Annotated in this window: 44 protein-coding genes (1 of these 44 running past the window's edge); 30 read left to right on the top strand and 14 right to left on the bottom strand. The window is 54.0% G+C overall.

Features of this window, described 5'->3' with window-relative positions; genetic code table 11:
* Both R3C20_24815 and R3C20_24810 read right to left on the bottom strand, forming a co-directional pair.
* Positions 1-1,164 carry the 5' portion of a DUF4147 domain-containing protein gene (locus tag R3C20_24815; GenBank protein MEZ6043733.1) on the bottom strand. 237 nt of this gene lie to the left of the window's left edge, so 1,164 of the gene's 1,401 nt are visible here — the first part of the coding sequence; it begins with the start codon at positions 1,162-1,164; its stop codon lies off the left edge, out of view.
* A 14-nt stretch (positions 1,165-1,178) separates the two neighbouring features.
* Positions 1,179-1,403, bottom strand: a complete 225-nt coding sequence (locus R3C20_24810) for a hypothetical protein (GenBank protein ID MEZ6043732.1) — start codon at positions 1,401-1,403, stop codon at positions 1,179-1,181.
* A gap of 307 nt (positions 1,404-1,710) precedes the next feature.
* Here R3C20_24810 and R3C20_24805 point away from each other — a divergent pair, with 307 nt between their 5' ends.
* From R3C20_24805 to R3C20_24770, 8 genes are all read left to right on the top strand, one after another.
* On the top strand, positions 1,711-3,027 hold the full coding sequence (locus tag R3C20_24805; protein ID MEZ6043731.1) for an AMP-binding protein: 1,317 nt from the start codon (positions 1,711-1,713) through the stop codon (positions 3,025-3,027).
* On the top strand, positions 3,024-3,716 hold the full coding sequence (locus R3C20_24800) for a rhomboid family intramembrane serine protease (protein ID MEZ6043730.1): 693 nt from the start codon (positions 3,024-3,026) through the stop codon (positions 3,714-3,716). The genes R3C20_24805 and R3C20_24800 overlap by 4 nt, the downstream gene beginning before the upstream one ends.
* 21 nt (positions 3,717-3,737) lie before the next feature.
* A complete protein-coding gene (locus R3C20_24795; protein ID MEZ6043729.1) occupies positions 3,738-5,324 on the top strand; it encodes an AAA family ATPase in 1,587 nt (528 codons plus the stop codon).
* Positions 5,321-6,868 carry a sulfatase gene (locus R3C20_24790; protein MEZ6043728.1) on the top strand — a complete coding sequence of 516 codons (1,548 nt, stop codon included), beginning with the start codon at positions 5,321-5,323 and terminating at the stop codon, positions 6,866-6,868. The genes R3C20_24795 and R3C20_24790 overlap by 4 nt, the downstream gene beginning before the upstream one ends.
* Positions 6,869-7,063: 195 nt before the next feature.
* The gene (locus R3C20_24785; GenBank protein MEZ6043727.1) at positions 7,064-8,263 is read left to right on the top strand and encodes an SGNH/GDSL hydrolase family protein; all 1,200 of its coding nucleotides are present in this window, start codon (positions 7,064-7,066) and stop codon (positions 8,261-8,263) included.
* A gap of 101 nt (positions 8,264-8,364) precedes the next feature.
* Positions 8,365-9,597 carry a Glu/Leu/Phe/Val dehydrogenase dimerization domain-containing protein gene (locus tag R3C20_24780; protein ID MEZ6043726.1) on the top strand — a complete coding sequence of 411 codons (1,233 nt, stop codon included), beginning with the start codon at positions 8,365-8,367 and terminating at the stop codon, positions 9,595-9,597.
* Positions 9,598-9,604: 7 nt separating this feature from the next.
* Positions 9,605-10,126, top strand: a complete 522-nt coding sequence (locus tag R3C20_24775; protein ID MEZ6043725.1) for a cyclic nucleotide-binding domain-containing protein — start codon at positions 9,605-9,607, stop codon at positions 10,124-10,126.
* A 3-nt stretch (positions 10,127-10,129) separates the two neighbouring features.
* Positions 10,130-11,386: a glutamate-5-semialdehyde dehydrogenase gene (locus R3C20_24770; protein MEZ6043724.1), complete on the top strand. Its 1,257-nt coding sequence runs from the start codon at positions 10,130-10,132 to the stop codon at positions 11,384-11,386.
* Positions 11,387-11,458: 72 nt separating this feature from the next.
* Here the strand turns inward: R3C20_24770 and R3C20_24765 are convergent, their stop codons facing one another.
* Genes R3C20_24765 through R3C20_24755 form a run of 3 tightly spaced genes read right to left on the bottom strand, consistent with a single transcriptional unit; the run spans position 11,459 to position 14,072 of the window.
* A complete protein-coding gene (locus R3C20_24765) occupies positions 11,459-12,193 on the bottom strand; it encodes an amino acid ABC transporter ATP-binding protein (GenBank protein MEZ6043723.1) in 735 nt (244 codons plus the stop codon).
* Positions 12,190-13,887: an ABC transporter permease subunit gene (locus R3C20_24760; GenBank protein ID MEZ6043722.1), complete on the bottom strand. Its 1,698-nt coding sequence runs from the start codon at positions 13,885-13,887 to the stop codon at positions 12,190-12,192. The genes R3C20_24765 and R3C20_24760 overlap by 4 nt, the downstream gene beginning before the upstream one ends.
* Positions 13,884-14,072 carry a hypothetical protein gene (locus R3C20_24755; protein ID MEZ6043721.1) on the bottom strand — a complete coding sequence of 63 codons (189 nt, stop codon included), beginning with the start codon at positions 14,070-14,072 and terminating at the stop codon, positions 13,884-13,886. The genes R3C20_24760 and R3C20_24755 overlap by 4 nt, the downstream gene beginning before the upstream one ends.
* 116 nt (positions 14,073-14,188) lie before the next feature.
* On the opposite strand from R3C20_24755, the gene R3C20_24750 reads away from it, so the two are divergent.
* From R3C20_24750 to R3C20_24735, 4 genes are all read left to right on the top strand, one after another.
* Positions 14,189-15,241: a MoxR family ATPase gene (locus R3C20_24750; GenBank protein ID MEZ6043720.1), complete on the top strand. Its 1,053-nt coding sequence runs from the start codon at positions 14,189-14,191 to the stop codon at positions 15,239-15,241.
* Positions 15,242-15,623: 382 nt separating this feature from the next.
* Positions 15,624-16,526, top strand: a complete 903-nt coding sequence (locus tag R3C20_24745; protein ID MEZ6043719.1) for a DUF58 domain-containing protein — start codon at positions 15,624-15,626, stop codon at positions 16,524-16,526.
* A complete protein-coding gene (locus R3C20_24740) occupies positions 16,523-18,808 on the top strand; it encodes a VWA domain-containing protein (protein MEZ6043718.1) in 2,286 nt (761 codons plus the stop codon). The genes R3C20_24745 and R3C20_24740 overlap by 4 nt, the downstream gene beginning before the upstream one ends.
* On the top strand, positions 18,805-21,555 hold the full coding sequence (locus tag R3C20_24735) for a hypothetical protein (protein MEZ6043717.1): 2,751 nt from the start codon (positions 18,805-18,807) through the stop codon (positions 21,553-21,555). Before R3C20_24740 ends, R3C20_24735 begins: the two co-directional genes overlap by 4 nt.
* A gap of 111 nt (positions 21,556-21,666) precedes the next feature.
* Here R3C20_24735 and R3C20_24730 read toward each other — a convergent pair whose 3' ends face one another.
* A complete protein-coding gene (locus R3C20_24730) occupies positions 21,667-22,749 on the bottom strand; it encodes a sialidase family protein (GenBank protein ID MEZ6043716.1) in 1,083 nt (360 codons plus the stop codon).
* A gap of 166 nt (positions 22,750-22,915) precedes the next feature.
* Here R3C20_24730 and R3C20_24725 point away from each other — a divergent pair, with 166 nt between their 5' ends.
* Complete coding sequence (locus R3C20_24725; GenBank protein ID MEZ6043715.1) at positions 22,916-24,499, top strand: tryptophan 7-halogenase; 1,584 nt, start codon at positions 22,916-22,918, stop codon at positions 24,497-24,499.
* A gap of 31 nt (positions 24,500-24,530) precedes the next feature.
* Here R3C20_24725 and R3C20_24720 read toward each other — a convergent pair whose 3' ends face one another.
* Both R3C20_24720 and R3C20_24715 read right to left on the bottom strand, forming a co-directional pair.
* Positions 24,531-25,337 (bottom strand): fumarylacetoacetate hydrolase family protein, encoded by an 807-nt coding sequence (locus tag R3C20_24720; protein MEZ6043714.1) that lies wholly within the window; start codon positions 25,335-25,337, stop codon positions 24,531-24,533.
* A 264-nt stretch (positions 25,338-25,601) separates the two neighbouring features.
* Positions 25,602-26,126 (bottom strand): hypothetical protein, encoded by a 525-nt coding sequence (locus tag R3C20_24715; GenBank protein MEZ6043713.1) that lies wholly within the window; start codon positions 26,124-26,126, stop codon positions 25,602-25,604.
* Between the two features lie 301 nt (positions 26,127-26,427).
* Between R3C20_24715 and R3C20_24710 the strand changes: the two genes are divergently transcribed.
* From R3C20_24710 to R3C20_24675, 8 genes are all read left to right on the top strand, one after another.
* Positions 26,428-26,874 (top strand): hypothetical protein, encoded by a 447-nt coding sequence (locus tag R3C20_24710; protein MEZ6043712.1) that lies wholly within the window; start codon positions 26,428-26,430, stop codon positions 26,872-26,874.
* A gap of 591 nt (positions 26,875-27,465) precedes the next feature.
* Entirely contained in the window at positions 27,466-29,652 is a 2,187-nt protein-coding gene (locus tag R3C20_24705; GenBank protein MEZ6043711.1) for a pilus assembly protein N-terminal domain-containing protein, read from the top strand.
* 27 nt (positions 29,653-29,679) lie between these two features.
* Positions 29,680-30,216, top strand: a complete 537-nt coding sequence (locus tag R3C20_24700) for a hypothetical protein (protein ID MEZ6043710.1) — start codon at positions 29,680-29,682, stop codon at positions 30,214-30,216.
* A gap of 566 nt (positions 30,217-30,782) precedes the next feature.
* Entirely contained in the window at positions 30,783-32,642 is a 1,860-nt protein-coding gene (locus R3C20_24695) for a tetratricopeptide repeat protein (GenBank protein ID MEZ6043709.1), read from the top strand.
* A 233-nt stretch (positions 32,643-32,875) separates the two neighbouring features.
* A complete protein-coding gene (locus R3C20_24690; protein ID MEZ6043708.1) occupies positions 32,876-34,168 on the top strand; it encodes a tetratricopeptide repeat protein in 1,293 nt (430 codons plus the stop codon).
* Positions 34,169-34,384: 216 nt separating this feature from the next.
* On the top strand, positions 34,385-35,053 hold the full coding sequence (locus R3C20_24685) for a penicillin-binding protein activator LpoB (GenBank protein ID MEZ6043707.1): 669 nt from the start codon (positions 34,385-34,387) through the stop codon (positions 35,051-35,053).
* Positions 35,054-35,140: 87 nt separating this feature from the next.
* A complete protein-coding gene (locus tag R3C20_24680) occupies positions 35,141-36,649 on the top strand; it encodes a hypothetical protein (protein MEZ6043706.1) in 1,509 nt (502 codons plus the stop codon).
* A gap of 184 nt (positions 36,650-36,833) precedes the next feature.
* Positions 36,834-37,781, top strand: a complete 948-nt coding sequence (locus R3C20_24675) for an FHA domain-containing protein (protein MEZ6043705.1) — start codon at positions 36,834-36,836, stop codon at positions 37,779-37,781.
* A 134-nt stretch (positions 37,782-37,915) separates the two neighbouring features.
* On the opposite strand, the gene bshB1 is transcribed toward R3C20_24675, so the two are convergent.
* Complete coding sequence (bshB1, locus tag R3C20_24670) at positions 37,916-38,611, bottom strand: bacillithiol biosynthesis deacetylase BshB1 (protein ID MEZ6043704.1); 696 nt, start codon at positions 38,609-38,611, stop codon at positions 37,916-37,918.
* 110 nt (positions 38,612-38,721) lie between these two features.
* Between bshB1 and R3C20_24665 the strand changes: the two genes are divergently transcribed.
* Both R3C20_24665 and R3C20_24660 read left to right on the top strand, forming a co-directional pair.
* Positions 38,722-38,976 carry a hypothetical protein gene (locus tag R3C20_24665; protein MEZ6043703.1) on the top strand — a complete coding sequence of 85 codons (255 nt, stop codon included), beginning with the start codon at positions 38,722-38,724 and terminating at the stop codon, positions 38,974-38,976.
* 222 nt (positions 38,977-39,198) lie between these two features.
* The gene (locus R3C20_24660; protein MEZ6043702.1) at positions 39,199-39,957 is read left to right on the top strand and encodes a hypothetical protein; all 759 of its coding nucleotides are present in this window, start codon (positions 39,199-39,201) and stop codon (positions 39,955-39,957) included.
* A 95-nt stretch (positions 39,958-40,052) separates the two neighbouring features.
* On the opposite strand, the gene R3C20_24655 is transcribed toward R3C20_24660, so the two are convergent.
* Both R3C20_24655 and R3C20_24650 read right to left on the bottom strand, forming a co-directional pair.
* A complete protein-coding gene (locus R3C20_24655) occupies positions 40,053-41,720 on the bottom strand; it encodes a PQQ-binding-like beta-propeller repeat protein (protein ID MEZ6043701.1) in 1,668 nt (555 codons plus the stop codon).
* 75 nt (positions 41,721-41,795) lie between these two features.
* A complete protein-coding gene (locus R3C20_24650) occupies positions 41,796-44,003 on the bottom strand; it encodes a PQQ-binding-like beta-propeller repeat protein (protein MEZ6043700.1) in 2,208 nt (735 codons plus the stop codon).
* A 374-nt stretch (positions 44,004-44,377) separates the two neighbouring features.
* Here R3C20_24650 and R3C20_24645 point away from each other — a divergent pair, with 374 nt between their 5' ends.
* A complete protein-coding gene (locus R3C20_24645; protein MEZ6043699.1) occupies positions 44,378-44,584 on the top strand; it encodes a hypothetical protein in 207 nt (68 codons plus the stop codon).
* 86 nt (positions 44,585-44,670) lie between these two features.
* Positions 44,671-44,913 carry a hypothetical protein gene (locus R3C20_24640; GenBank protein MEZ6043698.1) on the top strand — a complete coding sequence of 81 codons (243 nt, stop codon included), beginning with the start codon at positions 44,671-44,673 and terminating at the stop codon, positions 44,911-44,913.
* A gap of 539 nt (positions 44,914-45,452) precedes the next feature.
* On the opposite strand, the gene R3C20_24635 is transcribed toward R3C20_24640, so the two are convergent.
* On the bottom strand, positions 45,453-45,845 hold the full coding sequence (locus R3C20_24635) for a thioesterase family protein (GenBank protein MEZ6043697.1): 393 nt from the start codon (positions 45,843-45,845) through the stop codon (positions 45,453-45,455).
* A 42-nt stretch (positions 45,846-45,887) separates the two neighbouring features.
* Between R3C20_24635 and R3C20_24630 the strand changes: the two genes are divergently transcribed.
* The 5 genes from R3C20_24630 (at position 45,888) to R3C20_24610 (ending at position 55,934) form a co-directional block, all read left to right on the top strand.
* Positions 45,888-46,265 carry a gamma-glutamylcyclotransferase family protein gene (locus R3C20_24630; GenBank protein MEZ6043696.1) on the top strand — a complete coding sequence of 126 codons (378 nt, stop codon included), beginning with the start codon at positions 45,888-45,890 and terminating at the stop codon, positions 46,263-46,265.
* Between the two features lie 184 nt (positions 46,266-46,449).
* Positions 46,450-47,727, top strand: a complete 1,278-nt coding sequence (locus R3C20_24625) for a PQQ-binding-like beta-propeller repeat protein (GenBank protein MEZ6043695.1) — start codon at positions 46,450-46,452, stop codon at positions 47,725-47,727.
* A 659-nt stretch (positions 47,728-48,386) separates the two neighbouring features.
* Entirely contained in the window at positions 48,387-52,505 is a 4,119-nt protein-coding gene (locus tag R3C20_24620) for a hypothetical protein (GenBank protein MEZ6043694.1), read from the top strand.
* 297 nt (positions 52,506-52,802) lie between these two features.
* Positions 52,803-54,920 carry a CehA/McbA family metallohydrolase gene (locus tag R3C20_24615; GenBank protein MEZ6043693.1) on the top strand — a complete coding sequence of 706 codons (2,118 nt, stop codon included), beginning with the start codon at positions 52,803-52,805 and terminating at the stop codon, positions 54,918-54,920.
* 111 nt (positions 54,921-55,031) lie between these two features.
* Complete coding sequence (locus R3C20_24610) at positions 55,032-55,934, top strand: alpha/beta hydrolase (protein MEZ6043692.1); 903 nt, start codon at positions 55,032-55,034, stop codon at positions 55,932-55,934.
* A gap of 59 nt (positions 55,935-55,993) precedes the next feature.
* Here the strand turns inward: R3C20_24610 and R3C20_24605 are convergent, their stop codons facing one another.
* Positions 55,994-57,103, bottom strand: coding sequence for a S1C family serine protease (locus R3C20_24605; GenBank protein ID MEZ6043691.1), 1,110 nt, complete (start codon positions 57,101-57,103; stop codon positions 55,994-55,996).
* Positions 57,100-57,671, bottom strand: a 572-nt coding sequence (locus R3C20_24600; protein MEZ6043690.1) for a hypothetical protein, incomplete at its 5' end; no start/stop codon positions are given. The genes R3C20_24600 and R3C20_24605, both read right to left, overlap by 4 nt.

Here is a 57,671-nt window from a genome sequence, read left to right as displayed (position 1 = left end):
GTTCTTCCAATTGTCAGGATCTCGACTTGCGTTGATGGCAGCCAGTACCAGCTCCTGGTTACGTCCGCCCTTGCGGGGCGCACCTGCGGGCAGTGCTTTCAGCTGAACTGTGGGTTCACCACCACTCAGGAGGCAGAATTTACGGTTGGGCGCAGCGTCCCGAATCCCCTGCAAGGCCATTTGGAGGCGATATCCTTCTGATGCGGCATCGCCCTGCTGGTCAAATTCCGGTTCAACCATCTGATAGCCAAGTGCCAGAGCGGCCTTTGAAGACGCTTCAATGGCCGATCGGTTATTTCCAATCACCAGATTGAAGGACCTGGTGCCTCCGGCGGGTGTGTTAATCTCCGGGGGCATGTCCGCCCTCTTCCTGAGATATGCGAGAATCGATGCAGGAGTCGCGGGGGAGTCCCACAGCCCGCGTTGTTTCAGCACAGTGATGGCATCGGCTGCGCTGCTTCGAGTTTCAACGGTTGGGCCTGACGCGATCACGGAAACCGGATCGCCGATGACGTCCGAAATAATCAGAGTAAACAGATGGCCGGCTCGACAGGCTTTGCGGAGGCCTCCACCTTTAACCATGGAGAGATGGGTGCGAACGCAGTTCAGTTCATTGATGTTGGCTCCGCCTGAGGCGAGGAGCCGTGTGACCTGCAGTTTTTCCGCCAGCGAGATTTCCGGGACGGGTTGACACAACAGTGCACTGCCGCCGCCGGAAATCAGGACGATGCAGACATCGTTGTGGTTCAGCGCCGAAACGCGTCGCAGTATTTCTGTGGTGCCATTGACTGCCTGCCTCGTTGGTTCATTGATACCTGCGGGCCTGGCCGGATGCAGATGCACGCGACTTGAATGAATGAGTCCGGTTGTCTGTTCCTTCCTGGGCAGACAGTCTTCCGGTACGTTCACCCAACCGGAAACCTGGATGTTCGGTGGAATGGATGTGAGAGCATCCTGTGCTCCCAGAGCCATCCCGGTACCGGCTTTTCCCGCGCCGACAATTTCGATGCGACCAATTTGCGACAGGGGAAGTTCAGTCTCACCGATCGAGAGAATCTGCGGATTCAGACGAATGGTATTACGAACGAGTTCGGCCGAATCCACAGCTGCGACGCCGGCTGCCCAGATTTCCAAAGCGTCACGTCGGAGGTGCCGTGCGTCCACGATTCTGATTCTGGTCAGGCGCTGGGACGCAGGTGAGAGTACAGCGAAATCACATCATAGAGGTCGGCGGAAATTCGGACTTCGTCGTCGGCGAAGTCGTGGATCCATGTGCGGTCCCAGATAATTGCATCGGCAAGGATTCTGGTGAGTTCTTCCAGGCGAATTGTGACTTCAGGTTCGGCAATTGTGGCCGTATTTTCTTCGTCCGCCCCAACGAATAATCGCAATTTGGGTCGCATCCGCTAATCCTTCAGCTTGACGCTGTTGTGAACTCACATTGCTGGTGGCTTTGCAGAATCCATTGCCCTCCCTGGCATTGGAATCGACCACGAGCAATCCTCCTTTTCCCGTAGCACTGATTATCGGGCCTGGGCGGTCGTGGCCTTCATCGAAAATTCCGATTGTACGAACGACAAGCGCGCAGACTGGCATTTGATTCGTTTTTCCATCCAAACACATCTAAAGTTACGCCCGGCTGCGCGTGCAGTCCCTTCCCCGAACGGGTGATTTCCCGGTATGACCTTGATGACATGGAGCCGCCTTTCCGTGAGTTTGACCATTCAGGACGTCTGGAACGATCGATCACAATTGGAAGCCATTCAGTCTCGCCGATTGGTGGAGATGCTTCAGGCAGTCATTCCCCGCAATCGTTTCTGGACGATCAAGTACGAGGAAGCGGGCGTCGATGTCGCATCGATTCGGGGACTTGCCGATTTGAGTGCGCTTCCATTGGTGGTCAAGCAGGAACTGGTGGACAACCAGACAAGGCTGCCGCCGTACGGTTCAAATCTAAGCTATCCGTCGACTCGCTACACACGGCTGCATCAAACCTCCGGCACGACTGGTCGACCGATGCGGTGGCTGGATACCAAAGACAGTTGGGACTGGATCATGGAATGCTGGCGGCAGATCTACCTGCTGGCCGGACTTCAACCTTACGATCGATTATTTTTCCCGTTTTCGTTCGGGCCGTTCATTGGATTCTGGGCTGCGTTTGAAGGCGCATGTCGTTTGAATAACTTTTGTATTGCCGGCGGCGGAATGACGACTTCGGTAAGGTTGCACGCCTTAATTGAAAACGAAGCCACTGTTGTCTGCTGTACACCTACCTACGCATTAAGAATGGCTGAAGAGGCCGAAAGGCTTGGCATCGATCTGCAGGAAACATCAGTTCGCATGCTCATTGTCGCAGGCGAACCTGGCGGCACGATTCCGGCCACGCGGGAGCGAATTGAGAAAGCCTGGGATGCTCGCGTGATCGATCATTGGGGAATGACGGAAATCGCTTCGCTTGGCATCGAAAGCGAAGATCGCCCCGGTGGTCTCTATTTGCTGGAGACGGAATGTATTGCAGAAATTCTTGATCCGGAAACTCTGCAGCCCGTTCAGAAGGGGCAGGTTGGCGAACTTGTGATCACGAACCTGGGACGAATTGGCAGTCCGTTGATTCGATACAGGACCCGTGATCTTGTCAAAGCGTCTCCGGATGCAGATCCAACAGGACGTCAGCTGACATGGCTTGAGGGCGGAATCCTCGGACGTTCAGACGATATGGTCATCGTTCGGGGAAACAACGTGTTTCCTTCGAGTATCGAGGCTGTCATACGTGAGATTCCACAGGTGGCGGAATTTCGAATTGATGTCAGGACCGTTCGATCGATGAATGAACTGAGCATTTCCATCGAACCCGTCGAAGATGCTGCGATGTCTGTCGATGATCTTACCAGTCAGGTGACATCAGCATTGCGGCAGAGACTGGGGTTCGGCTGCGAAGTGGTCGCCGTCGCCCCGGGGCAACTGCCACGGTTTGAAATGAAGAGTCGGCGACTTTACCGACAGGAGACAGAGGATCCGTCGTCATGAGAAAAGAATTGAACGGCATCCTGATATTCATCGGGATTCTCTGGGTCATCTTTGGCATTGACTTTATTTTGCCCTGGGATTTGAACAGTGAGCTGGGACTGATTCCTCGCACAACACGCGGACTGTGGGGCATCTTGACCATGCCTTTTCTGCACGGCAGCGTGAAACATCTGCTGAGTAACACTGTCCCGCTTGTCGTGTTGCTGATGCTGCTGTTCAGCTCTCGTCCGCATCCTGTTCGCGTTATTATCTGCCTTGTCATCCTGTCTGGCGCAATGCTCTGGCTGGTCGGACGCAGCCACGCACATGTGGGAGCAAGCGGTCTGATTTACGCCCTGATGGCATTCCTGATCACCGCGGGTTTGCTGGAACGCAAGATCGTTCCGATGGCAATCTCTATTCTTGTTGGTGTGCTGTACGGCGGGACTTTGATCTGGGGTGTGCTTCCCAGAACAGATTCGAATATTTCATGGGAAGGGCATTTGCTGGGAGCGGTGGCGGGTGGTGTGTTTGCGTGGGGGACAGTGAAACGAAAGCCACGGAAGAAGAAGTTGACCGGATCTGCAACCACCATCATAGATCAGGGTGTGCCTGCAGCGGTTGAGGCGTCCACTATAGGCGGGACTCCTGATGTGGTACCCGAACCAGACGCTTCCCCGGATTCTGTCAGGGATATACCGAGCACATGACTTGCGATCGGGATGTGAATGATGCCGTTCAATGTTCAGGACCTGCTCACGGAATCTGCCTGGCTGCATGATGTCGATCAGATTCGGCTGATTGAAACGCACATTTCGTGGGTGATTCTGACGGGACAATTCGTCTACAAAATCAAAAAACCGGTCGACGTTGGTTTTGCTGACTTTACAACCTTGCAGTCCCGCAGGCACTTTTGCGAGGAAGAGCTGCGTCTGAATCGAAGACTGGCCCCGGACCTTTATCTGCGCGTCGTACCGGTTTGTCGGTTGGGTGACGGGCAGATAAGGGTTGAGTCGGATCTGAACGCACCATGTGAGTCGTCAACCATCATTGAATACGCCGTCTGCATGCGGCAGTTCGACAATGATCGGCTTTTGATCCGCATGGCAGAGCAGGGGAAGCTCACGTCTGAGATCATAGACGATCTTGGAGAACAGGTCGGACATTTTCACGAGTCGATTGATGTCGCCCCGCCCGATTCTCCGTTTGCGACCGTCGCCGCGGCCGTTGGTCCGCCCATGGAAAACTTCAAGGCTCTGCACCTGCTGTGCCAGGGCGGGGGAACACCGGATGTCGCTGCACTCGAGCAGTGGACAATGAAGGAGGGAGGCAGACTGGCAACGCGATTTCAAAAGCGCGCCATGGACGGGCGAATTCGAGAATGTCACGGAGATATGCATCTTGGCAACATGTTTCTTAATCCCAGCGGCCATGTCACGGTGTTTGATGGTATCGAATTCAATGATGCATTTCGCTGGATCGATGTCGCCTGTGAAGTCGCCTTCACAATGATGGATCTTTACGATCATGGCCAGGCTGCCTGTGCATGGCGTTTTCTTGATCGTTGGTTGCAGATCACCGGAGACTACGACGCGCTTGGGGTGCTTCGCTTCTATCTCGTATATCGAGCCGTGGTTCGATGCAAGGTTGATTTGATACGTGCGCAGCAATCGGGTGTTTCGATCCAGGTCGTGACATCGCTGTGTCGCGAATCGACTCAGTTCCTGAAACTGGCGGGATCGTTTACCCAGCCAGTGAACCCTGCGATCATCATCACATGCGGGCCATCAGGAAGTGGCAAGACCTGGGGCAGCCAGCCTCTTGTTGAGCAACTGGGCTTTGTAAGAATTCGATCTGATGTCGAACGAAAACGTATGGTCGGATTATCAGCTCTTGATACCAGCCAGTCATCAGTTGGGAAGGGCCTTTATTCGTCGCAGTCATCGGAGCGTGTCTACAGACATCTGCTGGAGCTCGCGCAATCGGTGGTTGATTCGGGCTATGGGGTGATTGTCGATGCTACTTTCCTGAAGTCTTCTCAACGCCGGATGTTTCAAGAGTGGGCCATTCAGTGCAATCTGCCGTTCATCATCCTGCAATTTGATGCCAGGCCCGAAACACTGATTGAGCGCGTCCGACAACGTGCGGCGTTCGGACAAGATGCATCTGAAGCAAATGAGCAAGTCATTCAATCACAGTTAGAGCACCGCGATGTACTGACTCCACTGGAACAGTCGCTTGTTATTCAGGGCGGTCAGCAGGAGACTCTTCAGTTGATCCAAGCCCGCCTCGACAGTTTTCAAACGGATATCAAATGAAAAACCAGATTCTGAAGATCAACTGGCCGCAAGCCATCTCTGTCGCTGTCTTAAGTCTGATCGTGAGTCTGCCAACGGCGGCGTCCGCGTCCGATCGACCGAACATTCTGTGGATCGTTGTTGACGATATGTCAGCCAATTTTTCATGTTATGGCGAAGATCTTATCCAGACGCCTGCGGTTGATCAGCTTGCTGCCGAGGGAGTCAGATTTACGAATGCATTTGTCACTGCACCTGTTTGTTCTCCCTGTCGATCAGCATTCATCACCGGGATGTATCAGACCAGCATCGGGGCACACCATCATCGAAGTGGTCGTGGTGAACTTCGAATCCATTTGCCCGAAGGGATCGAAGTTGTTCCCGCGATCTTTCAGCGAGCCGGTTACTACACCTGCATTGGAAATGGTTTGAAGGCGAACAAGCCAGCATCCAGAAAGAAGAAGCCAGGAGCTGGCCTCGGAAAAACCGACTACAACTTCGAATGGGACACCTCGGTCTATGACGACAACGATTGGGAGGGGCGCGGAGCTGACCAGCCATTCTTTATGCAGGTCCAGCTGGCAGGAGGAAAACTACGTGGCGGAACTTCTACCGCGGCAGCATCGCTTCAGCAGAAGGCGGAAGAAGAGTTTGGTGGGTGTATAGACTCTGAAAGTGTCACTCTGCCTCCCTATTATCCTCGGGATCCTGTCCTGCTGCAGGATTGGGCGGCTTATCTGGATACTGTTCGCTTCACTGATCAGCATGTGGGAAAAGTGATTCAGCGACTGCGCGACGAGGGAATTCTGGATCAAACCCTCATCATCTTTATGACCGATCATGGGATCAGTCACGCTCGTGGTAAACAGTTCTTATACAACGAAGGTACCCATGTGCCGTTTATTGTGCGCGGCCCGGGGATTCCGGCGGGCAGAGTTCGAGATGATTTAATTGAACATATCGACATGGCTGCAATTTCGCTCGGTGCGGCAGGGCTTGATGTGCCCGCGTGGATGCAGGGGCAGGACGTGTTCTCAACGGAATATCAGACTCGGACTGCAGTATTTGCAGCACGCGATCGTTGTGACGAAACCGTCGACTACATTCGCAGCGTGCGGACAAATGATTATCTCTACATTCGAAACTTTCTGCCGCAAAGACCACATCTGCAGCCGAATGCGTACAAGGATGGTAAGTCCATCATCCAGACCCTGCGCCGCTTGCACAGCAACGGTGAACTGAGTGAATTGTCAGAGCGTCTTCTTTTTTCAGAAGAACGCCCGGTGGAGGAACTCTATGCCTGGAAGCAGGATCGCTGGAATCTCATCAATCTGGCAGGCAGCCCGATGCACGCAGATGCGCTGAAGAATCTTCGAGAGCGTCTCGAACAGTGGCAGATGGACACCAACGATCACGGCCCGGAATCCATGGCCATGTATGACAGTGATATGTCTGTCTACACCACGGCCCGCGTTGCAAAGGGACTGAATCAGAATTCGAATGAAGAGGACATCACCCTGAAAAACATTCGATTAATGAAGAAGTGGGCGAGCGAAGGGAAATGAGCTGAAACCCGCGATCCGAACGGAATCAGCGTGAATTGATGCGTGTGATGGGCACAAAAGTGCACGCGGATACCGGAAAACTGGTTGCCGCGCGATCCTTCGCGCGAATCCATCTTGAGCCATTTCGCGTATGCTCCGTAAACTGCCCGGCCGATACTGGAGAAATTCCCGGTTGGAACTGACTGAAGCCCTTGCATGACCACTCGCGCCATACGAATGATCCGCCATATCCTGGCGGCGATTCTGCTCATTGCCAGCGCTGGAGCTGGGGCCGAGTTGTATCTGCGTCGGCAGATGCCGGACACTCCGTCGTGGGTCTGCAGTGGCAGTAGCTGTGCGATGCAGCCGCTGCTCATTCCATCAGAAACGCACCACCACCTACTTCGTCCTGGCGCTGAGAAGTCGATCACGGTGAACGGGAATCGGGTTCGTTATCAGATTAATTCGCTGGGAACCCGTGGAACAGAAGTGACGGTGCCGAAACCGGCGGGGACTTTTCGAATTCTTGTACTGGGAGACGAAACGGTCTTTGGGCCGCGTTTACCTCAGGAATCAACGCTTCCCGGACAAATTCAGAAACTACTCTCCGGGACGACTTCGGCGCATGTCGAAGTCGTCAACGGTGGTGTTCCGGGGTATTGCCCGCTTCTTGGATGGCTTGCGTACGAATATCGTTTGAAGGAACTTGATCCGGATCTGATCGTGCTGCACTTTGATATGACAGACGTTGCTGATGACGCGAGATACCGTAGTTTGTATGTGGAGACAGTCGGGCAACCGCCAGTGTGTCTGCATGAATCGCTAATGAACCCGAATACGATACCTCGTGTCGATGGCGTACTTCAGACCATCCGGAATTCGGCCGTTGTATCATTAATGCTGGAGAAGACACGCGACTACCTACGGACATCCTCGGCAGTGGCAGCGGATTTGCCGACCTGCTCCAGTCCAATTGCATGGGCTCTTGATAATCCTCCTGATGTTCGTATTCAGGTGCGCCATGCCTTGAGTGTTCTGGTGCATTTGAAGAAGGCTCTGGCTGGCACGGACACACAATTGCTGGTCACAACTTGTCCGAGTGTCTGGCAGGTTGTGCCCGGTAGTGAACACATCGGATGTGCATCCATGTGTCAGCTGAACGGTTCGACGCCGCTGACGAGCCGACTTCCGTTTGATGTGCTTGCTGCCTATTGCGAGCAGCAGGGCATCCGTTTTCTGGATGCGTCTGCGTCGTTTCTTCAATCGCAGACACCGGAAGTTTTGTTCTGGATGGACGATGGTGCTTTGGGGCCTGCCGGCACAACACTTTACGCAAGGTCGATTGCCGCATATCTCGTGCAATCCCCGCCGCGAACCTGGAATCAGGATCCTGGTCGGCTCAGTCGTGCCCGGTAGAAACAAGCGACCGTTTCGCCTATACACACTGTGTCGAGTCGTGCATTCCTGAAGTTTGGTGGTGAGAACTGATCGTCCACAACAGCAAAAGGTTGTTCATCATGTCCCGAGCATTTGAAGATGCCAGCCGTTATTTTGACGAAGCAGCGTCGGTGATGGATCTGTCGCAAAACATGAAAACACTGCTGTTGACCCCCGAAAGAGAGGTCAAAGTGCAGGTTGCAATGAAGCTTGATAATGGGGATATCGCGACCTTTGTGGGCTACCGCATCCAGCACAACAGTGCAAGAGGGCCGATGAAGGGCGGGCTTCGGTACCATCATGAGGTGAATGCTGATGAAGTTCTTGCGCTGGCTTCGCTGATGACCTGGAAAACGGCTGTCGTCAATCTTCCATATGGCGGCGCGAAGGGCGGTATCTGTGTTCGTCCGAAGGATCTATCGACGGATGAACTCGAACGCCTGACCAGAAAATTTGTGGACGTTACGCACGATGTGATCGGGCCGGATAAGGATATTCCGGCACCGGATATGGGGTCCAACGCTCAGGTGATGGCGTGGATCATGAATCAATACGAAAAATATCATGGCTTCAATCCGGCATGTGTGACGGGAAAGCCGACAGAGTTGCACGGTGCTGATGGCCGCGAAGAGGCAACGGGACGCGGAGTTGGAATTGTCACGCAGGCCCTGCTTCGGAAATTCGGACGTTCGCTGGAGAACGCGACGATAGCGATTCAGGGATTTGGCAATGTTGGTACGTTTACTGCGGAGTATCTGCACGGAGGTGGAGGTAAAGTCGTTTCCATCTCTGATGTGAGTGGCGGTATTCAGAATAAAAACGGCATTGATATTGCTGCAGCCCTGGCTCATGTTCGACAAAAGGGCAGTCTGGCTGGTTTTGATGGAGGGGAATCCATCAGCAACGAGCAGCTTCTTGAACTGGACGTGGATGTGTTAATTCCAGCAGCCCTGGGCGGTGTCATTACCGCTGAAAATGCGAACAACATCAAGGCGAGATACATTGTCGAGGCGGCGAACGGACCAGTGACTCCGGAAGCAGATATGATTTTCCGCCAGCGGGAAGTGGTGGTCTTACCGGACATTCTGGCAAATGCCGGAGGGGTCACGGTCAGCTATTTTGAATGGGTCCAGAATCAGCAGTACTTCCGCTGGGATCTGAGCCGCGTGCGTGAAGAACTTGAGAAAACCATGACGGCCAGCTTCAACAAAGTGTGGACGATCGCACAGGAAAAGAAGATTCCGTTACGGACAGCCGCATACCTGGTTGGTATTGGTCGTGTCGGCCGGGCAACCGTGCTGGGAGGAATTTGAGAACATTATGATGACGCCATCCAGTCTTCGACAGTTGCCATTGTTCAATGGTATCTCCGAATCCGAAGCGACGCTGATTACTTCTGATATGACAACGATGAAGTTCGACGCCGGTGCAACGATTCTTCATGAAGGGAAGTCAATTCAGGCCCTGTGGATAATCCTGCAGGGCAGCTGTCGAGTGATCCGAACAGCCTCCGATCGCAGCGAACGGGTGCTGGACGAATTACGCACGGGGGATACATTCGGCGAGATGTCATTCGTACGCAGTGCACCACATTCAGCAACCGTTCGTGCAGTCTCTGAAGTGGCCGTCTGCACCTGGACACGGGAAGATTTTCTGAAACTTGCCGAATCGCATCCGACAGCTTCTTTCCGGATTGTCAGTCATATTGCAGCAGTGCTGTCTGATCGCCTGCGCCGGATGGACGAATGGATTTGTGAATTCGTTGAAAATCATGAACAACCGCACCGCCAGAACGAATGGCAGAATTTTCGTTCGGTCGTCTATTCCAACTGGAACCTCTGAATTATGAGTTCATTGCAGGAGTACACTCAGGCTGTCGCAACAAACGCTCGCAAAGCCGCAACTGCACTGGCGGAAGTCACGGGTCGGGATCGACATCGGTGGCTGTTGACCGTTGCCGAAGAGCTGGTCAGGCGAACGGAAGACATTGTAACCGCCAATGAAAAAGATCTCGCACAGGGCAGGGCCGATGGGCTCAGTGATGCAATGCTGGATCGACTTCGACTAACTCCCGATCGACTGCAGTCGCTGGCAGACGCGGTGCTTCAGATTGCTGCGTTACCGGACCCTGTTGGCGAGGTGATCGAAGGCGGAAGGCGTCCGAATGGTCTGCAGATTGAAAAGATCCGTGTTCCGCTTGGTGTTGTCTTTTTCATCTACGAATCGCGTCCCAACGTTACAATTGATGCGGCTGCCATTTGCGTGAAGGCTGGCAACGCGGTCATCCTGCGTGGCGGCAAAGAAGCATTTCACAGTAATCAGGCTCTTCAGCAGGTCCTGCTGGATTGCCTGAAGAAGGCGGGGTTGCCTGAACATGCCGTTCAGCTTGTCTCCACGACGGACCGTGAAGCCGTGGGGCAGTTTCTGAAAATGGGGCAACTGATAGACGTCACGATTCCCCGGGGCGGACGATCACTGATTGAACGCGTCACCGCCGAAGCCACGATGCCGGTCATCAAGCATTTCGATGGCATTTGTCACGTTTATCTGGATGCATCTGCAGATGTGCAGATGTCCGTCGATATTACGACTAACAGTAAGTGCCAGCGACCAGGTGTCTGCAATGCCGCCGAAACACTGCTGATCCACAGGGATGCGGTGGAGGGAGTCATGCCCGCCGTCGTGAAAGCTCTGCAGGATCGTGGTGTGGAACTGCGATGTTGCGAACGCAGCCAGCCACTTGTAGCCGGGGCAGTTGCTGCGACGGACGAAGACTATTCGACGGAGTATCTGGCGCTGATTCTGTCAGTAAAGATCGTTGATTCTCTGGATGAGGCGGTCGAACATATTCGGCGTTTTGGGTCGGGACACACCGAGGCTATCGTGACCAGTGACCTGAATGCAGCTCAGGCGTTTGAGCGAAAGGTGGATTCATCAGCCGTCATGATCAATGCCAGTACGCGATTTAACGACGGTGGCGAATTTGGTCTGGGGGCAGAAATCGGCATCAGTACCGACCGCTTTCACGCCCGTGGCCCCTGTGGACTTCGGGAAATCACAAGCTACAAGTACGTCGTTCGCGGGACCGGGCAGGTCCGATAGACGGTCACCGAACAAGGCCGACACAAACATGGCGTCAAACGGCGAATATCAGTCGGCTGGTGATCAGACGTGTCAGCATTTCTTGAGGAATTCCTTTGTGACGGCTTCCTTTGGATCTTCAAAAATCTGTTCGGGCGAACCTGACTCCGCGATCCGACCTGCATGCAGAATGTGAATTCGGTGAGCGACGGTTCGTGCAAACGTCATCGCGTGGGTGACCACGATCATGCGCTGACCTGTGGCTGCAAGGTCTGTCATCACAGCAGTGACTTCGGCCGTGGTTTGCGGATCGAGCGCGCTGGTGGGTTCATCGAAAAGAATGGCCTCGGGATTCATGGCCAGTGTTCGGGCGATTGCGACACGTTGCTGCTGCCCTCCCGAAAGTGAGGTTGGGCGTGCATCCGCTTTCGCCAGCATTCCCACTCGGCCCAGCAGATGGCGAGCGTTTGAAATTGCCTGTTCACGCGGTTGCTTCAACACTTGAATGGGCGCTTCGATCACGTTTTCAAGAACGGTCCGATGCGGAAACAGATTAAACTGCTGGAACACCATTCCAACGCGTTTCCGAATTTCTTTCAGCGCGAATTCGCGGGTTGGCCCCGGGGCGGCATGCAGCGTGATTTCACCCACACGAATAGTACCACCGTCGAAGGATTCGAGTCCGTTGATTGTGCGCAGAAGCGTGCTTTTGCCACCCCCTGATGGACCCAGAAGCACGCAGACTTCGCCTTCCGCCACATTCAGAGTCACCCCGCGAAGTACCTCCTGCTGCTGATAGCGTTTGGTAATGTTGTTCAGTTCGATCATCCGCGTTTCTCCTGGCCAAGCTGTTTTTCGAGTCGACTGGTCAGAACGGATAACGGATAGCTCATCGCCAGATAAAGGAGTGCGGTCAATAGACCCAGTTCAACGATGGCTCCTGCGCTGCGTGCCTGAATGTAATACTGCTTTGAAAGTTCCACCACAGTGATAACACTGCAGACAGCGGTATCCTTGAATAAGGCGATAAAATCGTTTGTCATGGGAGGCAGGCACAGGCGTGTCGCCTGCGGAATAATGATTCGCCGTAGCGCAAGTGACTGTGACATGCCAAGAGACAGGGCTGCTTCCATCTGGCCTCTTGGAATAGACTGAATTCCGCCTCGATATATCTCTGCTTCATAGGCGGAATAGTTAATGGCCAGACCAGCGACTGCCGCTGAAAATGCGTTGATGCTCAGTCCGGAGCCGGGCAACAGCATGTCCAGAAGTTTGGGTACGAGGAAATAGATGAGATACAACTGAAGAACCAGCGGCGTTCCGCGCACCAGCTCAACATACATTGTCGCCGGAACGCGCAGGTACCAGGGGCCATACAATCGAGCCAGTGCCATCAGAAGTCCTGTCAGTACGGCAAGTGGCATGGCGGTGACTGAAAGAAGAACCGTCATGCCGGCGGATTCGACCAGCAGTCCACCACGATCTCGAATGACCTGCCAGCCGCCACTTTGCTGAAACGATTCCTGTTCTTCTGCTTCGGGATCTTTGCCGGTGTCATCAACAGAAGGGACGAAGAAACTGCCGGCAGAATCGACCTCCAGACCTCGCATCGACTGCGTTTCGTTCCAGATGCGATACTTCGAAAAGATGCGTCGCAAGGTTCCGTCCTGAAGTGCCTGAACGATCACTTGATTTACAGCCTTCAGCAGGTCCGTATCTGACTTCCGAGTCAGCGCGACGTAGTATCCTCGACCCACCGGGGCTCCGACCGGCTGCAGGTCAGCGAAGCCATCCGCATAGAACATCCAGATGGGAAGATCCTGCAGATTCGCATCGATGGAACTCAGCCCCAGTTCTGTTGCTTCCATTGCATCAGTGACACCTTCGAAAAGAGCGATGTCAACGCGATCCCCGGCGAACTGCTCAATAAAATCCTGAGCGGCAGCCCCTCCCAGAACGGACACCTTTCGTTTTCTGCCATTGTAAGGCTTTAGTAAATCGTCCCAGGATTTCAGGCTGGTATCGGACTTTCTGCCGAGCAGTTGCAGTTCATAAATGTAATAGGGAACTGAAGTTCCATAGCGGGCCGATCGGCTGCGCGTCCATTCGAATCCATTCAGAACAATATCGATGTCTCCGCGGTCCATGAGATCGGGAAGTTTGTCCCACTGTCCCTGAGCAAACTGTGCCTGGACACCAAGGTGTTTGGCGATCAGATCGGCCAGTTCCACTTCAAACCCCTGAAGCTGAGTCGGGTCATCCGGTTTCGGATAGACAAAAGGCCCGCCACCCTCCTGATCAGCGCCCCAGATCAGAGTTCCTCGCTGAAGAACGCGTTGCAGCCCTTCATCTGACTTTGCTGGCTGAAGCTGCGTGACGCACCAGCAAGTGAAAACCGCAATCGTGCCAACATGCTTCCATCTGCGACTCAGATGCGAAATGATGCCCCTCAAGCTGCAGGCTCGACAAAAATCATTGAACCGCCGTAATGTTCGTGCGGTAAAACGGCTGCCTTTTTTCATCCAGCCCTCTTTCTGGCATTGTGGGAGAATTCAGCGGAAACAACAGACTCAAATGGTTTTTCAGCGGGAGCCTCACCGGTATCCCGGAAATGTATCCATCCCACAATCCGTTGATCCAGCTTGTACGAATGGGAATATCCGGAGATGGCAAAGTCGATTCCGTCGGGATTCCCGGTTGTCTGCATGATTCTCATTCGTGTTGGGTTTGATATGATCGGCGCTCCGTCGCAGGCGAGAATGCGGATGGGCTTCTTCTCAATTCAGTGAAATCAACGGCTTAAAGCGGCCGGAGCGAATATTGATGTCGGATAACTCAAGCGAAATCTCATCGCAGTCAGTCGATTTGCTGTCACATGCCTATTCGCAGCTCAAAGAGCAGATCAGCAAGATCATTGTCGGCCAGGATGACGTCGTGGAGCAGTTACTGATTGCCCTGTTCAGTCAGGGGCACTGTCTGCTGGAAGGCGTTCCGGGACTTGCGAAGACTCTGATGATCAGCACTCTGGCACGCAGTCTTTCAATGACGTTTTCCCGCATTCAGTTTACGCCGGACCTGATGCCGGCGGATATTACCGGAACGGATGTGCTGCAGGAAAATCGCAGTACAGGTCAGCGAGAGTTTCGCTTTATTCAGGGACCGCTGTTTCACAATGTCGTACTGGCGGATGAAATCAATCGTACGCCGCCCAAGACTCAGGCCGCGCTGCTCGAAGCGATGCAGGAGCGACAGGTGACGGTTGGCCAGACCATCCACAAACTGGCGAATCCGTTTTTTGTGCTGGCGACCCAAAACCCGATTGAGCAGGAAGGAACGTACAATCTGCCTGAAGCACAGCAGGACCGATTCATGTTCAAGGTCTTTGTGCGGTATCCGTCATTCGAAGAAGAGCGACAGATTGCCCGGCAGACAACTTCCAACACCAAGGTGGAAGTGCAGGGCGTCCTGACGGCGGAACAGGTGCTGGAAATTCAGTCCACTGTTCGGCAGGTGCCGGTTTCTGATCATGTGATCAATTATACGCTGGCACTGGTTCGGCAGACTCGCGTTGGCGAGCCTGGTATCCCCGATTGGATTAACGAATGGCTGGGCTGGGGTGCGGGTCCGCGGGCCGTGCAAAACCTGTTATTGGGTGGCAAGACACGTGCGCTGCTGAATGGTCGCACGACCGTTTCTGTTGAAGACATTCAGAAGTTGGCGGCTCCGGTACTGCGGCATCGTATCGTGCCCAACTTTACGGCGGAGAGCGAAGGAATTACGTCGGACAAAGTCATCGAACGATTGATTCAGGAAACCCCTTCTCGGGAAAGTGAGTTAACAAACGATCCTCGCCTGGGCAAGATCTTTGCTGCCTGAAGAAACCGGAGCAGACTGCTGCAGGGTTTGCTGATCAGCAATTCCGGGCGAAGCCCAGGTCGTATGTCGCATCTGGCTCACGGCACTGTCGGAAAGTTACGGAAAGCTGTGACCGGGCTGCGTAACTATGCTATGGAAACGGCGTCTTCTGATGTTCCCGGAGCACTCAGAAGGTGAGCATTCAGGTCGCGTGTACCGTGAACACAAACCGGGGGCCCAAATCATTGATGCAGGGGCGAGTTGGTTACTGACAGCAAATGAGACAGCGGGGAAGTGACGTTTGCCAAATCGTTTGAATCCAACGATGATTCCCCGGGTTTATTATCATTACGGCTTCCCATCGCGGGAGCTGACATCTACGTTTGATATTTGAAGCCATTCTGTGACCCGCGACCTGGAAAAATATCTGCCACCTGACGAGATCGCGAGGATTTCTCGTCTGGAACTTCGGGCTCGCAAAGTGGTTGAGGGCTTTGTTTCGGGACTGCATCGAAGTCCGTACTTCGGTCAGTCGCTGGAATTTGTGCAGCACCGTGAGTACGTGCCCGGCGATGATACGCGCCGCATCGACTGGAAACTGTGGTCTCGATCGGACCGCTATTACCTGAAGCAGTTCGAAGAAGATACCAACGTACGGGTGTCGCTTCTTGTGGATGGCAGCGAGTCGATGCAGTTTGGCAGCGGCCAGATGACCAAATTTGAATATGCTCAGACCATCGCTGCCGCCCTCGCTATGCTGATTCTGAAACAGAACGACAGTGTGGGTGTGACCACATTTGATTCTCAGGTGCGAAGTCAGGTGCCAACCAGTAGTCGCCACAATCATCTGCAGGCGGTTCTTGGAGGTTTGACGGCGGAGACAGCGGCGGGCAGGACAGATATTCGCTCGGTACTGCGTCGAGTCGCAGAGACACTGAACCACCGCAGTATTGTGGTGTTGATCTCGGATTTGTTTTGTGATCGGGAAGAGCTTTTCCGCGGTCTGCAGCTACTCAAACAGCGAAAACATGAAGTGCTGATAATGCACGTCATGGATGATCAGGAACTGGACTTTCAGTATTCAGGAACCCTGCGATTTGAGGGGATGGAGGATGCTGGTCGACTGACATGTGATCCCGCCGCACTGCGAGCCGGATACATGCAGGCGCTGGAAGCGTTTCTGGAAACGATTCGTCGCCGTTGCGCCGGGAGTCAGGTCGATTACAAGCTGGTGCGAACCAGCGAGAATCTTGATGCCGCCCTGGCTCAGCTTCTGAACGCTCGCATGGGGGCGAAAAAGCGATGAGCTGGCTAGCGCAATACTTCCTGAACCCCGGCTTTGTGTTGCCCGGGCTTGCGCTGGCTTCGGTGCCAGTCATCATTCATATCCTGAGCCGATTGCGCTACAGAAAAGTGCGATTTGCGGCGATGGAATTTCTGCTGCAGAGCGATGAAATGAATCGGCGGCGACTGTTCATCGAACAGCTGTTGCTGCTGTTGCTGCGAGTGCTGGCTGTCATCCTGATCTGCCTGCTGCTGGCTCGCCTGGTCATGGATCCTTCCCGTTTGTTTTCGCTCCGTGGGGCGAGCGTTCATCATGTGGTGATTATTGATGACTCCTTATCGATGCGCGACCGAGACGGAGAACGAACCGTCTTTGACGAAGCGATAGCAGTTGTCGAACGCATGCTCGCGGACGGCGGAACAGCGACAGGCACGTCGCGCGTGACGATACTTCTGATGTCAGAGCCTTCGCGAGCTGTGATTTCGGACAGGACACTGGATGGGGCCATGCTGCAGGAACTCACAACGCGCCTGCGCAATCTGCAGTGTTCGTGGAGGGCGGCTTCGCCCGAATATGCCCTTGAGACAGCTCGTGATATTCTGGGAGCAGATGGCGGAGTTTCTCCCCATGTGCACTTTGTGACCGATTTTCGTATGCGCGACTGGAGCGGCCGACCGGAAGTGTTGACGGCTATGGAATCACTGAAAGCCGTCAAGGCCGACCTGAATATTGTTCGTGTCGCAGCGACAGGGCACTCAAACATCAGCCTGTCTCAGATCACATCGGATTCTTTGGCCATTGCCCGCGGGATTCCGTGGCGCATGAATCTCACGATCCGTAATCATGGTTCCACTAAAGTCAGCGGGCTGCGTGGCATCGTCCGTATCGACGGTCAGCCTGTGCCCGGCAGTGTTCTGGTTCCGGATATTGAGGCTGGAGCAGAAACGATCGTCTCACACGATCTTGTTTTTCAGTCAGAAGGGCGTCATCAGGTCGAAGTGCTGCTGGATGAGGATGCTTTGATCGAAGACAACCGTCGATACGTAGTCGTGGACGTCAGTGATCGACGTTCCATTCTGATTATCGATGATCATGGCCAGCAGGAAGATGCGGGTTATATTGCGGCTGCGTTAAGTGCAGACGAAAGTCTGACCGGGCTGACGGCGGATGTAAGAACGTCCCAGTCGTTGACCTCCCTGGATCTGAATTCGTATGACTGTATTTACCTGCTAAACATACGTGACCTGGCTGCAGATGCCGTTCGTCTGCTTGCATCCTATGTTGACAGCGGTGGAGGCATCGCATGGTTTCCGGACGAGCAGGCCAATATCGATTGGTACAACACCTCACTTCGCGAGCCTAAGGTTGAGTTGTTTCCATTGACGCTCGGCAGTATCGGTGAAGTTTCTTCGGCCACAAATCAAAATGCGTCTGTGTTTCAGTCGCTTGTCTTTGAACAACACCCGATTTTCACGGTGTACAACATCCCTGACAGTCCATTCGCTGATCTCATTCAGATTTCGAAATGGTTTCAGCCAGGTGATGACTGGCAAACAGATGACATTTCTCGAGCGGATGGCGTGCAGACGCTGGCTCGCCTGAAGAATGGTCAGCCAGCGATCCTCGAACACCAGCATGGCCGCGGCCGGATTCTGACGTTTCTTGTCGGAGCGGGGCGACGGTGGAGCAACTGGCCAATTGCCCCCGCTGCTCCTGGTTTTGTCGTTATGCATCTGCTGATGCACCCCTATCTTCAACGACCTGCAGATGGAGTCCAGCATCGGGAACTGGCCGAACCCCTCGTTCTGAAGTGGCCGGTATCACAGTTTACAGAGAACGTCGAAGTCTTTCTGCCAGAACCTGAATCCAGTGATGATGCCACCGTTGATACCTTCGTTCGGTTGCAGGCCACTCTGCCATCTGCAGATTCAAAACCTGATTCCCTGGATTCCCCGACACAGCCCGGTGAAGAAGAAATCCTGTCAGTCACGATTCGTCAGGCGGATCGCCCGGGGGTTTATCGCATCCGAAGATTTGATGGCGAAGGGAATTCCAGTGAAACGTGGTGGGCCATGAATGCTCCCGCAACAGAAAGCAATCTGCAGCTGGCGGATGCTGATCAACTCTCTGGTCAGGCGACGCTGGATCACGTCAAGGTGATCGATGGCGAAACAGCGGATGCACTTGGTGCAGGCGATGCCGGCCGTGAAGTTCGCTGGATTCTTCTCGGTCTGCTGCTGGTGATTCTGGTCTGCGAACAGTTGCTGGCACTGCGCATGAGCTATCATCCGGAGGGCACATGATGAGGTGCGTTCCAGACATTCAATGTTGTCATGAGTCTGAAGGGAGAAATCCGTCTCCGATCCATGGCCAGTTCGGGAATGCGAAGCCAGCAGAGCAGCATCAGAAACGCAATACTGTCTTATTTTCCGGTGCCGCACTTCGGTGGCTCACCCTGCTTGCTGCGTTCGCGTTTCGTCCGGCCCTCGCACTAGCGCAGGAGGTTGAGACGCAATCATTTCAGGCCACGGAACTCGATCTCCCTGAATCCACTGCTGGGATCCTGATATTTGGCGGGTTGATTTCCGTTCTGTTCTGGATTGCCTTCCGCACATCCTGGAGGGATTCGCGGTTTCTGAAGACGCCGTGGAGGCTTGGACTGCTGATTCCGCGATTGCTGGTTTTAATTCTTGTCGTCGCCATTACCCTGAATCCGCGACAGCGAACACAGGTGACCCGAATTGAAAAATCGCGGGTAGGGATTCTGGTCGATACCTCTTCTTCGATGGCATTTCCCGCGATGGATGTCGACCAATCCGGGAATCAGGCCCCGCCAGATGCCGCGGTTCCGCAGGGCATGAAGTCCCGAAACGAAGCCGTCACGACTGCCTTGATTGAATCGGGTTTGCTGGGGCAACTCGCCCGAACGCATGCGGTATCCGTATATACTTTTGATTCCACGTTGCGGGGCCCCGTCGCAAACATAAACGGCGATCAGCTTCAAATCTCCGATGCGGAACCAAATGAAGAATCCGGTGAAGAAGCCGTCCGGGACACTCCCGGCAAGACAACACTGGATTTGTCCGAGCAGCCTGAGGCCGGAGAAGGGGCGTTGCTGGACAGTCAGTCGGCGAAGAAACGTCTGTCCGAATTGATGCAGGCAACCGGTAGCGAAACTCGTTTGGGTGAATCATTGCATCAGTTGATTGGCCAGATCTCCGGGCGCACGCTGAGCGGGGTGGTTGTGCTCACAGATGGTCGTTCGAATGCCGGAATTGACACATCACCCGCACGGGTGCGAGCTGAACGCAGTGGGACGCGGTTGATCACCGTGGGAGTTGGGAGTCAGCGACCACAGATCAATTTATGGCTGGCGGGGATGCAGTCGCCAGCGGATGTTCACAAGGGAGATCCATTTGACATCAACGTTGTCGTACAGGGCACCGGTATTCAGAATCAGCAGGTTCTTGTGCGTCTGTTTCAGCAGTCGGCCGGAAGTGATGGTAAGGATCGAAAGCAGGTTGACGAAGCCTCTGTGACAATCGCCGACGAGAAAATACCTGTCTCGCTTCGTTTTACCCAGCAGTTGCCAGTGCCCGGCAAATACGAATTTGTCGCGCGGACAGAAGTGAGCAGTGATTCGACTGGTGGCGTGGTGGTGACTGAAATGACCCTCGATGACAACGAACGTCGTCGCGAAGTCGAGGTCACTGACAGGAAAATCCGGGTCCTGCTGATTTCCAGTGGCCCGATGCGTGACTATCAGTTTGTACGTAACACGTTGTTTCGACACAGCGGAATTGAATCGGATGTGTGGCTGCAGACCGTGACTGTGGACGATGCAGAATTCGTCACGCAGGAAGCAGCCAACACGCTCACCCAGTTTCCTTCGACAGAAGCACAGTTATTTGAGTACGACGTGATTGTTGCTTTCGATCCGGACTGGAGTCGCCTGTCAGGAGAACAGCAGCAGTATCTGAATCGATGGGTTGCCGAACATTCTGGCGGAATGGTTCTGGTTGCGGGTGACATTTACACGCCCCGAATGGCCAAGGATGCAGAAGCGTACCGCAACATTGCCGTACTCTATCCAGTGCTGTTGAACCGAATGCTGCCCGAGTTGCAGCTGACTCAGCGGTCCGACCAGCCATGGCCACTGAAGCTGACTCCCGAAGGACAGGCGACTGAGTTCCTGAAGATTGCTGACGCCTCTGGTACCGCGACGACAGATCTCTGGAAGACGTTCAAAGGGATCTACCGTTCTTATCCGATTCGGGGTCTGCGCGACGGTGCCGTTACATTGCTGGAGTATGGGAATCCTCGAGCTCGTACGGAAATTGGTCAGCCACCGTTTCTCGCTTCGCAGTTTTTTGGGTCCGGTCGGACGGTCTTTCTCGGGTCCGCAGAGACATGGAGATTGCGCGAGATTTCACCGCAGGGGCATCAGCGATTCTGGACGAGTCTGATTCGTGAAGTTGGGCAGGGCCGACGCAGTCGGGGCAACGCACGGGGCCTGCTGTTGCTTGACCGGAATGAAGCATCACCAGGCCAGTCAGTGAATATCCGAGCACAGTTGTATGACCAGCGTCTTCAGCCGCTTCAGTCTGATTCCGTCACGGTATCCATTATCGACGCAGATGGTCGCCCTGTTTCTGTCCCCGATCAGTTAAGTAATGATGGGCGAGGAACAGGACAGTTTCGCAATAACTTCAGACCACCTCGTCCCGGCGTCTATCGCATTTCGGTGCCGGTTCCGGAATCGAGTGACGTACTCACTGCCATGCTGGAAGTCGTGCGTCCCAATCTGGAATCGCAGAATGCAACGCAGGATGTGGCCGGGTTGATGGCACTGACTGAGAACAACGACGGAAAATATCTATCAATTGCCGAGGCGGTGGCGGAATTGCCGGACCTGCTTCCCGACCGCAGTGAACCCGTGATTATTGATGAACAGTTGCGAACGCTTTGGGATCGCTCGTGGTTGATGTATCTGATGATCGCGCTGCTGGCTTTGGAGTGGGGGCTCCGCAGAGTTGTACGGTTAAGCTGAAGTTGCGTCTGACTCAGCTGTTGATTTCCACGGCCGCAGAAGTCGTGAGAATTCCCCATCGGGTCTCAATGAGCATGAATTCGGCTGAGCACGAATCCGGGTGGGTAAGAATTACTCCAGTTGAAGGTCTGCCAGATAAATTGCGGTGATGGTTTTTCCTGCGGAGTCCTGTTCGTGGCTGGAATACCATGACAGAAGGGCATTCTGTTCATCAAGTGCCACGAACCCGGTGTAGGAGTTGTCGCCATCGCTTGGTAGTTCAGCAATCGTGTTGAGTGTGTTTTCACCGCTCAGCAAACACAATACCGTTCGGGGGCCTTCGGACGTGTTGTTCCGCCCACCGACGATGTACCTGTTTCCCCACTTGGCTAACATTGGACCACCGATGTACCGGTCCAGTGGCTGACGGCGCCACTCAGCATATGGCGGCGAGGACCGGCAGATCTCAGCGGGCGTTGAGCCGCGTCTGGCGACGGCCAGAATGGATCCATCGTCTTCCACCAGAAATGCGGTTTCGTCTCCCCACGATTCCTGAAAGAGTGACCGTGTCTTCCAGACGAGCCCGTCGTCGCTTTCCAGCATGGCAGATTCGATGATTTCTCGGTTACTTCCGGATTCATCGCTGAATCTGTGCTTCCTGCGACCGCAAAGAAAGGCCTTGTCGCTGGATTGAGCGGCTCTCCAGATATAGTGACCGTAAGTGCCTTCGAGCATTGTTGGCTCTGACCAGTTTCTTCCATCGTCAGAAAAGGAACAGAAACCAAGGTGTTGATTCAGGTCGCGAGTCTTCGGCGATGCGTCCCCGCAGTACCACGTTCCCGTGTAAATAAACAGACGCCCCCGGAACTCAAGGAAATGTGGGTCTCTGACGTCGCGTCGGGGCACAGAGAATTGGTTCACTTTTTGCCATGTCTTCGCATCTGTGCTGGTCAGCACAACAATCGAAGATGTCGGATGAACCATATGACCATCAGGGCATGAACGAAACGTCAGATAATACCGGTCCTTGAACCGGCACAAATCCGTAAACGCATTGTGGTTTCCATCATAGTATGCCCGGCGAATATTCTTCACCTGCAGAGCGGGCGAAAGTTCTTCAGCGGTCTCCGCTGGTTCATCACACGATCCTATGGCCGATCGGCAGATAAAAATTCCAAGACACAATAAGAGTAATGCGTGAGACTGATGTCGCATGTCTTTCGAACTCCGGAAGTCATCAGGAAATGAACGATCTGTGATGACATAACCCAGATCGGTAGACTGAATAGGTATTGGCTGTCAGCAGATGGTTGCAGGTGATCGATTGAATCGCCAGTGAAAATCTGTGTGTCGAAGTCTCCGTCCGGGAATGGCACAATTGATGCAGAATAAATTTGACGTGATCATTCTGGGTTCCGGGTTCGGTGGAAGTCTGCTGGCAGCAGGGCTGGCCAGAAGTGGCGTTCGTGTCGCATTGCTGGACACACAGGCACATCCAAGGTTTGCGATCGGAGAATCCTCGACGCCTCTGGCCGACCAGACGCTTGCTCGAATTTCCCGTCGATATGCTTTACCGGAAATTCTGCCCCTCGTCAGGTACGGAACATGGAAACGAAACCTGCCGTGGTTGTTGTGCGGGAAAAAACGAGGTTTCAGCTACTTCAGCCATACACCCGGTCAGTTTCCTTCACCCGTGGATTTTCATCAACGACGTTTGCTTGTTGCCGCCAGTGCGAGCGATGAGTTTTCGGACACACATTGGCTGCGGAGTGATGTTGACAATTTTCTCTACCAGACAGCGGTAGGTTCCGGCGTGACCAACTATGTTCCATGCACCTATAAACTGAGTGAAGGCAGGAATGGCTGGCATATCACAATTGGACAATCGGTGGACTCTGTTTGTCTGGAATCGGACTTTCTGGTGGATGCCACGGGTTCATCCAATGCATTACTGAAGCACCTAAAGATCCCTGACATCAGCGACCAGTTGAAGACACATTCAGGGACGCTGTTCGCTCACTTTGAAAACGTTCCATCCTGCGAAGAACTACTAAATTCACTTGATATCAGGACCCGCGAATTTCCATTTCATTGCGATGATGCTGCTGTTCATCATGTGCTTCCATTTGGATGGATGTGGCAGCTGCGTTTTGATGACGGCACGGTGAGTGCAGGGGTGATGTTCGATGGGAAACATCGGCATCTGTTCTCCGATTCTTTCACCTCCGGCGAACTGACCTCAGCGGAGCAGGGCAACGCGCACGCCATAAGTATCTGGAAAAGAATCATCAGCGACTTCCCGTTTCTGAAGCAGCAATTTGAAAACGCAAACATCGTTCGACCCGTTGAAGGACTTCGATGGGTTCCACGCATCCAAAGGCTGGCTTCTGCTGCTGCGGGAAAAAACTGGGCCGCATTGCCCAATTCTGCGGGATTCGTCGACCCACTCCACAGCACGGGCATCGCCCACACGCTGGTCTGCGTGGAACGACTGCTCGATGTACTTGTGCATCCCGGAAACCATTTGGCGAAGATGCACGAATATTCCAGCAATGTCATTCAGGAAATTCAGCTGGTCGACGAACTTGTCGAGGGGTGCTACGCAGCGTTGCCGTCCTTCGAGCTTTGGTGTGACTGGTCGATGATTTATTTTGCTGCAGTCACCACGATGGAAAACAGCGATCAGGACCCGAGGTTCAACGATGTTGAATCGAAAGGGCAGGTCGGCCCGCTTCCGTATGGCCAATCCTCGTGTGCCCCGGGATTTCTGAGAGCAAACGATTCGGCGTTCCGGAAAATGATCTGTGATGCCCGGTATCAGCTGGAAATGGCGAAGGACGGAACGATGAGTTCGTTCGACTATCGGGTTTGGCTGCGGCGGGCGATCAATCCGTGGAACTGCGTCGGACTGCTTAATGACGAGCTCCGCGGTCTTTACGCGGACACGGCCGCCCCGGAAACGTGACCAGCATTGTTCCCGGGAGCGTGCATCCCGGCTATGCTGGCTCTTCAATAACCGGATTGGATAGCTTGCCGATGCCTTCGATTTCAACCGTGACCAGGTCACCCTGTTTGAGGAACACCGGGGGCATTCTTGCCATTCCAACTCCGTGTGGAGTGCCTGTCAGGATCACTGTTCCTGCGGGTAAAATCGTACTGGCGCTGAGAAATTCGATGAGCGTCGGAACATCGAAGATCATGTCGTCCGTATTCCAGTCCTGCATGGTTTCGCCATTAAGCACAGTGCTGATTCTCAGCGCGTTGGGATTCGGGATTTCATCCGCTGTCACCAGATAAGGTCCCAGGGGGCAGAAAGTGGCAAACGTTTTTCCTCGACACCATTGTCCTCCACCGCCGTTCTTCTGCCAGTCTCTCGCGCTGACATCATTCGCACAGGTGTAGCCGAGTACGTAACTCAATGCTTCGTCCTTCGAGACATTCAGGCAGTCCTTACCGATGACGACTGCAAGTTCACATTCGAAGTCGACTTTGTCGCTGCGAAGTTTTCGGGGTAATACGATTGGGTCACCAGGATTCTGGACTGCCGAGTTAATCTTGATGAAGAGCACCGGATTCTCAGGAATATCCGCTTTGCCTTCCTCAGCGTGCTTTCTGTAGTTCAATCCGATACACAGAATATTGGCTGGCTGGATGGGAGCAAGAAGCTTGAAGTCTGTGACCTGATGCCCGGTATCGGTGAGCGTCTCAAGGACATGCCCTTTTGCAAGAGTCACGGAACCATCTGCCTGAACGAACCCCCAATGTCTGGCCCCGTCATTCGTCTCCAGGCGGCAAATCTTCATAGCGGAAATCTCTGTGTCTTGATGATAGTGAGTGTTTACGAGGAACTGTGTTCTACCCAATGATCGCATGATACCCGAGTGCAGGTATGATATCGCGCCGGACCAAATGAAGAAACGCTCCGTCGCGGCAGGTTGCCACGACGGAGCGTTTCGTTTCGGGGAGATTCACCCCTGCCAGGAGGCGTGTCGCGTTCGTCGTGGAGCAGAAAACTGCATCGACGCGAATCTGGACACGCTGAATCCGGCGGCAGAGACTTTGGTAGCTTATCGCTGTACGGACGGCGGAAAGACGTGGATCGGGCGACCGTCAGAGCTTAATGGTTGTTGGGACTGAACTGGAGTCACGGCCGAAGGGGTCGCCTGAAAGCTGGCCTGATAGACAGGCTGGCCGGGCATGAGTGCCGGAGGCGTCGGTGTCGCTGGTTGCTGATATCGGGCCTGTGAATGCAGGTTACCATCAAGGTATGACGGGCGGTATCGATTCCAGAACTGCTGTGAATATGGCATTCCGTGCGCCGATCCCCAGCCTGATGCGATTTGTGTCTGGGAGAAAACGTGGCGGTAGTTGTATGGGCGAAAGCTTGCAAATCCACCGTATGCGGGGACTCGCTGAAATTGCCCATGGATCCAGGGATCCTGCTGGTCATAGGGATACAGCTGCCCGCCTTCTCCAGTCGCAATTGCGCCGGAGTATTCAATTCCGGGAGATCCGATTTGGGCGTGAACGGCAGCACTACTGACAATCACAGTGACCACGAGGCTCACTACTGAGATGAATAACCGACGCATTGAATCCCTCCGATGTCGAGCCGAATCGAACCCTTCCAGTTGCATGAACGGGTCGAGCGGCATTGAGCAATGATCCTTCGTTATTCGTATCGGCCGCTACAACGCATCCCTTTTTCCAAAGCTGGAGAAACCACGACTTCCTTCAATTCGTTGTCTGGAGCGCAATTTGAACGCCCTGACCGTCAAATTTTAACTTCGTCCATTTGCTGTCGACTTTCGCCTGGCTTCTCTCTTCTTTTCGTGTACATCCAGATGTGTCGATTCAGGATGTTTGAGAATCTCGCGTGTTTGGAGAGTGTCGATGTCGGAGTTTGGAAAGCGAATGCTGGGACCTGCAGCATTAATGGTGGTGTTTGTCGCGATGAATTCAACCGCTGTGCAGGGAGGGCTGAATCATCTTTTTGGCGGTTCCGGTTGTAACTGTAATTCTTCGCAGCCGCAGGTCAGTTATGTTCCCGTGCAGCCTGTTGTTGCTCCCGTGATGCAGGCTGGTTGTGCCTGCTCAAGTGCCGCAGCAGGTTGTTGTGGAATGGGCGGCCTGGGATCTGTTGGCGGTCTGTACATGGATGCAGCAGCGGGAATGGGTTACGGTCCGGCGTTCGGCATGGTCGGTCAGGGGATGACAGGATACGAAGGCCTGCCCAATATGGACGGCGGTGGCATCAATTATCGTTACCCCTATCACAGCTATCGTCGCCCGTGGGCAAACCCGGGGCCGCGTGCTGCGAACGTGTCCATCGTTTGGTAGTGTCGCAGGTTCAGCGTTTTTGCTGTGAATAGGCAGATGGGGGAGAACTTCGTCAATCACCAGATGGACTGCGGCGATTTCAGAGTTCTCCTGAACCGATTGGCGATCTGCATCCCGGGCTGAAACTATCGTCCAGTGCTTTCAGATTCCGTCCGGCTGGCAAGCCCGCGTGCACCCTGGTTGGTTGTCAATGCGTCAATCTTCCGTTGGGACCGCGGGTTTTCTCGTGCGACATTATGGAGGCCGTGATTTGCAGTGTCCAATTCCGCTGGAGACACCTGCGAATTGTTGGAAAGTGCCGATGTCTCATTGATCTTGTGTATCTTGCCTTTTTGCTCCTTCTTGCCTGATCGGTTCAGGTCGATTGAACCTCATTATGATCAGTCAATTGCCACTTCAACACATTCATCCAAAGGACTGGTGCCGCCGATAAGCTCTCCGGGTCTACTTCTGTTGATGCATTTTCAGCAGTCAGTTCGATTCACTTATGGAATGGTGTCCTGAGTGCGTCGTCTTGAATGGCCCCAAGTGGAAAGCGGATTCTGGCAATGATGCCACCGCGAAGATGCGACACGGAAGGAGCAGCTTCGAATGCTAGCCGAATTGAACGGTCTGAAGGACGGTTTGTTGAAGTCTCTGGCCAGGAGACTTCACTGCAAGCCCACATCGCTCTTTGCTTCGGCATTGGCGGGATGCTCGCTGTTTGCATCTGGCTTTGCGCAACAATACCAGCAGCAGAGCCAACCCGCTGGTGGCTGGAACCAGCCTGCGTCTGCCTGGAATGCTCCGACGGGTTCTGGAATGCCATCCGGGAACTCCGGGGTGCCTGTGCATTCGGCCCAGTACAGTTTCGAAAAACCACCTTTGACGGGACGCATCGATGCAGTCCACAGTCCGAATGTGGATCGAATGCTCCAGCCGCAATACAAGCTGGAGCTTGAAAAACGACATAGCCAGCTGATTTTGACGAACAAGAATGTGCGTCGAATTGCCGTGACGGATTCGACCGTTGTGAACTACGTGCAGTATTCGCCCACGGAGTTGTCCGTTGTTGGTCTTGAGCTTGGCAAGACGGATCTGACGCTCTGGTTCGAGAACGAAGACACTCCGGCTATCTACGAAGCGACGGTGGTCCGTGACGAGAGTCTTGAAGAACAGAGGACGATTGATTTCGGCCGGCTTGAACGACGGATGACCGACCTGTTTCCGAACTCACGCGTTTACCTGATCCCGATTGGTAACCAGGTCATCGTTCAGGGACAGGCATACGATTCGGAAGAAGCACAGCACATCCTTCAGATTGTACGTTCCGAAGTTGCACGTACCTGGGGAAGGTTCAATGACGACGATGGAACTGGAAATTCCAATTTCACACTTGCGTCAGGCGGGGGCACCGGAGGTGCTGGAAACGGCGCTGCCACTCAACTGCTGAATCAGGGATTTCGTGACATTGTTGTGAATCGTCTAACCGTGCCTGGCGAATACAACGTTAATCTGCGCGTTGTTGTCGCGGAAGTGAACCGCTCTGAGCTCAGAAACATGGGCATGGACTGGAACGTACTGTTCAACCAGGCTCGGCATTCCGTCAGTGGCTCGCTTGGCGGAGTCCCGGCTACTCTGGGTGGTATTTTTGAAAACGGTGAAATTGAGGTCTTCCTGAAATGGTTGACGTCCAATGGCACCGTCACGTTGCTTGCAGAACCGCGACTGACAACCCTCAGTGGTCATCCGGCAAGCATACTTGGTGGTGGTGAATTTGCGGTGCCGACGACCATTGGACTGGGTGGCGGACAAACCACAACATTCCGCGGGTTTGGTACCAGCATGATCGTTACCCCCACGGTGATCGACAGGGATTTGATTCGATTACAGGTTGTCCCGGAGTTCAGTTCGATCAATCAGAACAATACCGTCAATGGTATTCCCGGTACCAATGTGAAGCGGGTTCAAACGACCGTCGAATTACGTGAAGGTCAGACGTTTGCCATCGGTGGATTGATTTCACGGCAGACGTTGACGGAGGTCAGTCGAATTCCGCTGCTGGGTGATATTCCGTACGTCGGCAGCAAGCTCTTCCATTCCAAGACTGCATCAGAGATTGAAACAGAACTTCTGGTGCTTGTCTCACCGGAAATCGTACGTCCGATGGAACCGGATGAAGTGCCTCCGCTTCCCAATTACTACGTCACTCATCCGAACGACTATGACCTCTATCACTATGGCCGAACGGAAGGTAATCCGGACACAAATGTCTACCAGATTCCGCCGTACGGAACGGGGGCGACCTATGGAACGCCACAGGGGTACAGCCTTTATAATCCAGGGGCAACTCACGGAGGATTTGGAGGTGGATTCGGAGCGGGCAATGGTGGCATGATGTTGTCGCCAGGTCCACAGCCTGAATGTTCACTTCCTCCTGCACAGGGATCCTATGGCATGGGGTATGGTAATTCGTTTATGAGTCCCGGCGTCGGGCAGTCCATGCCTTCGGCACCTGTTCAGAATTACCAGGCTCCGCCTGTGCAGCATTTCTCTGCTCCGCCGTCACCAAACTATTCGGCACCACCAGTTCAGAATTTTCAGCCAACGCCGATGCCACAGCCATCCGGAGCACCTCCGTTGCCGCCGATTCCGAACAACTATCAGTCGCAATACAACTCGATGACGCCGGCTTCTGTTGAACAGCAGCCGTCGCTGCGGACTCGAATGGCTTCGATGTTCCGTAAGGAAGACAGTACTCAGGGTACTTCGGTCAAGAACACAAGCTGGTCGAAGTAATCAGCCTCAGTAGAGAAAGAGCTCCACATGATTCGTTTCTACCGATCAACTCGGGCATATTTCTTGCTCGCCTCCGCCTGTGGTATTGTCGCTGGATGCAGTATGCCGGTCGCACCGCGTTCTATGGCGGTCCCGGATGTCATGCCACTTGGTTCCATCAGTCGCGCCCACTGGCACATGATGGAGACCAATGGTGAGGCTGCTGACTTCGTTATTCACTACAACGAGTTCATGCATGACAGCAGTGAGCTGACGCCGTACGGGCGTGACCATATTGCTGAGATTGCCGCAAGAATGAGCTCCTCACCATTCCCGGTGATTGTTCAGCGGTCAAGGAATAATGCTGACCCGGAAATCGATCGAGCCCGCCGGGATATCGTTGTTCGCGTGCTGACTGATCTGGGCAATCCGGACGCCGACCAAAGGACCGTTGTCTCTCAGCCTTACAGCAATGGAATCAACTCGATGGAAGGCGAACAGGATTATGGACGCTTTCGACAGACTCGCCTGAACCAGGGCAACCGTGGTGGTGGCGGCGGTGGTGGGGGTGGATTCGGATTCTAAATAAGTAGTTTTGGGATCTGATTGAATACGAACAGCACAATTGCAATTCGCAGGCAGCCTCCACCGAGGCTGCCTGTTTTCGATGGTGACATGTTGTCTGCTGAAATTGCCCATCCGGGATCGCTTCTTCGAGTCTCAAACCATCGAAAACTCATGAAGCGTCCTGACGAATAGTTCCAGACCTGGTTTTTTGAGAAATCCTGTCTGCAGGATCCATCGCAATGACCGCCGTCGTCGTCTGATATCGTTGTGTCGTGCACAGCGCGTACCCGGCTATCAGGGTAAACCGATCGCAACCTTAAAGACAGTAAGGTGTTAGGCGTCGTCAGGCGGCGTTCCGCATGGTTTTACTCATTCCGGAATCCCTGTGCTTATCGCGAAGCAAGGTCGACGGACTTCGTCTCGACACGAACCAGCAGTTTTGGCTATAAGCCGGTTTCTCATCTCAAATCTCCTCCCGCCATTCGGCAAATCCCTTCAATTGTTCCTCCCATCTTCACTCGGTCGATGTGTCGCGGATTCAACGCTCGACGCCTCAATCCAGTTCTCCATCGCGGAAGCCTACCATGCCAGAATCATCTCGCTGGTTGTGCCTGTTTGTCATCCTGGGTCTCTCGGGATGCCAGACTGCCAGCCAAAACTCATTCGCATGGCTGCCATTCGGTTCGAATACGCGTGCCTACGACTATGCAACAGAACCGACGCCTGAGTCTGTCGTTCCCACTGCTTCGCTGGATTCCCGTGAGGATGCTGCGCTGAGTACACCCGCGCCTGCTTCGAGGGCGAGAATTGACGAACTTGTGGCATCGGGAATTCAGGCAATCCAGCAGGACCGACTGGATGACGCTTCAAATGCGTTTCAGTCCGTTCTTGACAGCGATCCGTCGAATGCCACGGCGCATCATGGAATCGCCATGATTGCCGACCTCAGGCAGAATTGGTCAGACGCAGAATATCATTACAAACAAGCGCTCCGCTCCCGTCCACAGGACGCCGGTTTGCTGAATGATCTTGGTTATTCGTATTTGCTTCAGAATCGATTCCACGAAGCGTCCAGCTATTTGACTCGAGCCGTTGAGCAGAACCCCCAACATGAAAAGGCTCAGGAAAACCTGGCTATGCTTGCGCTGAGGCAGGGCGACCGTTCTGCTGCTGAAGAGCAATTGAAGAAACTCCACCCGGCAAATCAGGTTGCAATGCAGATGCAAAGACTGGAATCACAGCTGCAGGTGGCGACCAGCCCGACTTTATCTCAGCCGGTATATGGGGATAGTTCACCCAGCGGCATCGCAAATACTTCGGTTCCTCAGGGGGCAAGTTTTGAGCAGGTGAGGGCACTGGCAGAGCAAAAGAGACTGGAAGCAGAAGCAGAGCGTCGTCGTCGTTCGGCTCCACCGGCCAGTCACCTTGCCTCAACGGCCGTCAATCCATGGGTGGCGGGGCAAACTTCCCAACCGGGCTATCAGAATTCACTGTCGGGGGCCGTTCCTGCTGCTTTGACACAACAGGACGTCGACCGCGCAAACACAATACCGACGCCAATGGTCCATCAGGCAGTGGCTTCAAATTCGCAGATGATGCAACCCGCTGGATGGCCGCAGTCGGCCCAGGCGGCGGACGCCGTTCAAGCCAGCAACGCCATGCAATCTGTGAACGTTCAAACCGCACAGGCGCCGATCGTCATGCCGGCCACAGTCTATGGTCAGCCATCAATGGGGGGCGAAGGGTTTATGGCAAATTCGTCCGCGGCAGGTCCTGTTCCTGCCTTTCAGGCAAGTCTCTCGCAGAGTCCCGGTGCCGGAATCGTCGCTGGAAATCCAACCACCCCTTCTGCCATTCCGAATACAGCCGCTATCCCAAACACAGGCGAATCGCCAAGCGGAAGTCAAAACCCGTTAATTCAGGCGACTGGCACTGTGGTACCGATACATGCAGGCTCAAATCCTTTACTCGCAGGTCTGAATGCAGCACCGGGAGCATTGTTCCCTGTGAATCAACCCAATCCTGAATCCATGCAGACTACAGTTTCAGGGATGCCTTCCGAAACAGGCCAGACTTATCCTGCACCTTCCAGTCCTTCATTGGGCGGAGGTGGCCAGTTCATGCCGAACGGAATGATCGGCACTCCGAATCCCGTCGGGCAGAATCCAGTTGCTCAGAATTTCGTAGTTCAGCCATCAGTGACTCGAAATGGTGCCATGTTTTCGCAGCCAGCCAGCACGTTGCCAGCGCAACAGTGGCAGAACGAAATGCAACTGCAGTATGCGACAACGACTGCTGGCGCCAACAGTCAACCTGTTGTCGCCCCTAACCCTCTTGCGGCCTACGATCAGCAGCTTCAACAGCTGGAATCCCAGTATAACCAAAGCCTTCAACAGTACGATCCAGCGACAAGTTCTGTTCAGCCAGTTCAGGCGCAGTACTGAGGAACCTGCTGTCGCTTTTCGCGCTCAGGTGTCGACTTCACACTGGCGAGATCTGCCGGTCCATCGGTCGCCAACTGATTTCGTCAGAAAACTTCATCCCTTTTCACTGCAGGTTCGCCATTGCCGTGAAAGTTCAGCGGCCGTATCTTTCAACTCTCCCTCCTGCGGAAGCACCCTCTCTCACTTCTCATGCTCTCCGCAATCAATTGCTCATCTCCTGAAAGCCTCGCCCCATGCGTCTGCACGTATTGCGAAAGCTGACTCGCCAAATGGCGATCCTTCTCGGCTCAGTGACGTTCGCCGGCTGTTATTCCATGAATGGCTACGTGGTGAATTCGTCTGGTCAAAGCTACTACGAACAAGGCAATTATCAGGCTGCTGCCTCCGAGTTCCAGCAGGCTCTGTACAACGATCCGACGAACCCCGATTACATGGCGAACCTGGCGAAGGCCCGCTGGAAGATGGGGGACACCGTCGGTGCGGAACAGCTCTATCGCCAGGCGCTGACGATCTCACCATCGCACCAGCCAGCCTATCACGGAATGGCAGAAATGCTGGCATCAACCGGTCGTGGACAGGAGGCGGTTGGACTGCTGCAGACCTGGGCGGCGACTCAACCTTATGTTCCTGAATCGCACGTTGAACTTGCCTGGTTGCAGCGGGAAATGGGGCAACAGGACGCAGCAGCCCAGTCACTTCAACGGGCACTTCAGGTGAATCCAGCCCACCCGACTGCGCTTGCTCACCTGGGGCAGTATTATCAGGATGCAGGACGTCCCGATCAGGCGATTGCGATGTATCAGCAGTCACTTCGAGCGGACTGGAATCAGCCCGATGTCCATTCAAGAATGGCAATGGCCGCTCAGTCAGCAGGACCAAACCATGCAGTCGCATCCACAGCGATGGCCCGCGGTGTCCATCCGTACCAGATGCCGCGGCAACAGACAGTTTTCGGGCCACCCAGTACGGGTCAGCAAATTGCGCAGATGCAGTTCCAGCAGCAAGTTGCACAAATGCAGCGAATGCCTTCGCAGGTCGCCCAGTCTCCTTACGTAACTGACCAGATGGCGATGATGTCGCCGCAAGCGATCAGCGAAGGTGCTCTGCAGCAAACGCCAACGATGCTGTCTATGACTTCGGCAATCCCGGCATCTGGCATGTCGGTCGCGGGGAACCCCGTGCAACAGGCTTCATTGTCAGCATCAGTTCCGAATGTTTCCGGAAGTCCTGCAGGATCGCCAACCATTGTTGGGCAAATGCCGTCGGTGCACTCTGTGATTCAATCTGATCCACTCCTGCAACAGGGATGGTCGGTTGTACCAGGCAGCATCAAAGTAAATGACAACGGCCCCACCCCAACTCCGAAACCCGCTCCGGCTGCCGCAGGAGGCCTCTCGCCAACGCCGGATCCCGTCTTCACACAGGCTTCGCCGGTTCCAGCCAGGTCTGTTTCTGCGTCAAACGCGCTGAGTTCTCCGCAGATCTCTTCCTTCGACGGCACAATTCCGGAGGTCGAAGCGTTTTAAGCTGACAGATAAGTCCACAGAGAAATGAGTCCGGAGAAATCGACATCCGCGCAGGTTCTGCCGATTTCCAGAACTACGAAATCGCTGAACAACAGCAGTCTGAATTGATGGCGGCTGTTGCCCTTGGTCGAAATCGGGGCATTGACTTATCCTTCGCCGAAAATTCAGGAGCCATTGCTTCTGCCAGGGCCAAAATTGAATGGAGTCTCGTGAGCCATGCTGTTCACTCGGATGTCTGGTCTCAATCTTCTGCTGGGGCTTTCCCTTGCAATTACCGGCTGCCGAAATACTCAGCATGCCCATGTTCTCGACTCCGATGATAAGGACATGGTTGGTAGCCATACTGCCGGCGCGGAGACATGGAAGCCACTGGTGGAGCAATCTGTGGCTCGACTGATGGGTCGGTCCATGTCGACGATTCATCAAGCGTCGCATCTGACGATTGCGGGCAATGATGCCTGCCCAAAACGGACGGTCTGCTTTGTTGGTGTTGAGAACAAGAGTGGCGAAGAAATCGGCGATTTTCGTGAACAGATCTACCAGCAGATTGATTCGCAGGTCAGCAGTCACGACCAGTTTCGGATGATCAGCCGCCGTTATGTTGAAGCAGCGATGGGTGAATGTCGCTGTCGTCCGGAAGTTCTTTTTCTGCCGGAGCGACAGCGAGAGCTGCAGGCGGCTCTTGAACGTGTGGATCAGCCGTTCGACTATCTGTTGTTTGCGACCATTACCTCAGGCACAACGAACAGCAACGGTGACTATCAGCGAAACTACACATTGACGCTGGATCTGCTGAATATCCACACAGGTGAATCAATCAAGGAATCTGCTGAATTGCGGAAGGGTTACCACAAATCACTTCTGGGTAAGATCAAGCACTACTAAATTGCTTCAGGGCAGTTCTGGTTGAATGTGCCCTCCGGAAATGAATTCGCCTGTGCATTCACAGGGGGTGTTGTTTGGTCGTGACTCATGAAGAATGACCAGTCACTGCAATCGCGAAGCATGCGGGGTATGAATTCCATCGCAAAGTTGTTTCGTGTCTCCTGTGTGTTGAACTGCATTCTGTTGACCGGTTGCCATTCATGGCAGAAATCCCACCTGGCTGCGGTACATTACTTCGAAGCAGGTCAGCTTGCTGACTCCCGCGAGCAACTCACGAGGTCTCTGGAATCTCGTGGAGCCGAAAAGGAACTGCTGACTCTTGATCATGCCATCGTCGCATTGGCTGATGGCGATGCTCAGGAATGTGAGAGTGCCCTCCGCGAAGTGCGGCTCAAGCTGGACTACCTCACGCAAAAAGATGCCGGCGAGCAGGTGACTGCATTCCTGAGCGATGAAAATGCAATTGCATGGTCCGGAAGAGACTACGAGCGGCTGATGGTGGACAACATTCTGTTGCTGAGCAGCCTTGTCAGTAATGGCACGGATTCGTTTGCATACGCGACTCAGGTTACAAAAAGATGCAACGATGAATTGAAAACACTGGTCGCAGCCTCTCAAAAGGCTGCTGGAAACCAAAGTACGCCGGGCGATGAATCCAGCGTTGTCCGTGTGGCAAGCCATGAAACACTGCACGGAACGGGCGGTGTTGATTCTCTCACATCCAGCGCTTCTCTGCAGCCACTGGCGATGGCTGCGTATCTGACAACCGCTGTGATGTCAGAGAGCATTCTTCGACAGGACTTAGCCGAAACGGCCCGAAATCAAGTCGGCGTCTGGAACAAAGAATTTGCAGATCGCGATGCTGTTGCTGATTCGGGTGGCTTCGGAATGCAATGCCCAGCCGGGTGGGGAGCTGTTCATGTCATTGCAATGGTCGGTCAGGCACCTGAATGGAAAAGCGAGTCCGCTGAACCGACTTCGACAGCATTATTGCTGGCCGATCGGATTCTGAGTGCGACAGGCAAACATAGTCTTCCTCCTACCATTGCTCCCGTTCAGATTGGTCATCCCGTTGTCAGCGCGGACACACCACCCGCTGGATTCCTCACGGGAAATGTTCAAACCGCCGGGCACCACCTCCCGTCGCAAGGCATCCCTTTGACGTTTTTGACGCTTGTGGATCTCAATCAGGCGGCCGTGGACAGTTATCGCACACACCGTGATCAGGAAATTGCCCGGGCGATTGCTCGCCGAATAGTGAAGAAGGGTGCGGTCTATGCGGTCAAGGAATCTCAGGATGTGACACGCAACAGCCTTGTCGATCTGGCCGTGAATATTGGAGGCGTCATCTGGGAAGCAATGGAGCGTCCGGACCTTCGATCCTGGCGCCTTCTTCCAGCCAGAATTGAAGTTGCCCGTACACAGTTGCCGGAAGGTGATAGTGAAGTCTGCATTCGCACCGCCGGGCAAAGGGATCCACTCAGAATCCCCGTGAACATTCAGAATGGTCGTAACACCTACGTTGTTCTGTTTGTACCAAACCGGTCCGTCTCGGGAAAAGTTCTTCTGGGTGGGCCGGAGTACCGGGCGATGTAGAAGTTGCCGGTCTGATATTGGAAACGTGGCTGGCCACGCGCCGAAATCCGCCTCACCTGATACTGCGTTTCGCCGATTTCCTGCTGTTGTGGCTCAATTTCAGTGGCACTGATACTTTGAAGTCGGCAGAATCGCCCCAGTTGAGGTCATTTCTTTTCATTACTTTCGCTGCAGACTGCTCGACATGGTTGCATTGCTTCACCCTCTGAATCAAGGGCGACAGATACCGATTGATCGTGCCGTTGTTGTCATTGGACGCAGCCCGGAATGTGACTCTGTTCTGGATTTCAGTTCGAAAATCTCTCGCATGCACTGCGCTCTGGTTCAGGTGAATCACCTGTTCTTTATTCGTGATCTCGGCAGCATGAACGGAGTCTGGGTTGATGGTGCTCGAGTTGAACGAGAGCACCAATTGACGAACGGCATGCGTGTTGCCATTGGAGACGTTCAGTTTCAGTTTTACGAGAACGTTCAGCCAGCTGCGAAGGGTCCACGCAAAGGTGAAGTCGCTGGCAGAAAAATGCCTGCGTTTGTCGATGAGACAGTGACAGCTTCACCAAATGACGATGTCATCGAAATTGTTGACGAAGACGACATTTGTTCTGTTGATGTTGACGTTGTTGAAATCGTTGACGACGTCGAGGTTGCCGTCGAAGTCGTTGACGAGGTCATAGAGCTTGACGACGCTCGCCGGTTCGAAGATCCGGACGCGATTGTGGCGCAACACCCCGGGTCAGGCTATGTGTTCCCGGATCATATGCTTGCCGAGGTTGATGATGCTGGCGTTATTCCGGCAGGTGACGAGATCCTCGTCGTGGACGACGTTCAGATTGCAGACGATGTGCATGAACTGGATGATGTCGAAATCATCGCCGCAGAGTCTGTCAGTGACGAGATCCAGCTTGTCGATGAAGTTGAGGTTGTTGATTCCTTCGATGTGATCGAAGTCATTGACGATGTCGAGGTTGTCGATCTTTGCGAAGACGATGTGCCACACGTTGAGGTGATTGAGTTTGTCGAAGACGTCGAAGTGATCAATGTCATCGATGAGGTTGAGGTCGTCGATGAGGTTGAAATCATTGAAGATGTGGAACCGGAGTTTCGGCCGCGCCCTCGTCGTCGCCGTCGTTAGGCTTAATTGTCCGTTGAAAAATCAGGACAGGCACGCAGGACGACTGGAAACCGTTGCGTTTTAAGGTCTCCTGCTTGAGCCAGTCCCGTTTTTCGACAGACTGTTAGGTTAAGTTAACACAGAGCGGGCCTGGATTAAACGAGCACATTCAATCCGTCGATACCGATGGATTCACGGCTCATCAGCGGTTCGCCGTAAGCTTTTCCTATGGACCAGCCCCAGTATCGAGCTCGATCACGAATATCGTCGATGACGGTCGGGAAAGTCTGGTCACGTCCAGTTACCAGCTGACTCTTATAGCACTCCACTGCCTGCATCTTGGATTCGATGTCTTCCGAGATATCTATAACGACGGAAGGAGCAGGGTGGATTCGAAGGTGAATGCTGAAATAATGAAGAAGTTTTGGTGGCCAGTAGGGCTCACCATCCATGTCCGAACGACTGAGTTTCGACCAGAATCGTGCGTCATCACATAGGGCACTCGCTGCCACATGATCCGGATGAGCGTCCTGCCAGTACGGGGCCAGAATAGTCCTGGGCCGGGTTCGCCGAAATACCTCAGCCAGCTTGCGACGGGCTTCCAGCGTTGGCTGCAGGGAGCGGTTGGGTAAGCCAAGGCTTTCACGCCACCGGATATCGAGAATCCGGGTTGCTGCGTCCGTTTCAGCCCGCCTGATTTCCAGACTTCCATGGGGAGTTGGTTCGCCGTTTGTCAGTTCCAGAACACCGACCTGCAGATTCTGCCGTCGGGAAGATGCAATCAGGCCACCCACGCTGATTTCCGCGTCATCGGGATGCGGCGCAACGATCAAAATATCCAGAGACGTCATGAAATCGTTCCTGCTGGTTGTTTCCGTCTGGGCGCAAACGAACAGATACTGAAGACTTCCGGTGCAAGCTTCATGAATTCTGCCTCCGTTCCAGTAACTGGACTCGCGTCATGTTCCGTAGCATTCGACTTGGCATCGTTGCAGGTTTACTAATTTCGTCAACTGGCTGCCTGATCGACAGACTTGCTCAGCCTGCCGAGTTTGACAATGAGGACGCAATGGATGCCTTGAACGAAGACTGGGATAATGTTGGGAAAATAGGCAGAACGGGGAGGCGTATAGAGAAGGATCCGGATCCCTGGTTCAAGCAGAACTGGATGTCAGACGAAGCTCGGAGTATTGAGCACAACGTCGGAGTTGACTGATCCGAAAATCATCTGGACACAATTTGCGGGTTTCGGTAAACCACCGGTGAATTCTGCGACTCAGTGATTGCTGGTCGCAGAAAAGGCTGATGTTCCTGGAGCGTCGGCGTCCTTTCACCTTTCTCAGATTACCCGTCTGCCGACGTCTCTACGCCCAGCCTCTGCGGTGTCTTGCGTCGCCTATCCTTCCTCGCCGCGCGTTTACCACAGGGAAGTTTCAGGATGTCCAGATTTTACGGCTACTGGGCACTGCCGTGCCTTTTAGTGTCTGCTACTGGCTGTATGCAGCCGATGGGCTCCGGCTACATGTACGGTCCGTCGTCTTACCAATATCCTCAACAGTACCAGTACCCGCAAAACCAGGTTCCGCAGATGTATGGAGCCCCGGCATACGGTTCGCCGGGTACGCTGGTCGTGCCGCAATCAGATGCCCCTCCCTACTCACCCGGAAGCCCGACTTCGACGTACGAAGATGACCCGAAGGATACGTGGTCGAATCCTTCCGGTGGAACGGGTTCCACTTCGGGGGGCAACATGTTCGGCGAAGATCCTGTGCCGAAGCCGAAAGATCCAGCCGGCGGCGGCGGTTCCTTCTACGATGACAACTTTCCGAGTGGCCCTGGCGCGATGGTCATTCCCGGCAGCTCCGAAACCCCTGCGGACTCTGGCCCGGAGTTCGTCCTGGCCAGTACGGTATCGCGTCCGGTTTCGTACGGTTTTGATGTCAATGGGTACCGATGGCTGCAGGGATTATTGTCGCAGGACGAAAACGGTACCTGGAGCCTGAAATACAATCCCGCCGCGGATGATACGTTTCAGGGAGATTTGACGCTGATTCTGCAACCGCAGCAGTTGGCACAAATCTCCCCCGGTTCAGTGATTCAGGTGCAGGGGAAAATTGATTCTGCCCAACTGGATTCGCGCGGGCGAGCGACCTATCTGGTTCAGCAGATTCATCAGATTCCCGGTACTGTGCAATAAATTGCGCGGACTGCCGCCAACAGTGCCATCAATAGAAAAAGCCCGACACATTTCGTGTCGGGCTTTATTTTTTGATCGTTCTGATTCAGCAGAACTTATTCAGCCGGGTCACTTTGAGCACCATTCTGAATCGCGAAGATCTGATTTCGGTTCGCAATAAACAGCGTCTCATTCGCCACAACAGGAGAAGTGTAAACGGACGATCCCATGTTCAACTCTCCGAGAAGTTCTTTTTCTGCAGACAACTTGAAGATCGAAATGTCGCCGTCTTCATCACTGATATAGACGCGATCTTCCACGATCAATGGCGACGCCCAGGAGGCTGCGAACATATCGTGGGTCCAGTGCGGTTTGCCCGTCTTTGCGTCAAGACAATGCACGAGGCCACTGAAGTCCGGAATGAACAGCAGGTCATTCTTGATTGCGACAGTCCCGCATGTGCGGTGCATGGTCGTTTCCCATTCTTCTGTATCTGCTCCGACGTAATGCCAGACCGCTGCAGAATTGGGATTATCGCGTTCGAAGTCGCCTTCTTTTTCGATCAGCGCCTGAAGTCGCTTGTGAGCGATTGGCTTTTCAGGTTCTTTTGAGTTGTAGACCAGAGTGGGACTGACATCGCCTCTTTTGTTTGGATCGATGCACCACAGGTGTCCATTTCCTTCGCCATGCTCAGGGTCTTCGCCGACAGCCACATAAACCAATCCATTGTAAATCACAGGTGTTGCGATCAGGTGGTTTCTTGTCGCTCGACCCCCCAGAAGATAGATCGAGTCTTTCGGATTACAGTCAAACTTCCAGAGAAGGTCTGATTTACCGTTCTTTCCTTCTGCAGCAAAGCTGTAAAGGTATCCGTCGCCACCGCAGAACAGTACCTGAGCGACGCCGTTGAATACGCCGTAGGCTGGTGACGACCATTGCCCATGAAGAACGTTGGAGCCTGGGGAGTTGTCCGTCCAGAGAACCTTGCCTGAATTCTTGTTGATGCAGATAAAGCTGGGAGCGCGTTCTTCCGGAATTGTAACGTGCCCTTCGTCCACTCCGTTCCCTGTATTCACGAAAAGCATGTCACCCACACAGGTCAGCGAGCAGCTGCACATATTGTGTTGCGAAACGCTCAGAGCTTTCATCATGTCGAGTACCCAAATGACGTCCGCTTCCTTTTTGTCGTCAGGTACCGTTTCATTCACGAAAGGGCTGTCGTTTTCGCCGTCATGAAATCCTTCTGTGTCCAGGCACACAACTGTTCCGCGATTCGTCACATACCAGAGCCGATCCCCATCGACATAGGGCGCGGCACAGACGCCCTGGTGGGGCCAGTCATGGACGCGTCCGGTTGGCAGTTTTTCGTTGCTGTGCTGCCAGAGAAATTCGCCGGTCTTTTCGTCGAAGCAAATCAGGCATCCAAGGTCGACGGAGCTGGGGTAACGCTCCAGATAGCCATTGCCATTGTTTGTCCCGACATAGACCTTACCGTTGGCAACAACCGGGTTTCCATAGGTTTCGGAGCCCAGCTTCATGCTCCAGCGAATGTTCTTCCCACTGTCAACGTCCCATTCGGTGGGTACGTTCTTCGCGTCCGGACAATTGTTTCGATGGGTTGTGCCACCCCATTGTGGCCAGTCATTCGCGCCAACCTTCATCTTGCTGATGGATTCACGCACGAACTGAGTAGGGTCTTCCGCAGTTGCAATTGAGAGTGCCAGAATGGCTGACAGCATTGTGGTGAACTGAATTGCAAAGCTGCGATTCGTTGGATGATGCATATGGATTTCCTTTATGGTTGAGCCGGGCGATAAGGTTCATCTTCCTCATGCCCGGCTCGTTTGACTCTTGTTCTGCTAGTTTGCGTACACCTGAACATTATCGATATAGAATTCGGCATCCGATGACTTACCAAACATTCCCGGACTGCCAATAACATTTGGTGTTTCGTCGGCTGCTTCGATTTGCCATTCCGTGGGTTCAGATGAGTTTCTTGGCCAGATCTTACCTCGCAGAATGGCTTTGCCGTCCTTGTTTTCGCTCTGGAATTTCATGGTGTACCACGTTCCGGCAGACCATTGCATGTCGACAGTTCTCGCGAAACGCAATTCCAGTCGAGGTGTCCACGAACGAATCTGCAGGTGCTGAGATCCCTGCAGATCGAGCGTGTAGCGCTGATTCACGAGACCCATATCCGGCAGCCGACCGTCTGTTTCCGTCGCAAGAAAATCAGCCTGAATTGTGTAGTCATGCAGATCGGTCCATCCCATCCAACCCTGGCTGCGTGTACCGAGAGGAATGGTGCTGATCTTTACGAGTACGTCTTCGCCTTCGACTTTCGCGGGTTTATGTCGGTAGTTGGCTCCAATCCATGTGGGAGGAACCTTGCCATCATTGAAATCGAACTTCCATGGCAGGGCTGGAATGACACGGACTCTCGCACTGGCGGTCAGATCGCCGACCGTCGCTTTCAGGGTCACGGCTGCTGGAGCGTCTCCATCCGGCGCGGTAAAGAGCAGCTTGTTGCTGACGCTTCCTCCGCCTTCGACAGTGATATCGGCCTCTGTGACTTCCTTCAGGAACCGTCCTTTTTCGTCATAGGCTCGAACCGACAACTGAAGTGTTTCACCTGGCTTGATCAGGTTTTCGACCGGTGTGAGAAGAATGGTTGCAATTTCAGCCGTCCGATTTCCGCCAGAACCGGCGCCACCAGAGACTGAAAGTCTGAGCCGTGGTCGCGCAGGTTTCTCAACAGGCTTGGCGGCGCTTTCCAGTCCGACGCAATACAGCGCTTCGATGGTTGGGATATAGATACGACCATCCGAAATTGCCGGAGAACCAAATACTTCTTCACCCTGCGACAGACGGGTCTGACTGATGATATCAACGCCTTTGTCCGAGGGCTTCAGGATGTACGATCGTCCGGTGTTCTCAATGGCATAGAATTTTCCGTCACCGTGAACCATACTGCCGAACATGATTCGGCCCAGCTTCTTTTCACCAACGATCCTGCCGGTGGCCGCTTCAACGATGACCAGGTTCGCACCATCTTCGATAAAGTAGACTCGATCGCCCAGCTTGACTGGAGTGCTGCGTGCGACAGTGCGTTTCATTTGCTTCCAGAGCAGATCGGATTCTTTGACTTCTCCTGTGGTATTACCGTCAAAGGCAAAAATGGAACCCAGAATGGTCGTGTCATTCGCGTTCTGCTCGCTGTGCCCGCAATAAACGATCCCTCGCTCATCAACCAAGGGCGTTGTATTCAAGCCTCGGGTAGAGGCCTGATATTTCCAGATAATCTTCCCGGTGCGTGGCTGCAAGGCGTAAATCGCCCCGTCTCCGGCTCCAACGACCATCGCGTCCTGACCATTGAATCGGGCGAACACGGGGGTACTGTAGGTCGTGTCTTTGGGCTTGGGCTGTGTGCTTATGAACCAGACAGATTCTCCTGTGATCTTATCGAATGCGATAAACCGATGCGCAGGAACAGCCGTCTCTCCCCAGCCGGTCATCACGCCGCTGATGATTACCAGGTCTTCAAAAACAACCGGGAAGTTCGTTCGGCCACCGTAGGTGGAAAGCATTCCGAACTCTTCGCTCATCGAGCGTTCCCAATAGATTTTTCCAGTCTTTGCGTCGAGGCACTGAAAGACGCATCCGAGCCCCAGAACGTAGATTCGTTCTGAATCCGGATCGCAGATCACACTCGACCAACCGACGCGTTCTGCCGGAGCGTCCGAGAGATAAACGTTGTGAATACTTTCCCAGAGTAATTCACCAGTGACAGCATCCAGACAAACAGTCTTCTCGCCTTCTTTGGTTGTTTCGGGGAATGCACGACAGACCAGATAAACGCGGCCGTTCATGACCACGGGACTGGATCGAGTTCCGTATTCCTCTTTTCGCCAAAGCAGGTTTTCACCCTTCGGGGACCAACTGTCCGGAAGTGAGGCCTCTCCCGACAGGCCGTTCATTCGAAGTCCGCGCCAGTGCGGCCAGTCTTCGCTCAGAACGGAAGGACACATGAGGCAAACACCCAGCAGAGTGAGCACAAAAGCTTTCATCAAACTGAACCCTTCGCTGAAACGGATTAGTCAGCAGCGTGAATGAGGGAAAGACAACACCGATGGTCGCGCCGGCCTGATTTCGGTGGATTGACTATCTGGAAAAGAGGATGGATTTCAGGTGGGAGATTCATCGACAGGGACGCCCTGCATGACAATGCCGCGCCGACAAAAGTCACTGATACGTCCTTCAATAGTCTACGGAAACCAACGCAGCATTCAATCGACCCTTCAGAAATGAGGATGGGAGATCCCGCCGGAAATGCACGGTAAACACTGCAGTTAACGCTGACTGTTTCTGAGGTTGAACACGTTTCGGGGCTCCGTGGATCTGCCCGATTTTCGGACTCGCATAGCCAGGAATCCGGCTCTGAATGGAGCAAGCGCATGAAAAAAGCGGCATCCCTGCCGCTTTGGATCAACGTCTCTACGTGATCTTTCTGATCGCAGTCATGCGATATTCGATCGAAATGATCAGGCGGTTGGAGCTTTCACCTCTGCTGGAGGTGCTGGTGCATCTTCCACGGCAGGAGCGGTTGCAGCTGGTGCAGGTTCAGCTGGAGCTGCGGCCGGTGCGCTGACTGCAGGACATCCGCCAGCACATGATGGGGCAGCTGCGCCACAGGCAGAACCGCAGGAACTAACAGCGCCACATGAAGATCCACATGTGCTGACAGTGCCACATGAAGATCCGCAGCTGCTTGCGCAGTGTACGGGAGCCGTATGGCAGCTGCCACATGACGAACCACATGAGCTAACGGTGCCGCATGAAGATCCACAGCTGCTGGCGTGGCAAGCAGGAGCCGAATGGCAGCTGCCACATGAAGATCCGCATGTGCTAACGGTGCCACATGATGAACCACATGAGCTGACAGTGCCGCATGAAGATCCACAGCTGCTGGCGTGGTAGACAGGAGCCGAATGGCAGCTGCCGCAGGATGGCTGTACGTGGCAGCTTGAGTAGCTAACAGGCTGGACGTTGCAGCCACCACAGGATGAGTACACGACGTGGCCGCACGGTGATGCACAGCACTTGTTCTTCTTCTTTGCTTCCGCCGAGTTAGTCAGCAGCAATGCCGCACTAACCATCAAAATTCCGAAACGATACATCTCTCAAATCCTCCGTCGGGGGCACTGAAACGCTCGCCGGTCAGTCGTGACCGACATCAGGGCGGAATGAAGGCACAGAAAAGCCTCCAAGCCCGCCCAAAACTTCTGCGCAACCTATGTTCCGGGATAGGTAATTGTCAAACAGCTTGCCTGGCTTTCCAGGGAGCGGGTAATTCAGGAAGGTTGAGTCAAGTTTGTGGGCGGTGATACGCGGCGATGCCAACCATGGGAGGCGGCTTCGATTCCTGGGGCAAGTTGTCGGTAAATCGGGCGATTTGCAGTTCAGCTCAAAGCTTGCGCTGCGTTTCGTGGTTTCCGGATCGTATCGGGACGCCATTCCTAACTCGATGAGACATCGATCATATCGTCAGGGATTCGCTGTAACTGACCATTGGTGTCCACACATGCGATGACAGAATTACCTTCTGTCAGTAGTTCTTCGCCCCGGTACAGCTTGTACGAATGCTCGATCCTGGCAGGCGAAATTCTATCGATTCGCGTGGTCAGGGTCAGCAAATCGTCGTATCGCGCGGGACGCCGAAAATGGACATTGACCTTCGCAACCACCAGGAAGTGCCCCATTTCTTCCATGCGACGGTAACTGCCGCCCTGGGCACGAAACAATTCGGTTCGACCAATTTCGAAGTAGGTCAGGTAGTTCGAATGGTGGAGAAATCCCATGGCATCTGTTTCACTATAACGAACACGCAGTTCGGTTGTGTGCTCATTCATCACTTCGAAGTACCTTCAGTCTGTTGTATGCCGACGCGAACTATGAACCCGAAAACGACTCAGATTTTTGTCTACGGATCGCTCAAACGGGGGCATGATCTTCACTTTTTGCTGAATGATCAAATCTACCTCGGGCCGGCGACCACCCAGCCGAAGTACAGGCTCTTTGATCTCGGAGAATATCCGGGTCTCGTGGAAGTAGATTCGCTGGGACAAACAGGCAATTCAATTTGCGGTGAGTTGTATTCTGTGGATCTCCGAAAACTGGATGAACTCGATGCCGCGGAAGAAGTCGCCAACTTTCTGTACGAACGTCGGCAGATCAAACTCCAGCCACCACATGAAGGCGTTCATGTTCAGGCCTGGTTTTACCTGCGAAGTGTCCGCAATAAAGAAGACTGCGGGAACGAATGGCAATAAAGTTCTGTCTGCCGGGGTGATCTGCAGTGAGCGATGGTTAAACAACTTTCGGTGTTACGGTTCCCGGGGGAAATTCAGGGGCTGGTTGGACGAACTTTCCATTCCTGAGTGACTTTCTTCGCTGGCTATTTTTGGATTGGGGGCTCTGATGCAGTTCTGTCCGTGTACTTTCCCGAGGGTGGTTTTGCTGTTGGTTTCAGCGGTGTTTGCTTCTCCGGCTTTCCCGGTCGCCCGTTGTCAGGAAGCCAGCCAGTCGGCAGCGGAAATGGTGGCTGCAGAAAATTGGAATCAGTGGCGTGGGCCATTTCGAAATGGTCAGTTCAATGTCCGGAAGTGGCCAGCGACCCTGTCAGAAGATGTCGTGCGCGAAGTCTGGAAAAAGGATCTTTCGCCAAGCTATTCCGGGCCAGTCGTTTGCGGTGATGCCATTTTCACAACGGAAACAATCGACGGCAAGAACGAAGCCATCATCGCCTTCAATCGGGAAACCGGTGAGCAGTTGTGGCGTGTCGAGTGGCCAGGTGCACTGACGGTTCCCTTCTTTGCTGCTTCCAACGGAAGCTGGATTCGCTCCACACCGGCTTGTGATGGGACCTACCTGTATGTTGGTGGTATGAGGGATGTGCTTGTGTGCCTTGAGGCCCGGACCGGAAAAGAAATCTGGCGGATTGATTTTCCTCAGCTCCTGCAGGCCCCGCTGCCTGCATTCGGCTTTGTCTCGTCCCCGTTGCCTGACGGCGATTCGCTCTACGTTCAGGCTGGCGCATCATTCGTTCGCATCAGGAAGTCAGACGGTGAAATCATCTGGCGAACATTACAGGATTCCGGCGGGATGATGGGCAGCGCGTTTTCATCGCCTGTGATCGCAGAAATTGGAGGTCTCCGGCAGCTGGTCGTTCAGACGCGAACCAAACTGGCGGGGATCAGCTTAGACGACGGATCGGTGCTGTGGGATCAGGATGTCCCCAGTTTTCGAGGGATGAATATTCTGACTCCGTCAGTGTACGGCGATGCCATCTTCACCAGCAGTTACCAAAACCAGTCGTGGTTGTTTTCGTGTCAGCGAAGTCAGGATGCATTTGAAGTTTCGGAAGCCTGGTCGAACAACGCTCAGGGTTACATGTCGACCCCCGTCATCATTGATGATCATGCCTATCTGCATTTGCAGAATGAGCGGATCACCTGTATCGACCTTCGGAATGGTGAACGCAAATGGACATCTCAGCCTGTTGGCAAGTACATGAGCATGATTGCAAATGGAGACCGCATCCTGGGTCTCAATCAGAATGGAACATTGATGCTGATCCGCGCCAATCCGGAGAAATATGAGTTGCTCGGTGAGTTCAGTAGTGGGCAGGAAGAGACCTGGGCTCACCTGGCTTTGGATGAGGGTCGGGTTCTGATTCGCGGTTTGAATTCGCTTGCTGTTTACGAGTGGCGGGACGCGAACGTTCAGCCATAACACCGCGCAGCCATAACGCCGGTTTGGCATAACACGGGCTCGGACTGACCCGATCAATTCGAAGCCGACAAGACGCCCCCAGGCATTTCAAATGCCTGGGGGCGTTGGCATTTGGCTCTGAGTGTTGCGCCGTCGCGAGCTCTGCAATGGCGAACCTCGCAAATTTTTGTCCTGAGGCGGGGATTCCCGGTTTCCGATGGCGTCTTTGTGGGCATTCCGACGTGAAATCCGCCTTCCTGCGTGACTTCAGTGATCGCATTCGGCAGCGTGATACGCTGTTTTCGCGTGTGGGAGGATCGTGAATTCGGCGGTTTCAGTCGGGCGTCATTGTGCCATCGGCAGGCGTTGCCGATGGGGAGCTGTGGCAACCCAATCCGAAAAAAAAAGACAGGGTGAGTCAATTTCATCGTATTGACCCTTTCTGATTTCCTGAGCTATCAACCGCTTTCAATCGTCGTGACCTCGCGCCCCGGGAAGCTCTTTTGCGGGACATCAGGCCTGACAATTGAAGAACAGAAATAATGAACCAGCGGTCCGGGGCTTCAGTCCCGGATATGACAAAAGACAAAACTCAGAAACCACATGGCCAATGGGTCATGGACGACCGCCAGCGTCACTCAGGACGAGATCGCTGAGCATTCCTTAAGGAGGAACCTACATTGCACAAGGCCATCGGACTCATCACGTGCGCTTCGGTGATGGCCGTGTCGCTGTATTTGTTCAGCGGCGGCGATCCATCTCGAACGCTGTCAGCCCAGACAGATTCTGCCAGCGGTGACAGCTACGGCTCCGTCGCTCGTCGCTTCATGCAGGATGCTCGAAAGGCGGCTCAGGAAGGCAACACCGACGAAGCTCGTCGAATTGCCGAAGCTGCGAATGCTCTCTCCACGACGTGGGGACCAGATGAGCAAACGCCAGCTCAGTTTTTGAAGTCGCTGGATTCAAAGCCAGCTTCGGATGCCGGTTCCATTGCATGGGACGACATCGAAGCTGATAGCGAACCAGCTGCTTCTGAGAATCCATTTGCTGCAGCTGCGGCTCAGCAGGCGTTGACAAAAGAAGAGCAGCCCGCCACCAGCAACGACCTGCTTCGGAAGAAACAGGCCCAGCGCTTCATCACGGAAGCTCGTCAGGCTCTTGCAGCGGGTGATTTTGCCCTTGCGAGATCACGGGTACTTCAGGCGAAGCAACTGAATGCGTCATGGGGGCTCTGGGATGATCGGCCGGAACACGTTCTCGCTGACATTGACAAAGCCGACAGCAGCAAGACGTTTCTTGCCGGCTCAAATACTGCAGCTCCGGAAAAGTCACACTCCGCAGATTACCAGAAAGCTGCGTCCCTGCTTCAGCAGGCACGACTGGCAATGGACGCTGGCAAGCTGTCAGAAGCGCAGCAGCTTGCAGAGCAGGCAGCCGAGCTGAATGTCGCCTACGGAACCTTTGAAGACAGTCCGACACTGGTCCTGCGTGATATTGAACGACTTGCGGCCGGAAGCGGCGACTCTGCGTTTTCGCAATCGGTGGCCGATAATTCACCGCAGGCTGTCAAAGCCAGAGAACTGCTGAATGAAGCTCGCGCGGCATTGTCGACTGGTCGTTTCAATGAAGCTCGCCAGAAGGCGGATGAGGCTCGTCACCTGAATGTCACTTACGGTGTGCTCGACGATCGTCCGGAACTGATCATCAACGATATCGATCTGGCCCTTCGTGGTCAGGGGCAAACCGTGAATGCAGGGCACGCCACTCTGGCAGCCAACGACTCTGAGGAAAGCAATCCGTTTGGGTTCCGGAGTCCTGTGGACATGACTCCGGAAGGTTCCGCAACGACACGGCCTTCTGCGGGTGGAACGATCGCTCCGGTCAGCTATGACGCAGGAGCAGACTTTGGGGTGATTCACCCTGAAGGTGAGTCCGCTGACGCGGCATACCAGCGAGGTATGGCACTTTACCGCAGTGGAAGTCGTGCGGCTGCCAAAGCCGCATTCGAATCGGCCTGGCAGAATGCAGGTGAACTGAATCCGCAGAAGCGACGCAATCTTCAGGATCTGCTGCAATCACTTGCAGGTGATTCCGGAGTACAGCAGGTTGCTGCTCAGGAAAATCTTCCGGGTTTCGATGTCACCGATGAAGGTCCGATGGCACCTATGTCGAACACGGATCCTCTGACAGCTGCCTCTGAAGAGTCTGACGTTCGTTATGGACGATTGCGGACAGAAGTCATGAACAGTGTCTTCCGAGCAGAGAAACTGAAGGAAGAGAATCCGGACGAAGCACTGCAGATTCTGGATAATACGCTGGCGACTGTTGAGTCGGCACCGATGAGTACCGAAGCTATTGAGACGCTGTCGGGTTACATCCATCGCAGCCAGACTTCGATTCGTCAGTGGAAAGAGCAGCTTGCACCACGGTACGCACAGGAAGCAAAGAATCGCAACGTTCGGGAAGAAATTGAGCGTCAGACAAAGGCTCAGATTCGTATCGAGCAGGAGATTGCTGACCTGACCGGAGAGTTCAATCAGCTGATGCGGGAACACCGGTATGCTGAAGCAGAACTGGTTGCCAAGAAAGCTCGGGATCTGAATCCAAAGCTGCCTGCCACTGTTATCATGGTTGAAAAGGCCAAGCTGCAGCGACAGATTGCCTTCAATGAAGATCTGCGTGAACGCAAGGCGGATGGATTCCTGAACGTTCTGAACGAAGTCGAAGACTCCGCCGTTCCTTTCGCGGGTGAGTACGCTCTTCCAAAAAGCTGGAAGGAAATGACTGCACGCCGTGAACGATTTGGTCGAGCGGATTCTCGCGATCGAACTGAGAGCGAGATGCTGATTGAGAAGAGTCTCGGACAGAAAGTTTCACTGCATTTCCATGACGTGCCTTTGTCGGAAGTGATTCGACACATCGCTACGAATCACGGAATCAACATTGGAATCAAGGGCCATGCTCTTGAAACGGAAGGTCTGACTGCAGCTCAGCCCGTCAGTATTGACGTGGACGGCATTCAATTGAAGAGTGCTTTGAATCTGCTGCTGGAGCAGGCAGGCGGACTCGTCTATGCGATCGAAAACGAAACGCTGATGATCAGTAACCGCATGGATCAGGAAGCTCGGTTCGATACGGTTGTCTACAACGTCGCGGATCTGGTTGTTTCGCGGGAAGTGATTACATCCAAGGATCCTCTGAACGTTCCAACGGGGTTGGAGCCCTATCGCAATTCGAACGGTCTGTTCCAGGTCAATGATGATCTGGCAGTCTCCATCGGGCCTGGTGGTTCGCCACGTCGAGGAGGTTCGTCCGGGGTCCAGGATACGGACTTTTCTGCCCTGATCGATTTGATCACAACGACTGTTGAACCCGGCTCGTGGAGCATTGACGGCGGCGAAGGGCAGATCTCAACGAGTGAAAATACGTTGAGCCTTGTCATTCGACAAACAGGTCCGGTACATGATCAGATTGCGGATCTGCTGACTCAGCTTCGCAAACTGCAGGACCTGATGGTCACCGTAGAAGTTCGATTCATCAGTGTGTCTGACCGCTTCTTCGAACGAATTGGTGTCGACTTCGACTTCAACGTTCAGGACACTCTTGGCGATCCAGCAGGAGTACCAGCCTTCGGGTCTCGCCAGCTGACATTCCCGGGTGGTGCTGCTAACGGCGGCAACGGTGGCAACAACCAGGGCGGTGACCTCCGCGGTGGTAACCAGAACGGCGGTGGCGGACAGCAGGGACAGCAAGGACAGCAGGGGACGACAACCGGGTTGTTTGACCCTGTGAATCGCGTGAATTCCCCACGCGATGATTTCAGCCGACAGGCCGTTGGACTGTCTGCCCCCGGTCAGTTTACGACGGACTATGATATCCAGTTCCGTCAGGGCTCTTTCGAACTGGGTGTGCCTGACTTCGGGGGATTCAATCCTGATGCGGGTATTCAGATGGGTATGGCCATCCTGAGTGACATCGAAGCATTCTTCTTCATTCAGGCCGCTCAGGCCGATGAACGATCGAATATCATGTTTGCTCCGAAGGTGACACTATTCAACGGTGGATTCGCGTCAGTCAGTGACTTCACAACGCGTTACCTGGTCGTTGGACAGACACCGGTGGTTGGTACGGGTGCCGTTGGTTTCCAGCCGATCATCCAGGCTTTCCCGGATGGTATCAACCTGAGCGTTACTGCAGTCATCTCTGCTGATCGACGCTACGTCCGACTTTCGCTGGCTCCAAACTTCACCAACATTATCGACATCCAGACCTTCACCCAGGTAAGCTTCGGCGGTGCTGCTGGTATCGGCGGTGGCGGTGGTGGTGGCATCGGTGGCATCGGTGGTGGTGGCGGATTCGGCGGCGGTGGCGGCGGCTTCGGCGGCGGCGGTGGTGGAATTGGTGGATTCGGCGGCATCGGTGGCGGCTTCGGCGGTGGCGGTGGTGGCGGATTTGGTGGCGGTGGTGGCGGTCAACAGGGTGGCCAGCAGGGTCAGCAGGGCCAGGCCGGTGGCGGCTCATCTGGTACTGTCCAGTTGCCTGTGATTGCAATCATCAACGTCTCAACCACGGTAAGCGTACCAGACGGTGGAACGGTTCTGCTCGGAGGAGTCAAACGACTTCGAGAAGGCAGAAACATGGCTGGTGTGCCAATCCTGAACAAGATTCCTTACATCAGTCGTCTGTTCAAGAACAGTGGTGTGGGTCGCGAGACAGAAAGCATCATGATGATGGTGACGCCGCGAATTGTGATACCAGAAGAGGAAGAAGAACTGATCATCGGAACTGCCGCTCAATAACGATTTCATCTGGCCAAGAGACCGGTGGGGAACTGCCGGTCGGTCTGCCTGAATCAGGTGCGGTCTGCTCAGGTAGAATGGGTCTGAGCCAGCTGATCGTTACTCACTGCAGTTGAGCAGTTTCGGGGTCTGAGCCGTCGCGAAGTGCGGGTTTCGCGACGGCTTTTCTATGCGCTGAAGGATTTGTCAATGTTTAAGTTCGTTCACTGCGAAATGGTGCCGTGAACGCGTCTGATCTGTATCCTGTTCTGCGGGGATCGTTTTCATGACCTGCAGCCGGACAGGAGAAGTGCTCGAATGCAAACTGGTTTCAATCGCTGGGTGCTGGTCATTATCTCACTTTGTTGTCTGTTCAACCTGACTGATGACGTATTGGCTCAGGCTATTTCGACAGTTCTGGATGACGCGAGACACCACCTTCGAAATGGCAGCGAACCCGAATGGTCCGACTTCGAATCTGCACCCGAATCCCATGAACTGGTTCTTGAGTTTGAGGCCCGGGCAAATCCTGACGAATGGTGCCTCGAAGTTACTCAAAATAACGTCAAACAAAACTGGTTTATCAGCATTAACGGCACCAAACTGGCCGCACTCCATGTCAACGAAAACCCAATAGTAGCCTTCTTTTCGATTCCGCCTGATACGTTGATGGATGGCGTGAATGAGCTGCGTATCACGACGACTGCGGCCGTGCCAGACGATATTGTCGTCAGTCAGATTGTGCTCCATCGCGAGGCCAGGTCTGAGTTTCTGCGGCAGACAGCCACTCTCGTTGTTGTGGAAGAACGCGGGAAAGCGATTCCCTGTCGGATCACAGTGATGCGGGAAGCTGTCTTACCTGAAACTGATATGGGCCAGGAAGTGCTCATGACAACCGGGTGTGAGACCTCTCAGGAGCTGGCGGTTCGACCGGGAGTGATCTACTGCACCGGGCAGGCCCGGATCTTGTTGCCAGCTGGCACGTACACCTTGATTGCGGGACGCGGGCCTGAATATGGCATCGCCGAAACGCAGGTGACCCTTCGCGAAGGCGAGGAACAGAATCTTAGAATGGAACTTGTTCGCGAGGTCGACACTTCGGGGTTCGTCAGTTGTGATACGCACGTTCATACGTTTACACATTCCCGGCACGGGGATGCGACCATTGAAGAACGAATGTTGACTCTGGCCGGCGAAGCCATCGAACTTCCCGTAGCGACGGACCACAACCTGCACATTGACTTCGTTCCCGTCGCGCACCGAATGAAAATGCTCGACTACTTCACTCCGGTTATCGGAAACGAAGTCACGACAAAGATTGGTCACTTTAATGTCTTCCCGGTTGATTCAGAGCAAGTGCCTCTGCCCAACTTCAAGTCTGAAACGTGGGAAGAAATCTTTGCGTCAATCAAATCAACTCCGTCGGTTCAGGCAATCATCCTGAATCATGCACGCGACCTTCACAGTCAGTTCCGTCCATTTGATCCACGAAATCATCTTGCGTCCCTTGGACACAGCGCGAATGGATGGCAATTGCAGGTCAACGCGATGGAGATCATCAATTCCGGCGCTCAGCAGACAGATATGATGCGTTTGGTTGACGACTGGATGGGAATGCTGAACGCCGGGCATCGGCTGACTCCGGTTGGCTGCAGCGATTCGCATGACGTTGCCCGGCACTTTGTTGGTCAGGCCCGCACCTACATTCGGGCGAATGACGAAAACGTTGGGGCTCTGGATACAGCACAGGCCATTGAGAACTTCGTGAATGGCCGCGTTGTGGTCAGTTGTGGTCTGTTCTGCACGATCAAAGTAAATGGCGAGTTTACTTCCGGCGATATGGTTCCTTCATCCGGGGAGTACGAAGTCGAAATTGATCTGCACGGACCTTCGTGGGTCGAAGCAGACGAAATTGAGTTGTTTGCGAACGGTAAGAGTGTCTACACGAAAATTCTGTCACCTGAACAGCGATCGTATGCCGGATTGAAATGTCGAGTGACCGTTCCCCTGAACTGGCCGTTTACAAATGACTGTTTTCTGGTGGCTGTCGCGAGGGGCCCGGGCGTCAGGCGGCTGCATTGGCCAGTCGCTCGACCATACCAACCGACTTCTCCACATTGGTCGCCGTTATGCATGAGTGTGACGGGTGCCGTTTGGATTGACATCAACGGGAATGGGCTTTTTGACGCGGCAAAGCAGGTCGCAATGCAGGTTCGGCAACAATGCGGTGGTGACTTTGACAGCACTCTTGCCGAGCTGTCCAGGTTGGATCAGGCCACATCTTTGCACACCTGGGCCCACTGGATGAACTATGGACAACCGGATCTGACTGATGAACAGCAGTTGCGATTACGCAGAAGTGAGCCCCATGTCCGGGATGCTTACGCCACCTACATGACCGAATGGCGAGCCAGCCAGATCGAGGCTGTCCGTTAAACCGAGTACACTTGCGGAAGTCGTTTTGTATCAACAGTTCACGCGATGGTGTGTTGAATCTACACTCGAAGTGTTCGACATCCCTGAATTTCATGACGGAAAGTTCTGCAAATGAAGCCTCTGCGTATTTCTGCAATAGTTACTGTGCTCGCCATGACTGTTTCGAGTGTTGTCGCAAGGGAGCCAGATTACGTGATCAACCTGTGGAATGGTTCGCAGCCTGGTCCGGCCATTGATGCTGGTGAAGAACAGGACTTCACGAAAGACACAGACCGGCTGATCGCAGGGCGACGCATCATCAAGCTTGGAAATGTGAGCGTTCCCCAGGCCCATGTCTTTCTTGCACCGGAAGGTCAGCGTTCCGGAGCTGCAGTCGCGATCTGTCCGGGGGGCGGATACAACATTCTGGCGTGGGATCTGGAAGGAACCGAAGTCGCCGAATGGCTGAATTCCGTTGGCATCACTGCGGTGGTCGTCAAGTACCGCGTTCCCACAGGAAAGCTGGATCCCAAATGGCTCGGGCCGGTACAGGATACGCAGCGGTCCATCAGTCTGATCCGAGCCAATGCTCAGGATTGGGGAGTTGATACCGCAAAGGTTGGCGTACTGGGTTTTTCGGCTGGAGGTGACACGGCAGCTCGAACGGCCCTTGCGACGGAAAGACACTACGAACCCGTTGATCAGATTGACGACCAGCTTTGTGTGGCAAATGCCGGCATTCTCATTTATCCAGCGTATCTGACGAATGATGAAAGAACGGCTTTGAAGGATGACCTGAAGGTTTCGAAAGAATCGCCGCGCATGTTTCTGGCTCATGCATGGGACGATCCTGTAACACCGGCAAGCAGTCTGCTGTTGGCCCTGGCGCTCAGGAAGCATGACGTTGCTGCAGAGCTGCACTTATACGACGCGGGTGGGCACGGTTATGGACTGCGGGCCGTTGATGGAAAACCGGTTACAAGCTGGAACCTTCGATGCGCCGACTGGTTACACCGGAACGGTTGGGCCAGATAAGGACGATGCCAGCGTGCCAGGAGCACTTATCCCGATCTTGCCGAAGGGACCTGCAGAACCTACGGGTTGCGAAATTCGATGGTGTGCAGCTGCTGATTTCGGCTGACGGTGATGTTGATGGGTTGGCCAGACCTCAGCTCGGCGAGCCGCTGGCGAAAATCTGTAACGGAGGTAATCACGCTATCATTTAATAAAACAATTAAGTCACCCCGCTGCATGCCAGCTTTTGATGTGACTGAATTACTCACCACCGAATCCACATATGCGGGAGTTCGTTCAAGCACTGGCGGCAGCAGTGTCAGACCGAATCGGCGTGTCAGTTCGCGGTCACTAATCATCTGCCGCGTGGATTCTTCCGCAGACTCCGTTTCAATACGTTTTCCTGCAATCAGGCTTTCGATAGCGGACTTCAATGTCGTCAGTGGCACAGCATAGTTAACCCAGGTGTTGCTCTGCTGGTGTCTGATTTCTCTGCCAAGTAAGCCAACTGGGCGCCCTGAAAGCGTGGTCAGAAGTCCCCCGGTAGCACCTGAGTTGTTTGTAATGGCGTCTATGATCAATACGGGCGATTTGACTGGAAATTGCCAGCGACCCTGAAGGGCCTGAAGCTCAGTACGAGCGGCAATGGTTCCATGAACAACAGAAACGGGCTCATTACCGGTGGCAACGTGAAACATATTGCTGAACGCCAGAACTGACGCCCCGGCATCGAGATCCACAGCGTCGTTCAGATCGACAAATTTGAAGCGGCGTCCCTCTGTCGCGTTTAACTTGAGAACGGCCAGATCAAAATCCCGGCTGGTCCCGACAACGCTGACCGAATACCGTTGCCCATCCGATGTGACGGCATTCAGATAACCTACGTTTATCAGGTGATTCCAGACAGTCACCACATGACCTTCCGGGGAGACAATAATGCCACTTCCGTACGAATCAAGGTTGCCGACGCCTGCACCAAACAGTTTGACAATCAGCGGCTGCTGGTCCTGAATGACAACAGATGCATTTGGAGGCGTATCCAGTGCGGAAACCGGGGCACAGATTGATGATGCGAGTACGCCTGCCAGTAAACCGAGGCCTGCTGCAAATGCTCCACTTCTGAAACTCTGGCCCGTCAGAGAATCGGGCTGTACTGTTGGTCTGCCGGGGGGGGCGTCTGATGCTGTCATCTTGTCTCTCCAGATGTTCGAAAACTGGCTTCGGTAATGTTCAGCCAGCGAACAGCTTCTGTGTCTGAGTCGATGACGCCAATACGGCCGGGCAGGATGGGACTCTTTTCGTTGCTGGTTGGGCTGGACTCCTCCCAGTCCGCGAACAACAGCCGGGCTTCGTCGAGACCTTCGCCGATCGTGATGTCGACGCCAAAAGGAAAGGACTGCTTCTGATCAAAGTACCACCGGCTCAGCATCGCCCCACTTCGGGTGATTAAGACATCGACAACGGCACCGGAGGGCTGGTGCACCGTTCGACCACCTGCCTGGGCATCATCAAAGTTTCCATCGAGCTTATTGAGCAGGTGACGCAACTGCAACGCACCCGTCAGAAGTCCGTACTGATCCGGCGGTTCATCGCTGGCGACAATATTAGCGGAAGCCTGATACCAGCTTCGTCCCTTTCCGTCCTCCGGCGGACCAATAAACGATGTGAATCCTGCTCCCGCCTCTCCAACAACCAATTCAAACTGCCTGGCCCCTGGCCCACTTCCAGTGTCACCATTCAGTACCCATGTTCCGGAAT

This window comes from Planctomycetaceae bacterium (assembly GCA_041398825.1).
Taxonomy (GTDB): Bacteria; Planctomycetota; Planctomycetia; order Planctomycetales; family Planctomycetaceae; genus F1-80-MAGs062.
The sequence above is the reverse complement of the archived record's forward strand: the minus strand, read 5'-3'. Positions and strand labels throughout refer to the sequence as shown.

Excerpts from the sequence above, each read along its gene's own strand:
- R3C20_24705 (MEZ6043711.1), top strand. The coding sequence starts at position 27,466 with ATGCTAGCCGAATTGAACGGTCTGAAGGACGGTTTGTTGAAGTCTCTG.
- R3C20_24675 (MEZ6043705.1), top strand. The coding sequence starts at position 36,834 with ATGGTTGCATTGCTTCACCCTCTGAATCAAGGGCGACAGATACCGATT.
- R3C20_24655 (MEZ6043701.1), bottom strand. The coding sequence starts at position 41,720 with ATGCATCATCCAACGAATCGCAGCTTTGCAATTCAGTTCACCACAATG.
- R3C20_24735 (MEZ6043717.1), top strand. The coding sequence starts at position 18,805 with ATGATGAGGTGCGTTCCAGACATTCAATGTTGTCATGAGTCTGAAGGG.
- R3C20_24790 (MEZ6043728.1), top strand. The coding sequence starts at position 5,321 with ATGAAAAACCAGATTCTGAAGATCAACTGGCCGCAAGCCATCTCTGTC.
- R3C20_24715 (MEZ6043713.1), bottom strand. The coding sequence starts at position 26,126 with ATGCGTCGGTTATTCATCTCAGTAGTGAGCCTCGTGGTCACTGTGATT.
- R3C20_24810 (MEZ6043732.1), bottom strand. The coding sequence starts at position 1,403 with ATGCGACCCAAATTGCGATTATTCGTTGGGGCGGACGAAGAAAATACG.
- R3C20_24760 (MEZ6043722.1), bottom strand. The coding sequence starts at position 13,887 with ATGAAAAAAGGCAGCCGTTTTACCGCACGAACATTACGGCGGTTCAAT.
- bshB1 (MEZ6043704.1), bottom strand. The coding sequence starts at position 38,611 with ATGACGTCTCTGGATATTTTGATCGTTGCGCCGCATCCCGATGACGCG.
- R3C20_24680 (MEZ6043706.1), top strand. The coding sequence starts at position 35,141 with ATGAAGAATGACCAGTCACTGCAATCGCGAAGCATGCGGGGTATGAAT.
- R3C20_24650 (MEZ6043700.1), bottom strand. The coding sequence starts at position 44,003 with ATGAAAGCTTTTGTGCTCACTCTGCTGGGTGTTTGCCTCATGTGTCCT.
- R3C20_24615 (MEZ6043693.1), top strand. The coding sequence starts at position 52,803 with ATGCAAACTGGTTTCAATCGCTGGGTGCTGGTCATTATCTCACTTTGT.
- R3C20_24765 (MEZ6043723.1), bottom strand. The coding sequence starts at position 12,193 with ATGATCGAACTGAACAACATTACCAAACGCTATCAGCAGCAGGAGGTA.
- R3C20_24665 (MEZ6043703.1), top strand. The coding sequence starts at position 38,722 with ATGTTCCGTAGCATTCGACTTGGCATCGTTGCAGGTTTACTAATTTCG.
- R3C20_24685 (MEZ6043707.1), top strand. The coding sequence starts at position 34,385 with ATGCTGTTCACTCGGATGTCTGGTCTCAATCTTCTGCTGGGGCTTTCC.
- R3C20_24795 (MEZ6043729.1), top strand. The coding sequence starts at position 3,738 with ATGCCGTTCAATGTTCAGGACCTGCTCACGGAATCTGCCTGGCTGCAT.
- R3C20_24710 (MEZ6043712.1), top strand. The coding sequence starts at position 26,428 with ATGTCGGAGTTTGGAAAGCGAATGCTGGGACCTGCAGCATTAATGGTG.
- R3C20_24780 (MEZ6043726.1), top strand. The coding sequence starts at position 8,365 with ATGTCCCGAGCATTTGAAGATGCCAGCCGTTATTTTGACGAAGCAGCG.
- R3C20_24750 (MEZ6043720.1), top strand. The coding sequence starts at position 14,189 with ATGTCGGATAACTCAAGCGAAATCTCATCGCAGTCAGTCGATTTGCTG.
- R3C20_24725 (MEZ6043715.1), top strand. The coding sequence starts at position 22,916 with ATGCAGAATAAATTTGACGTGATCATTCTGGGTTCCGGGTTCGGTGGA.
- R3C20_24635 (MEZ6043697.1), bottom strand. The coding sequence starts at position 45,845 with ATGAATGAGCACACAACCGAACTGCGTGTTCGTTATAGTGAAACAGAT.
- R3C20_24770 (MEZ6043724.1), top strand. The coding sequence starts at position 10,130 with ATGAGTTCATTGCAGGAGTACACTCAGGCTGTCGCAACAAACGCTCGC.
- R3C20_24720 (MEZ6043714.1), bottom strand. The coding sequence starts at position 25,337 with ATGAAGATTTGCCGCCTGGAGACGAATGACGGGGCCAGACATTGGGGG.
- R3C20_24690 (MEZ6043708.1), top strand. The coding sequence starts at position 32,876 with ATGCGTCTGCACGTATTGCGAAAGCTGACTCGCCAAATGGCGATCCTT.
- R3C20_24695 (MEZ6043709.1), top strand. The coding sequence starts at position 30,783 with ATGCCAGAATCATCTCGCTGGTTGTGCCTGTTTGTCATCCTGGGTCTC.
- R3C20_24730 (MEZ6043716.1), bottom strand. The coding sequence starts at position 22,749 with ATGCGACATCAGTCTCACGCATTACTCTTATTGTGTCTTGGAATTTTT.
- R3C20_24785 (MEZ6043727.1), top strand. The coding sequence starts at position 7,064 with ATGACCACTCGCGCCATACGAATGATCCGCCATATCCTGGCGGCGATT.
- R3C20_24660 (MEZ6043702.1), top strand. The coding sequence starts at position 39,199 with ATGTCCAGATTTTACGGCTACTGGGCACTGCCGTGCCTTTTAGTGTCT.
- R3C20_24645 (MEZ6043699.1), top strand. The coding sequence starts at position 44,378 with ATGGAGCAAGCGCATGAAAAAAGCGGCATCCCTGCCGCTTTGGATCAA.
- R3C20_24775 (MEZ6043725.1), top strand. The coding sequence starts at position 9,605 with ATGATGACGCCATCCAGTCTTCGACAGTTGCCATTGTTCAATGGTATC.
- R3C20_24610 (MEZ6043692.1), top strand. The coding sequence starts at position 55,032 with ATGAAGCCTCTGCGTATTTCTGCAATAGTTACTGTGCTCGCCATGACT.
- R3C20_24755 (MEZ6043721.1), bottom strand. The coding sequence starts at position 14,072 with ATGCAGACAACCGGGAATCCCGACGGAATCGACTTTGCCATCTCCGGA.
- R3C20_24605 (MEZ6043691.1), bottom strand. The coding sequence starts at position 57,103 with ATGACAGCATCAGACGCCCCCCCCGGCAGACCAACAGTACAGCCCGAT.
- R3C20_24800 (MEZ6043730.1), top strand. The coding sequence starts at position 3,024 with ATGAGAAAAGAATTGAACGGCATCCTGATATTCATCGGGATTCTCTGG.
- R3C20_24630 (MEZ6043696.1), top strand. The coding sequence starts at position 45,888 with ATGAACCCGAAAACGACTCAGATTTTTGTCTACGGATCGCTCAAACGG.
- R3C20_24700 (MEZ6043710.1), top strand. The coding sequence starts at position 29,680 with ATGATTCGTTTCTACCGATCAACTCGGGCATATTTCTTGCTCGCCTCC.
- R3C20_24740 (MEZ6043718.1), top strand. The coding sequence starts at position 16,523 with ATGAGCTGGCTAGCGCAATACTTCCTGAACCCCGGCTTTGTGTTGCCC.